The sequence below is a fragment of the Mammaliicoccus vitulinus genome, from assembly GCF_029024305.1.
In the GTDB taxonomy this organism is placed as follows: Bacteria; Bacillota; Bacilli; order Staphylococcales; family Staphylococcaceae; genus Mammaliicoccus; species Mammaliicoccus vitulinus.
Genome location: NZ_CP118974.1, coordinates 2537080 through 2594750, shown reverse-complemented (window position 1 = coordinate 2594750; position 57671 = coordinate 2537080). Strand labels below are relative to the sequence as shown.

The 57671-nt window shown below is 36.4% G+C and carries 48 protein-coding genes, 1 tRNA gene, 6 rRNA genes, 1 other RNA gene, 1 pseudogene and 1 riboswitch (2 of these 58 only partly in view); of the genes and pseudogenes, 45 read left to right on the top strand and 12 right to left on the bottom strand.

Going from position 1 to position 57671, the window contains the following annotated elements; translation table 11 throughout:
• The 9 genes from guaB to PYW35_RS12980 form a co-directional block, all read left to right on the top strand.
• On the top strand, positions 1–542 hold the 3' end of the coding sequence (gene guaB / locus PYW35_RS13020; protein WP_103322837.1) for an IMP dehydrogenase. Its footprint begins 928 nt before the window's first position; only the last 542 of its 1470 coding nucleotides appear in the window; its start codon lies off the left edge, out of view; it ends in the stop codon at positions 540–542.
• A 19-nt stretch (positions 543–561) separates the two neighbouring features.
• Positions 562–2106, top strand: a complete 1545-nt coding sequence (gene guaA, locus PYW35_RS13015; RefSeq protein WP_103322838.1) for a glutamine-hydrolyzing GMP synthase — start codon at positions 562–564, stop codon at positions 2104–2106.
• A gap of 311 nt (positions 2107–2417) precedes the next feature.
• Positions 2418–2738 (top strand): antibiotic biosynthesis monooxygenase family protein, encoded by a 321-nt coding sequence (locus PYW35_RS13010; RefSeq protein ID WP_016911844.1) that lies wholly within the window; start codon positions 2418–2420, stop codon positions 2736–2738.
• A 159-nt stretch (positions 2739–2897) separates the two neighbouring features.
• On the top strand, positions 2898–3785 hold the full coding sequence (locus PYW35_RS13005; RefSeq protein WP_016911845.1) for a LysR substrate-binding domain-containing protein: 888 nt from the start codon (positions 2898–2900) through the stop codon (positions 3783–3785).
• Positions 3786–3897: 112 nt separating this feature from the next.
• A complete protein-coding gene (locus PYW35_RS13000) occupies positions 3898–4437 on the top strand; it encodes an acyl-CoA thioesterase (RefSeq protein ID WP_026023222.1) in 540 nt (179 codons plus the stop codon).
• 2 nt (positions 4438–4439) lie between these two features.
• Positions 4440–4805, top strand: a complete 366-nt coding sequence (locus PYW35_RS12995; protein WP_016911847.1) for a hypothetical protein — start codon at positions 4440–4442, stop codon at positions 4803–4805.
• Positions 4806–4992: 187 nt separating this feature from the next.
• Complete coding sequence (locus PYW35_RS12990) at positions 4993–5769, top strand: hypothetical protein (RefSeq protein ID WP_103322839.1); 777 nt, start codon at positions 4993–4995, stop codon at positions 5767–5769.
• Between the two features lie 169 nt (positions 5770–5938).
• The gene (locus tag PYW35_RS12985; RefSeq protein WP_103322780.1) at positions 5939–6703 is read left to right on the top strand and encodes a zinc ribbon domain-containing protein; all 765 of its coding nucleotides are present in this window, start codon (positions 5939–5941) and stop codon (positions 6701–6703) included.
• A gap of 10 nt (positions 6704–6713) precedes the next feature.
• Positions 6714–8063, top strand: a complete 1350-nt coding sequence (locus PYW35_RS12980) for a TcaA NTF2-like domain-containing protein (protein ID WP_103322781.1) — start codon at positions 6714–6716, stop codon at positions 8061–8063.
• Between the two features lie 77 nt (positions 8064–8140).
• Here PYW35_RS12980 and PYW35_RS12975 read toward each other — a convergent pair whose 3' ends face one another.
• Complete coding sequence (locus tag PYW35_RS12975; RefSeq protein WP_103322782.1) at positions 8141–8722, bottom strand: alpha/beta hydrolase; 582 nt, start codon at positions 8720–8722, stop codon at positions 8141–8143.
• A gap of 36 nt (positions 8723–8758) precedes the next feature.
• On the opposite strand from PYW35_RS12975, the gene PYW35_RS12970 reads away from it, so the two are divergent.
• The 4 genes from PYW35_RS12970 to PYW35_RS12955 all read left to right on the top strand — a co-directional run bounded on the left by PYW35_RS12970 (position 8759) and on the right by PYW35_RS12955 (position 11359).
• On the top strand, positions 8759–9736 hold the full coding sequence (locus PYW35_RS12970) for a VOC family protein (protein ID WP_103322783.1): 978 nt from the start codon (positions 8759–8761) through the stop codon (positions 9734–9736).
• A 92-nt stretch (positions 9737–9828) separates the two neighbouring features.
• Positions 9829–10194 (top strand): hypothetical protein, encoded by a 366-nt coding sequence (locus PYW35_RS12965; RefSeq protein WP_103322784.1) that lies wholly within the window; start codon positions 9829–9831, stop codon positions 10192–10194.
• 42 nt (positions 10195–10236) lie between these two features.
• Complete coding sequence (locus PYW35_RS12960) at positions 10237–10608, top strand: hypothetical protein (protein ID WP_103322785.1); 372 nt, start codon at positions 10237–10239, stop codon at positions 10606–10608.
• Positions 10609–10783: 175 nt separating this feature from the next.
• Positions 10784–11359: a helix-turn-helix domain-containing protein gene (locus tag PYW35_RS12955; RefSeq protein ID WP_103322786.1), complete on the top strand. Its 576-nt coding sequence runs from the start codon at positions 10784–10786 to the stop codon at positions 11357–11359.
• A 648-nt stretch (positions 11360–12007) separates the two neighbouring features.
• On the opposite strand, the gene PYW35_RS12950 is transcribed toward PYW35_RS12955, so the two are convergent.
• A complete protein-coding gene (locus PYW35_RS12950) occupies positions 12008–12349 on the bottom strand; it encodes a helix-turn-helix domain-containing protein (RefSeq protein WP_233709598.1) in 342 nt (113 codons plus the stop codon).
• Between the two features lie 129 nt (positions 12350–12478).
• Positions 12479–12578: riboswitch (guanidine-I (ykkC/yxkD leader) on the top strand.
• Positions 12579–12626: 48 nt separating this feature from the next.
• On the opposite strand from PYW35_RS12950, the gene PYW35_RS12945 reads away from it, so the two are divergent.
• Positions 12627–12950, top strand: coding sequence for a DMT family transporter (locus PYW35_RS12945; protein ID WP_103322788.1), 324 nt, complete (start codon positions 12627–12629; stop codon positions 12948–12950).
• A 1-nt stretch (position 12951) separates the two neighbouring features.
• A complete protein-coding gene (locus PYW35_RS12940; RefSeq protein ID WP_016912747.1) occupies positions 12952–13266 on the top strand; it encodes a DMT family transporter in 315 nt (104 codons plus the stop codon).
• 22 nt (positions 13267–13288) lie between these two features.
• Here the strand turns inward: PYW35_RS12940 and PYW35_RS12935 are convergent, their stop codons facing one another.
• A complete protein-coding gene (locus PYW35_RS12935; RefSeq protein WP_103322789.1) occupies positions 13289–13741 on the bottom strand; it encodes a GNAT family N-acetyltransferase in 453 nt (150 codons plus the stop codon).
• Positions 13742–13846: 105 nt separating this feature from the next.
• On the opposite strand from PYW35_RS12935, the gene PYW35_RS12930 reads away from it, so the two are divergent.
• From PYW35_RS12930 to PYW35_RS12920, 3 genes are all read left to right on the top strand, one after another.
• Positions 13847–14743: a TIGR01777 family oxidoreductase gene (locus tag PYW35_RS12930; RefSeq protein WP_103322790.1), complete on the top strand. Its 897-nt coding sequence runs from the start codon at positions 13847–13849 to the stop codon at positions 14741–14743.
• Between the two features lie 123 nt (positions 14744–14866).
• On the top strand, positions 14867–16069 hold the full coding sequence (gene rocD, locus PYW35_RS12925) for an ornithine--oxo-acid transaminase (RefSeq protein WP_103322791.1): 1203 nt from the start codon (positions 14867–14869) through the stop codon (positions 16067–16069).
• Between the two features lie 128 nt (positions 16070–16197).
• Entirely contained in the window at positions 16198–17274 is a 1077-nt protein-coding gene (locus tag PYW35_RS12920; protein WP_103322792.1) for an NAD/NADP octopine/nopaline dehydrogenase family protein, read from the top strand.
• A gap of 8 nt (positions 17275–17282) precedes the next feature.
• On the opposite strand, the gene PYW35_RS12915 is transcribed toward PYW35_RS12920, so the two are convergent.
• Positions 17283–18440: an MFS transporter gene (locus tag PYW35_RS12915; protein WP_103322793.1), complete on the bottom strand. Its 1158-nt coding sequence runs from the start codon at positions 18438–18440 to the stop codon at positions 17283–17285.
• 187 nt (positions 18441–18627) lie between these two features.
• On the opposite strand from PYW35_RS12915, the gene PYW35_RS12910 reads away from it, so the two are divergent.
• Complete coding sequence (locus PYW35_RS12910; RefSeq protein ID WP_103322794.1) at positions 18628–19557, top strand: VOC family protein; 930 nt, start codon at positions 18628–18630, stop codon at positions 19555–19557.
• A 274-nt stretch (positions 19558–19831) separates the two neighbouring features.
• Here the strand turns inward: PYW35_RS12910 and PYW35_RS12905 are convergent, their stop codons facing one another.
• The 4 genes from PYW35_RS12905 to gltC form a co-directional block, all read right to left on the bottom strand.
• Positions 19832–20602 carry a YibE/F family protein gene (locus PYW35_RS12905; RefSeq protein WP_016912603.1) on the bottom strand — a complete coding sequence of 257 codons (771 nt, stop codon included), beginning with the start codon at positions 20600–20602 and terminating at the stop codon, positions 19832–19834.
• Positions 20599–21717, bottom strand: a complete 1119-nt coding sequence (locus PYW35_RS12900; protein ID WP_103322795.1) for a YibE/F family protein — start codon at positions 21715–21717, stop codon at positions 20599–20601. The genes PYW35_RS12905 and PYW35_RS12900 overlap by 4 nt, the downstream gene beginning before the upstream one ends.
• A 70-nt stretch (positions 21718–21787) precedes the next feature.
• Positions 21788–22399, bottom strand: a complete 612-nt coding sequence (locus PYW35_RS12895) for a DNA-3-methyladenine glycosylase (RefSeq protein WP_103322796.1) — start codon at positions 22397–22399, stop codon at positions 21788–21790.
• 17 nt (positions 22400–22416) lie between these two features.
• Entirely contained in the window at positions 22417–23304 is an 888-nt protein-coding gene (gene gltC, locus PYW35_RS12890) for a glutamate biosynthesis transcriptional regulator GltC (protein ID WP_103322797.1), read from the bottom strand.
• Positions 23305–23446: 142 nt separating this feature from the next.
• On the opposite strand from gltC, the gene gltB reads away from it, so the two are divergent.
• The 6 genes from gltB (at position 23447) to PYW35_RS12860 (ending at position 32639) form a co-directional block, all read left to right on the top strand.
• Positions 23447–27940: a glutamate synthase large subunit gene (gene gltB / locus PYW35_RS12885; RefSeq protein WP_103322798.1), complete on the top strand. Its 4494-nt coding sequence runs from the start codon at positions 23447–23449 to the stop codon at positions 27938–27940.
• Between the two features lie 15 nt (positions 27941–27955).
• Positions 27956–29413 carry a glutamate synthase subunit beta gene (locus PYW35_RS12880; protein ID WP_103322799.1) on the top strand — a complete coding sequence of 486 codons (1458 nt, stop codon included), beginning with the start codon at positions 27956–27958 and terminating at the stop codon, positions 29411–29413.
• Between the two features lie 60 nt (positions 29414–29473).
• Positions 29474–29566: transfer RNA gene (locus PYW35_RS12875), tRNA-Ser, on the top strand.
• A 131-nt stretch (positions 29567–29697) separates the two neighbouring features.
• A complete protein-coding gene (locus PYW35_RS12870) occupies positions 29698–30621 on the top strand; it encodes a S66 peptidase family protein (protein ID WP_016912434.1) in 924 nt (307 codons plus the stop codon).
• A 12-nt stretch (positions 30622–30633) separates the two neighbouring features.
• Complete coding sequence (locus tag PYW35_RS12865) at positions 30634–31734, top strand: dipeptide epimerase (protein WP_103322822.1); 1101 nt, start codon at positions 30634–30636, stop codon at positions 31732–31734.
• The gene (locus PYW35_RS12860; RefSeq protein ID WP_103322821.1) at positions 31731–32639 is read left to right on the top strand and encodes a C40 family peptidase; all 909 of its coding nucleotides are present in this window, start codon (positions 31731–31733) and stop codon (positions 32637–32639) included. Before PYW35_RS12865 ends, PYW35_RS12860 begins: the two co-directional genes overlap by 4 nt.
• Here the strand turns inward: PYW35_RS12860 and PYW35_RS12855 are convergent.
• Entirely contained in the window at positions 32628–33374 is a 747-nt protein-coding gene (locus tag PYW35_RS12855; protein ID WP_103322820.1) for a serine hydrolase, read from the bottom strand. The two genes, PYW35_RS12860 and PYW35_RS12855, sit on opposite strands and share 12 nt — an antisense overlap.
• Before the next feature lie 119 nt (positions 33375–33493).
• On the opposite strand from PYW35_RS12855, the gene treP reads away from it, so the two are divergent.
• The 12 genes from treP to rrf (PYW35_RS12795) all read left to right on the top strand — a co-directional run bounded on the left by treP (position 33494) and on the right by rrf (PYW35_RS12795) (position 47262).
• Complete coding sequence (treP, locus tag PYW35_RS12850) at positions 33494–34930, top strand: PTS system trehalose-specific EIIBC component (protein ID WP_103322819.1); 1437 nt, start codon at positions 33494–33496, stop codon at positions 34928–34930.
• Positions 34931–34952: 22 nt separating this feature from the next.
• Positions 34953–36596 carry an alpha,alpha-phosphotrehalase gene (gene treC / locus PYW35_RS12845; protein ID WP_103322818.1) on the top strand — a complete coding sequence of 548 codons (1644 nt, stop codon included), beginning with the start codon at positions 34953–34955 and terminating at the stop codon, positions 36594–36596.
• Positions 36597–36625: 29 nt separating this feature from the next.
• Positions 36626–37357, top strand: coding sequence for a trehalose operon repressor (gene treR, locus PYW35_RS12840; RefSeq protein WP_103322817.1), 732 nt, complete (start codon positions 36626–36628; stop codon positions 37355–37357).
• A gap of 52 nt (positions 37358–37409) precedes the next feature.
• Positions 37410–37678, top strand: an RNA gene (gene ffs, locus PYW35_RS12835) — signal recognition particle sRNA large type.
• 94 nt (positions 37679–37772) lie between these two features.
• A complete protein-coding gene (locus tag PYW35_RS12830) occupies positions 37773–38306 on the top strand; it encodes a GNAT family N-acetyltransferase (protein WP_103322816.1) in 534 nt (177 codons plus the stop codon).
• A gap of 73 nt (positions 38307–38379) precedes the next feature.
• Positions 38380–40071 carry a DNA polymerase III subunit gamma/tau gene (gene dnaX, locus PYW35_RS12825; RefSeq protein WP_103322815.1) on the top strand — a complete coding sequence of 564 codons (1692 nt, stop codon included), beginning with the start codon at positions 38380–38382 and terminating at the stop codon, positions 40069–40071.
• Between the two features lie 90 nt (positions 40072–40161).
• A complete protein-coding gene (locus PYW35_RS12820) occupies positions 40162–40482 on the top strand; it encodes a YbaB/EbfC family nucleoid-associated protein (protein WP_016912425.1) in 321 nt (106 codons plus the stop codon).
• Between the two features lie 2 nt (positions 40483–40484).
• The gene (gene recR, locus PYW35_RS12815; RefSeq protein WP_026023257.1) at positions 40485–41081 is read left to right on the top strand and encodes a recombination mediator RecR; all 597 of its coding nucleotides are present in this window, start codon (positions 40485–40487) and stop codon (positions 41079–41081) included.
• An 87-nt stretch (positions 41082–41168) separates the two neighbouring features.
• On the top strand, positions 41169–42017 hold the full coding sequence (locus PYW35_RS12810; RefSeq protein ID WP_103322814.1) for a patatin-like phospholipase family protein: 849 nt from the start codon (positions 41169–41171) through the stop codon (positions 42015–42017).
• Positions 42018–42321: 304 nt separating this feature from the next.
• Positions 42322–43877: ribosomal RNA gene (locus PYW35_RS12805) — 16S ribosomal RNA — on the top strand.
• A 255-nt stretch (positions 43878–44132) separates the two neighbouring features.
• A 23S ribosomal RNA gene (locus PYW35_RS12800) occupies positions 44133–47059 on the top strand.
• Positions 47060–47147: 88 nt separating this feature from the next.
• A 5S ribosomal RNA gene (gene rrf / locus PYW35_RS12795) occupies positions 47148–47262 on the top strand.
• Positions 47263–47328: 66 nt separating this feature from the next.
• Here rrf (PYW35_RS12795) and PYW35_RS13305 read toward each other — a convergent pair.
• The 3 genes and pseudogenes from PYW35_RS13305 to PYW35_RS12785 all read right to left on the bottom strand — a co-directional run bounded on the left by PYW35_RS13305 (position 47329) and on the right by PYW35_RS12785 (position 48504).
• Positions 47329–47508 (bottom strand): N-acetyltransferase, encoded by a 180-nt coding sequence (locus tag PYW35_RS13305; RefSeq protein WP_411828295.1) that lies wholly within the window; start codon positions 47506–47508, stop codon positions 47329–47331.
• Positions 47509–47563: 55 nt separating this feature from the next.
• Positions 47564–48239: pseudogene (locus tag PYW35_RS12790) on the bottom strand (ATP-binding protein).
• Between the two features lie 142 nt (positions 48240–48381).
• Positions 48382–48504: a hypothetical protein gene (locus PYW35_RS12785; protein ID WP_275068755.1), complete on the bottom strand. Its 123-nt coding sequence runs from the start codon at positions 48502–48504 to the stop codon at positions 48382–48384.
• Between the two features lie 473 nt (positions 48505–48977).
• On the opposite strand from PYW35_RS12785, the gene PYW35_RS12780 reads away from it, so the two are divergent.
• From PYW35_RS12780 to PYW35_RS12745, 8 genes are all read left to right on the top strand, one after another.
• Positions 48978–50533, top strand: a 16S ribosomal RNA gene (locus PYW35_RS12780).
• Positions 50534–50788: 255 nt separating this feature from the next.
• A 23S ribosomal RNA gene (locus PYW35_RS12775) occupies positions 50789–53715 on the top strand.
• An 87-nt stretch (positions 53716–53802) separates the two neighbouring features.
• Positions 53803–53917 (top strand): 5S ribosomal RNA (gene rrf / locus PYW35_RS12770).
• Together the 16S, 23S and 5S rRNA genes form the textbook arrangement of a ribosomal RNA operon.
• Positions 53918–54053: 136 nt before the next feature.
• Positions 54054–55397, top strand: a complete 1344-nt coding sequence (locus PYW35_RS12765) for an aminotransferase class I/II-fold pyridoxal phosphate-dependent enzyme (protein WP_103322986.1) — start codon at positions 54054–54056, stop codon at positions 55395–55397.
• Entirely contained in the window at positions 55398–56018 is a 621-nt protein-coding gene (gene tmk / locus PYW35_RS12760; protein ID WP_103322987.1) for a dTMP kinase, read from the top strand.
• Positions 56019–56051: 33 nt separating this feature from the next.
• Complete coding sequence (locus tag PYW35_RS12755) at positions 56052–56381, top strand: cyclic-di-AMP receptor (RefSeq protein ID WP_016911337.1); 330 nt, start codon at positions 56052–56054, stop codon at positions 56379–56381.
• Positions 56382–56432: 51 nt separating this feature from the next.
• Positions 56433–57359 (top strand): hypothetical protein, encoded by a 927-nt coding sequence (locus PYW35_RS12750; protein ID WP_016911338.1) that lies wholly within the window; start codon positions 56433–56435, stop codon positions 57357–57359.
• A gap of 4 nt (positions 57360–57363) precedes the next feature.
• A protein-coding gene (locus PYW35_RS12745; RefSeq protein WP_103322988.1) for a PSP1 domain-containing protein crosses the window boundary here: on the top strand, positions 57364–57671 show its beginning. Its footprint extends 499 nt past the window's final position; only the first 308 of its 807 coding nucleotides appear in the window; the start codon lies at positions 57364–57366; the stop codon falls past the right edge of the window.

The window sequence follows — 57671 nt, the reverse complement described above, 5'->3', positions numbered from 1 at the left end:
CTCGTGTTGTTGCTGGTGTGGGTGTACCACAAATTACAGCAATTTATGATTGTGCAACGGAAGCTCGTAAACATGGTAAAGCGATTATTGCAGATGGTGGCATTAAGTTCTCAGGAGATATTGCTAAAGCATTAGCTGCAGGCGGTAACGCTGTAATGTTAGGTAGCTTACTTGCTGGTACAGAAGAAAGCCCAGGACAAACTGAAATCTTCCAAGGACGTCAATACAAAGTATATCGTGGTATGGGTTCACTTGGCGCAATGGAACAAGGTTCGAAAGACCGTTACTTCCAAGAAGACACAACTGCTAAGAAATTCGTTCCAGAAGGTATTGAAGGTAGAATCGACTTTAAAGGACCGTTACAAGATACAATCTATCAATTAACTGGCGGTATTAAGAGTGGTATGGGTTACACTGGTTCAGCTAATTTAGAAGCGCTAAGAGAAGAAGCTCAGTTTATTAGAATGACTGGCGCAGGACTAAAAGAATCACATCCACATGATGTTCAAATTACTAAAGAAGCACCAAACTACTCATTTTAATTAAAGGAGATCAACAATTATGGAAATGGCTTTTGAACAAGAGTTAATTCTTGTATTGGACTTTGGTAGTCAATATAACCAATTGATTACGCGTCGTATAAGAGAGATGGGCGTTTATAGTGAACTACACGACCATGAAATCTCAATTGAAGAAATTAAAAAAATGAATCCTAAAGGTATTATCCTTTCAGGAGGACCTAATTCAGTTTATGAAGAAGGATCATTTACAATTAATCCTGAAATATTTGAACTAGGCATCCCTGTATTAGGTATTTGTTACGGAATGCAATTAATGACAAAATTATTAGGTGGTTCTGTAGAAAGAGCTAGTGAACGTGAATATGGTAAAGCAACATTAAACGTTAAATCAGATGATGATTTATTCTTTAGCTTACCTGAGAGTCAAACAGTTTGGATGAGTCACAGTGACAAAGTTATCGATATCCCAGAAAACTTTGAAATCATTGCAGATAGCCCAAGTTGTCAAAATGCAGCAATCGAAGATAAATCAAGAAAATTATACGGTGTTCAATTCCACCCAGAAGTACGTCACACTGAATATGGTAATGACTTATTGAGAAACTTTATTCGTCGTGTGTGTGATTGTACAAGTAATTGGACGATGGAAAACTTTGTTGATATCGAAGTAGAAAAAATTAGAGAACAAGTTGGAGATCGTCGCGTTTTATGTGCGATGAGTGGCGGTGTTGATTCATCAGTCGTAGCAGTGTTACTTCATAAAGCTATCGGTGATCAACTAACATGTATTTTCGTAGACCATGGACTTCTTAGAAAAGGAGAAGGTGACATGGTAATGGAAAACTTTGGTGAAGGATTCAACATGAATATCATCAGAGTAGACGCTAAAGAACGTTTCATGAGCAAATTAACAGGCGTATCAGACCCTGAACAGAAACGTAAAATCATCGGGAATGAATTCGTATATGTGTTTGATGACGAAGCCTCTAAACTTGAAGGTGTAGACTTCCTTGCACAAGGAACACTTTATACAGATATTATCGAATCAGGAACAAAAACTGCACAAACAATTAAATCACACCATAACGTAGGTGGATTACCAGAAGATATGCAGTTCCAATTAATTGAACCAATTAATACACTGTTTAAAGACGAAGTACGCGCACTAGGAATAGAATTAGGCATACCAGAACATTTAGTATGGCGCCAACCATTCCCAGGACCAGGACTAGGTATCCGTGTGTTAGGTGAAATTACAGAAGATAAATTAGAAATCGTGAGAGAATCTGACGCTATACTTAGAGAAGTTGTAAGTGAAGAAGGTCTAGAAAGAGATATTTGGCAATACTTTACAGTATTACCAGACATCCGTTCAGTAGGTGTTATGGGAGATTATCGTACATATGACTATACAATCGGTGTGCGCGCAGTAACATCAATAGACGGTATGACAAGCGACTTCGCAAGAATCGATTGGGAAGTGTTACAAAAAGTATCAAGCCGTATCGTAAACGAAGTAGACCACGTAAACAGAGTCGTCTATGACATTACATCTAAGCCCCCAAGTACAATAGAATGGGAATAATGATATAAACAAAACAAACCCTCTAACCATTGCGGTTAGAGGGTTTGTTTTGTGTCAAAAAGATAGAAATACACAAACAGAATATCATGAATATATTCAAAGAATTAAATAGTAAAGGTATTACAGTCATTATGGCTACACATGAAAAAGCATTTTTTGATATTGGAAACGAGACGATTGATATGGATTTATTGTAATATTTAAAAGGAGAAAAAATTTGTAAGTGATTTTTCCTCGCGATAAGCCTTTTTTCAGTATAAATCACGAATCTTTGTTATATTTGGATATATAAAGTTGAGGAGGAATCATATATGTTTATCGCACAAGCAACGTTTTCAACTAAAGATTCGGATGCAAAGTCTATCTTAAATAATAAGATGAGTCATGCTAAACAAGACTTTGAAGGCTTTGAAGGTTTCATTGATGCAGAAGTATGGAAGTCGGAAGCGGGAAGCAAATTAGAGTATGCAATTGTTTCTAAATGGCATGACAAAAAAGACTTTCAAGCTTGGATTTCTAGACCGGCTCATGTTGAAGAACATAAAAATATGAGTAAAGAGGCTAAGGAACAAGCTGAAGCGACAAGTCCAAAAATTGAAAAACAAATCAAAAAATACGAACTGATGGATTAAAGTTTTATCCGATTTTAAGGGATAAAAAAACATCGTTCTGACGTTTACATATAAGTTATAAATACCGCCGTTCTAACAATCATGTTAGAACGGTTTTTTATAATGAAAACATTTATGTAATAATATAAGGAAAGATGAATAATTTCTAGGAGGTTTACAGTGGAGATAAAACAAATGCAATATTTTATAGAAGTTGCGAAGTTCAAGAGTATGACAAAAGCCTCAGAGAATTTATATATTACGCAGCCTACAATTAGTAATTCAATTAAGTTGTTAGAAGAGGAATTAAGTGTAGAGTTGTTTGATCGTTCTAAGAGACAGATTGTTTTAACGGATGCTGGGAAGGTCTTTTATAAAATATGTAAGGACTTTTTAAAGATGTATGAAAATATTCCTGTTGAGTTAAATAATTTATTAGAAATTGAAGAAGGTCATGTCAGAATTGGGATTCCTACAATTATGAATGTGAATAGGTTTACTAAGCTTATTTCTGAATTCCATCAACTATATCCTAATGTTACTTTTCACATTTTAGAAGATGGTAGTAAAAGAATTGAAGATGAGATTTTAAAGGATGATTTAGATATAGGCATTACTGTATTGCCTACGGATAATAGTTTGTTTAATTCATTCTTCTTCTTCAGTGAAGAGTTGAAAGTGGTCGTGAATAAAAATCATTGTATGGCAGATCAACAATCTATTGATCTTAATAAACTAGCAAATGAGAGTTTTATTCTGTTTAATTCAGATTATTATTTAAATGACCGTATTAAGCAGTGTTGTAGGATGTCAGGTTTCATTCCTAATATTATATCTGAAAGTACACAATGGACTTTCATTGAACAGATGATTTTATCGGATTTAGGTATATGTATATTACCTTCAAGCATTACGGATTTACTCCATGAAGACTTAAAAAGCATTAGCATTAGCAATTTAAATATAGGCTGGGAATTAGCGATTATTTGGAAAAAAGAAGGCTATCAAAATCATATTACTAAAAAATTACTTGAATTCTTACAAGACAGATTCCTTTTAAACGGCTAAGTTATGCGGTTACATAGATTATTTTTATAGTTCGCATAAAAATTAACGATTTTTATAAATGCTTTAAGGGGCTTAGTATGTAGATATACGAGATATAAGAAAGGAAATGTATATGAATCATTTTAAACATCCCAATGAAAGCAGAGTAGTAAGCACGGATCAAGTTTTAGTAAACGATTTGAATAATTATAATACGTTGTTCGGAGGCGTATTAATGAAAAAGCTAGATAATAATGCTACTTTATCAGCTAGAAGACATGCAAGAGTCAAAGAATGTGTGACAGCATCAACAGATTCTATTGATTTCTTAGTACCTATTAGACAAACGGATTCAGTTTGTATTGAATCTTTCGTGTCATACACAGGGAATAAGTCCATGGAAATCTTTTGTAAAGTAATTGCTGAAGATATGTTAACAGGAGAAAGAAAGATAGCAGCTACAGCATTTTTAACTTTCGTAGCTTTAGATACTGACAAGAGACCTATTACAGTACCATCTATTGTTCCAGAATCAAAAGAAGAATTATTCTTATTTGAATCAGGGAGCAAACGAGCAAATATGAGACGACAAAGAAGAGAGCATAGCCAAGAATTAACAGAAATTATTGGTTTAGAAAAACCTTGGGAAAGAATTAAAGAAGGGAGTTATTAAAGATGTTTGCAAGTACAAATGAAATATATAATGTTCAAGATGATATCTTATCACTAGAAAAAAAACACCCTCATTTCTTTAAAAATGTAGAGCATGTTGTAAGTTTGACGAGACAATTACAAATTCATTATCAATATTTAGGGGAATTAATAAATGGTATTGATAAAGTTGAATCACAACCACCATTTATTAAAGATTCTGTATTACAAATTTATACTGAAGAAGTTAAAAAAATTACTGAAGATGAAAATGTTGATACATTAATAAATATCTTTGAAAATCATCAAGATGTAAAATATGCTCAAATCTTTTTATTAATATTAGGTGCGAAACCTAAACTTGTCTTTGAGAATACGATTATTAAATAAAAGATTAAAAGTGAGTTGGAAACACATTATATGTGTGTATCTAACTCTTTTTTTAAGGAATAAAATATGAATGAATTAAATGTAGATAATATTGGAAAAGTTTTATAATATAATATTAAAAAGCTCATCCAGTTTATAAAAAGATAAATATTTCCCGGGCTATAATATGTAAGTGATAAAGGAGGAAATGGTTATCAAAAAGTTTAAATTCATTCTTATTATATTTATTATCGTGATTTTAATTGTCTTTATGTATATGAGGGGAAATAAAGGTCGTGAAGTGCATCACTTTAATGCTAAAGATGGTACAAAGGGAGATTATTTAATGTATCCTGCTAAACATCCTAAAGGAACGTTAATATGGCTACATGGTGATGGTGCATATGAATATCATCATCCAGATTCTCGAGCTTATTTAAGTGGCAAAGATGGCATTAAACAAGTAGCTAAAGAAAAAAACTTAACGCTTATTGTTCCTAAAACGGTTAGTGAAGATGGTACGTGGTGGAAAAAGGGTAAGGCTAATACACAATATTTAGTAGAACTTATTTCATCACTGCCTAACCATGAACGTCTTTGGATTGGGAGTTTTTCAGGTGGTTCCGAAACAACGTCTTATTGGTTGCTTGATAGATTGCCTGAAATGAATGTTAAGTCAGGCGGTGCGATCCTTTTTGGTGGGGGTGGTTCTCCAAAGAAAGAAGGCATTGTTAACCGACTAGAGAAGTCTAAACATATTAAAGGTTCATTCCCTTTAACTTGGATTGTTGGTGAACATGACCATGAAGGAGGTCAAACTGACGATGACCCATTTGATGCATTGATCACAAGCAAAGAGGGAGAAGCATTTTATGCTAGCCAAGGATGGGATACAAAGCGAATTGTTGCAAAGGATTACCATCATTTAATCATAAAGGATGATATCGGCCAGTACGGCGCATATTTAAAAGAAAATATAAAATAAGTAAAAACAATTCATATTAAATATTTATAAATTTATTGTTAAGATTTATGTGAATAATAGGTGTTGGCATAAAAATATTATGATTTTTTAGATTTATTTAAATTTACTATCAAAAGTAATATATTTTTATGATAACATTATATATAAATATCTATAGGGAGTGTTTAATGTGAATTGTCCAAAGTGTGGATCAGCAGTGACGCAAGATGACAGATTTTGCGGTGAGTGCGGAGAAAAGTTAACTCAGACAGATGGAAATACAACTATCGCTGCACCAAATAACAATAATGAGAAAGTAGAAAAGTTTAAGAGTTCTTTGAACACATATAAAAAGGATACTTTAAATGAGAGCAAAGGATTTTTTAAAAATATTTTCACCAGGTTAGATCAAGAAGTGATGAGCCAACATACATATAGTTATAAGTTTATAGCTTCATTAGTAGGTGCGGGACTGCTGTTATTATTAATCTTTTTATTGATTTTAGTGCCTGCTGATCTTGGAATGTGGGAACCTTCTAAATCAAGTATTGTGTTTAGAATACTCATTACTTCAGTTGTATCTTTAGCCGTGTTATTCGGTATTACATTAGGAATTATAAAAATATTAAACGTCAATTTAAGTGTACATAAAGTATTATCTGATTTTATAGCTTTCAATTTATTTTCAACGGTATTTTTCTTCTTAGGTATGCTGTTCATGGCGATTAAAGTGCCTAGCTTTGCGGCAATATTAATCATACTAAGTTTATTATTGTTCGTGATATCACCTATTTACTTAATGACGAAATACAGTAATCATAACAACATGCGTATGGCAGTTATTTATGGCATTTTGATTTATTTTGTTATCATAGCAATTATTTTACGCATATTAGTGGAAAGATCGATGTCGAGTTCATTAGAAATACTTGATTCGTTATTAAATGGTTATTAGGAGGATAGGCATGAAATATTGTAAAAATTGTGGGAAAGAACTGACTGAAGAACAAAAGGTATGTACGAAATGTGGTATGCCTGTCAACCAACAGAATAAGACTGAACAACCTAAAGAACAAAAGAAAATGAGCAAGAAAACGATTATAATCATAGCGATTATAGCTTTATTACTTTTATTAATATTTGCAGTTTATAAAGTGTTTGATTCTAAATTATCTCCAGTGAATGAAGCTAAAGAAATTTCTACAGATATTAAAAAAGGAAACACAAAAAACTTAAAAGACCATTTGAAATTTAATAATCGTAATCTCAATCAAACTGAAAGTAGAGCTTTTTACGATTACATAGTTGAAGCGGATAGTTCAGACCGATTTGCTGATGAAGTTGAAAGCAAAGTAAAAGAAATGCAAGAAAATGATGAACAAAGTACGTCTATCAACGCGGATGACGAAGCCGTTATTCAAGTAAAGAAAAAAGGTAAAAAGTATGGCATCTTTGATAATTATGACTTTGAAGTTGTAAAAGAAAGTGTTTCAATCAACCCAGATACTGATAGTACGATTACTTACGAATACGATGGAAAAAAACAAAAAATTAAACTTGTAGAAGATAATGAAAAAATGTTTGCTACGCTTCCAATAGGAAATTACAATTTGAAAGCGACTAAAGAACAAGGCAATAAGAAGTTTGAAGGTGAAGTCATTGTGAATATGGCGACTTCGTATGAAGCAATAGAGAACTTTAAACAAAAAAATATTGCCGTTAATATTGATTCAGAATATAGTTATGGCGATGAAGATGTAAATATTTATATTAATGGTAAGGATAGAGGTACATACGATTCTTATAATGAAACAGTTTATGGACCTTTCTTACCAGATGAAAAAGTAGAAGTATATGCCGAAACAACAGTAAATGACAAAACGTTTAAAACAGACACAGTAAATGTTGATAAAGCTGAAGACGGCGAAGATGAAATTACAGTAGATCTTTCATTTGATGATGAAGCAATCAAAGACTATGAAGAGAACGAAGACCTTAAAGAAGATGTGCAAACATTTATGGAAGACTATATAGATGCGTTGAACGAAGCATATGAAGAAGAAGACTATATGTACGTATCAAGTTATATCAAGAGTAGTTCAGACACAGCTGATCATATAGAAAATGTTGTTGAAGATGGTGGAGGTACTGAATTCTCATCATTAGAAGTAACAAAGTATGATAAAAAAGGTAAAACAATCACAATTGAGACTACAAAAGAAGATCAAGATGGCGACAGTATAAAATCTAAATATGTTTTAGATTATGATTCGACATTCTCTGAATTTAAAATTAAAGATTATACAGATATTTAAAGCTGTTATGCTACTTTAGCCACATGAAAGTTTATGTTAATAAATATGACACAAAAAACAATCCTCTAAACTAATAGTTAGAGGATTGTTTTTAATAATGTGATTTCAGGTTCGTCTAATTCATGCCCGCCGTCTAAAAGTTCAAATTGAACGTCTTTAAACTTTGGTTGAAGGGCTTTGGATAATGCTTTCACTTTACCGGGTACAGTTAAATAGTCGTTTGAACCAGTCGTGATAATAAGCGATGTATCTTGATAACTTTTATTGATATTGTATGCTAAATCAGAAGGATGAAGTAATAGAATACGATCGACATTTACAATGCTGTGTTCAAGTATGCCTAGTATGAAGTTGGCACCATTAGAATAACCTAGGAATATCACATTTTTAAAAGTATATGCCTTAGTAAATGAATTCCAAAATTCAACAAAGGATTCCGTCTGTTTATTAAAATCATCTCTATCTAATTCATTATGATTAAGGGGTGCAAAAAATCGTCTTTCTTTACCTTCGCCAACACTACCTTGCATGCTTAATACATTAGCTTCAGGAAATAACGCTCCTGAAAAAGGTAAGAGTTGGTATTGATTGCCTCCGGTACCATGGAAAAGTACAATTAAAGTATCAGAGTTTGGGTTTTCTTGTAAGAAATATTCCATTCTATCACCTCCATAAATTTGAAAGGGCTGTTGTTAATGAATCGCGATTCAATTATACACCATGTATCGATTATTAATCACGATGCAGAACAATCATTTAATTTTTACCGTAATATTTTAGGCTTAAATTTACTCATGAAAACTGTTAATCAAGAGAACTATGAAATGTATCATATATTCTTCGCAGATAAATATGGTCGACCTGGAACTGAAGTGACTTTATTTGAAATGAAAGAAGGAAAGGATAATCAATTCGGAGCCAATGCTTTCGATCGATTACTTTTTAAAGTGCCATCAGTAGAATCGTTAAAATACTGGGAACAAAGATTTAATCAATTTGATGTCTGTCATTATGGAATAGAAAGTTACACTGACCGCAGTCTAATTCGCTTTGAAGGACCAGATGCAACACCACTTGGTTTAATCGTGATGACAGAACATGAAGATATAGGTCATTTCAATAGAGACGAGAACAGCATTGTTCCTTTCGAACACCAAATACTCGCTTTAGATTCAGTCCATGCTAGAGTGAGATATCCAGAAGCAAGTAAACAACATTTCCAAAGCATGTACAATTGGGAAGACTATGGCCAAACAACATTCTTTGATACAGATCTAACTGTTAACATATTGCATAACAATAATCGTCATATGTACCATGAAATACATTTTATATATGACACATTTAATCCAATAGAAGATCAAGGATTTGGAGGTATACATCACGTCGCGATATCTACAGAAACGGAAGATACTTTAAAAGACATCGAAACATCATTAGACAAATTAAACATGATACATTCACCAATAAAAAACAGAGGATTTTTCAAATCTATATATTATCAAGACCCAAATCAACTCTTGTTTGAAGTCGCAACATTAACACTTAATATGAAAGCAATAGCATTTGAAGAAAAGGCATTCCAAGACATCCCACTATACTTACCAGAACACCTTGAAGAAAAACGATCATTTATCGAAAAGCAATTAAAGAAAGGGAATACATATCTGTAATTGAAAGGTCAATTTACGAGTGTGTTTGAAGTCTATTAATTATATAAGTATAATAAGTGTTAAGAACAATTACTATATTGCGAGGTGATTTTATGAAAGCATTTATAGAAAACGTGAAGCTAAGACCGAAACAGTTTATAATGTCATTCATCTTACCTTGTTTAGTGGTATGGGGAGCATTGTTAATTTTAGAAAGTAATATACAACAAGTTATGATTTATGGAATAGTATCATTTTTACTATTTTCCATACGTTTTAATTTATATATATCGAGCGATGTTTTAAGTGAGAAACTCAATAACATCATAAAAGAGAAAAAAATCTCTAAAGAAAAACTATTTAAAATAACAGGATTAACGAAATATGAAGTAACTGAAAAAGAAACTCATTTTGAGTTTTATATGACATCGTCTAGAAAGAAAAAATATCTCGAAATGATAAAGTGTTATGATGCATAAGCAAAGAATAAGAAAGGCTCGTATTTAACATGGAGGTTAAGATTGAAATTGCAGAAACTCATAAAGATACTTAAAGAAAACTATAATTATAATCCAAAATATTATTTATTGATGATTGGTGTTATATTCACTTTTTCTATCATTATATTTGCGTTTAACCCTGATTTAAAATTTAAAGTGATGGGCATACTATTTGTTGTACTACAAGTTGTTACATTGAATTGGGGATTAAGATCAGAAGTTTATAACCAAAAAATTACAGATTTATTAAAAGAAAAAGGTATCCGTATAGAAACATTGCAAGAAAAGGTTGAAATAACAAAATATGAATTTGGTTTAAAAAAAGGTAAATATGAATTTTATGTTTCTAATAAAGAAAAGAAAAAATATATGCGTTTATTGGAATCTATGTAATGTTAAAGAAGCTGACACAGTTGAAGTGTCAGCTTTTTATTTTGGTAAACGCTGATATATCAACGTTGCAAAAAACATTTGGCAAAGATTATGATTCATTTTTGGTCCAATGTAAACTTTATTTGGTACACTATTTTTAAGTCTTTTACTAAATTGATAGCAAGGAGTCATCGAAATGAACTTAAGTAAGCAAATTATTCATTTAAGAAAAGAGTTTAATTTATCTCAAGAAGATTTAGCAGAAAAAGTATTTGTGAGTAGGCAGTCTATTTCTAATTGGGAACGGGGTAAAAGTTACCCTGATATAGAATCTTTATTGCTTTTGAGTAATATTTTTGATGTTTCCTTAGATCATCTAGTAAAAGGAGACGTAAATATGATGAAGAGAGAAATGAATAGAAAAGAATTTGATAAGTGGTCTAAATTGATGATGCTATTTTTAGCGTTGGCAGCTATATCATTTATACCGAGTATGATGTTTCCAGATATGTATGGACTCGTAATACCTTTTATATTGTGGTTAATAGGTATGTTTTATAGTTATAAAGTAGAGCATTTTAAAGGAAAACATAATATTAAAGCTTATAGTCAGATTATGGATTATATGGATGGTAAAGATGTAAAAACAATTCGTGAAAGAACGAAGAAAGTTAAAATTAAAGATAGAATTGTAGCAATTGTGACACCTTTTATTTTCGCGATGATAGCTTTTTTAATTGGATACTATGGCATGAAAATTATCGGGTTATAAAAAGAGGTGGGATATAAATTCTAACTCAAAATAAATAACAACTCATTTCACTGATTTATTCAGCTAGAAATGAGTTGTTATTTATTATAAATCTACGATTTTGTTCGTGCATGCTTGCCTAGGGTATGGTTCGAGCCTATAGTCTCTCACTCATACTATTCCCTCAGGCGTCAGCACTTTACAAAATCGTTATAAATATCCATTTTTCTTAAATTTTTTCGTTTGTTCTTTTAAGTACATGCTCTATGTTGCAAGACTGATCAAACAAGCAAGATAGAAAGTCCGAATGTTGCAAGACTGAGCAAACAAGCAACATAGAAGGTCCGAATGTTGCAAGACTGAGCAAACAAGCAACATAGAAGGTCCGAATGTTGCAAGACTGACTAAACAAGCAACATAGAAGCACTGAAAGTTGCAAGACTGACTAAACAAGCAACATAGAAAGTCCGAAAGTTGCAAGACTGCCCAAACAAGCAACATAGGAGGTCTGAAAGTTGCAAGACTGACTAAACAAGCAACATAGAAAGTCCGAAAGTTGCAAGACTGCCCAAACAAGCAACATAGAACGCCCGAAAGTTGCAAGACTGAGTAAACAAGCAACATAGAACGTCTAAAAGTAGCTTGAATGCTCAGTGTGTTTTATCTGTTCTACTCTGAAGAAATCTCTTGAATATAATGATAAACTTGTCTCTTTTTATCTTTGTCTAATGATCTTAAAAGTTGAATGGACTCATTTATAATTTGAGAATCTTCTTCGTCTTCGTATGCTTCTGGTACGTTTACCCAGCCCATAATATATGCTGGTGTGGTAGAGAGCGCGATTGATAATTTTTCGACAACGGTCGGCGTCAATTTGGCTGTTTGTCCGGTTTCATATCTTGAAATGGTTGATTGGTTTACGTTCATAAGTTTTGCTAATTGATATGTGCTGTATCCAAGTTCTTCTCGTCTTTGTTTAATGCGATATCCTGTTTGATTCAATATTTTCACCTCAATTACTATAGATCATTATGTATTAATTCTATTATATCTGATTTAAGTTGTGATTTGTAATTAAGTGATACGAATGATACTTTGTTGACCAATAAAAATCGATTTGCTATAATTCGAATTAATCTAATAGAAGCTTTCTAGGGTTCCGTAACAGAAATGTTAGACTGGACCGAGAGAAAGCCACGAGTATGCACTTGTGACACGGAAGGATAAAAGCCTGGGAGACTTATTGAATAAGTTTCTCAGGCTTTTTTTAATTTAGGAGGATATATAAATGAATTGGTTAAAAATTATTATCGGTGCGATATTTGAAGTGGGCTGGGTAGTCGGTCTAACACATGCGAGCAATACGTTTGAATGGTTCTTAACGATTGTTGCCATTGTAGTGAGCTTTTATTTACTCATTAATGCATCAAAACAACTGCCGGTTGGGACTTCCTATGCTGTATATGTAGGTCTTGGAGCAACAGGTGTTACGATTGCGGATTTCGCTTTCTTTGGTGAACCTGTTGTAATAGGTAAAGTCATATTAATCGTGATGTTGATTATTGGTGTTGTCGGATTGAAACTTGTGACACATGAAGAGGAGGGTGTTTAAAATGGCGTGGTTAGTATTGGTGATGGCAGGACTTTTTGAAATGTTAGGGGTCTTATTCATAAATATATATGCAAAACGTAATGATATTTCTTCTTTATTAGGGTTAGCACTATTCTTCTCATTGAGTTTCATTTGTTTATCAATAGCAATGAATACAATACCGATGAGCACGAGTTATGCAGTGTGGACAGGTATCGGTGCAGTAGGCGGCGCTTTATTGGGAATCATATTCTACGGTGAGTCTAAAGAATATAAGCGCATCTTATTTATAGGCATTATATTAGCAAGTACGATAGGGTTAAAATTAATAAGTTAAATGAGCGCTATATTTCTTTGTATTATAAATCATAATTGATTTCCATCCATTCAGGTGCTTCTTGGAATCCAAGCTTTTTATAGACGGGTTTACCTAATGTTGAAGCGGCTAGGAAAACTTTTTTAATATTTCTAGATTCTACATCTTTGATTAGTTCTTTGATGATTTTTTGTGCAATACCTTTCCCTCTATAGTCAGGATGCGTATAAATATTTGTGACGTATGCTCTTTCGCCAGATGGATTTGTAAATGATGGTGGGAATGGGTAATAAATAATGGCGCCACTTGCAATAATCGTGTCATTTTCAATGCCTAACAATTGATATAGAGATTTGTCTGTTAATGCATCAGTAAAAAAACGTTCTAATTCAATATCGATATTAGGTGTTGGATTGGATCCTTCGTCTATGAGTTGAGCTTTTCTTAATGCTACTAATTGTTTTAAGTCGGAAATTGTCGCTAGTCTAATATGCATATGATTGCTCCTTTAGTTTTAATTGGTGGCCATTAATTATTGTTAAACGGGTATATATCATTATAGATGATTTTATAAAATAATTTAAATCAAAGTAGGGATAAAATGAAAAAAATATTAATGACTGGTGGTACAGGTCTAGTCGGAACAGAACTTGTAGAACATTATTTAAATAATGACAGTGAAATTTATATTTTAACACGAAGTGATAGAAGTTCAGACGAGCCGCTGATTCATTATATTAATTGGTCTGAAGATAATTGGGAACAAGACTTACCTCAAATCGATATTGTCATTAATTTAGCAGGAGCAAGTCTTAATGAACGTTGGACAGAAGAACATAAAGCGGCCATTATGAATAGTCGCATTGAATCTACGAACCGTTTATATCATTATTTTGAGAAACAAAATTATGCGCCAAAGGTATTGTTTAATGCGAGTGCAGTCGGCTACTATCCACCGTCTAAAGTCGTATCATATGATGAAGACGATCAATTTTTATCTCATGATTTCTTATCAACTGTTGTAGAAAGATGGGAACAAACAGCACTGTTATTTGATAAATTAGGAACAAGAGTGCTGCTTGGAAGATTTGGCGTTATATTATCTGATAAAGGCGGCGCATTACCGACAATGGTTAAACCGTATCAATTCTTTATTGGCGGTCCACTAGGTTCAGGTAAGCAATGGATGAGTTGGATTCATATGGAAGATTTAATTAAAAGTATTACAACGTTGATTGATTATGAAGCGTTTAAAGGTGTTTATAATTTATGTAGTCCACACCCTGTTCAACAAAATGATTTAGGTCGATCAATTGGTAAAGCGATTCATAGACCACATTTAATTCCTGCGCCTAAATTTGCTTTACGATTAATATTAGGAGAACAGTCTACGATTATATTAGATGTTCAAAAAGTATTTCCTAAGAAATTACTTGAACAAGGTTTTGAATTTGAGTTTCCTAATATAGATGATGCAATTAATAATTTGTTGAAATAAAAGTAATTTTCAAAAGAGAGGTGAAAAACTTCTCTTTTTATTTTGACTTATATACAAAATAAATGTATGATAATGAATAATAATACGAATTAAAGTATATTTATTATTAAAGGTGGGTACTAAATGAATCAGTTTATTGAATTAACAGAGAAGTATAGCCCGAATAATTATAGCCCGTTAAATATTGTTTTGACTGAAGGAAAGGGCGCACACGTTAAAGATTCAGATGGCAATACATATATTGATTGTGTATCTGGTTTCTCCGTTCTTAATCAAGGACATAGTCATCCTAAAATCGTTCAAGCATTTCTTGATCAAAGTCAAAAAATCACGATGACTTCTAGAGCATTATATAGTGATAATTTAGGCGTTTGGGAAGAAAAAATTTGTAAATTAGCAAATAAGAATAAAGTTTTACCGATGAATACTGGTACAGAAGCAGTTGAAACGGCAATTAAAGTTGCGACTAAATGGGGACAAGACATCAAAGGCGTTAATGCTGATGATGCAGAGATTATAGCGATGGAAGGTAATTTCCATGGTAGAACAATTGGTTCTTTATCATTGTCTTCAAACGAAGCTTATAAAAAAGGATTTGGTGTACTAGCAGGTAATATTAAATATAGTGAATTTGGTAATGTAGAACAAATAGCTTCACTTATTACACCTCAAACGACTGCTATCATCATGGAGCCTATTCAAGGAGAAGGTGGTGTAAATATCCCACCTAAACATTTCATTAAAGACGTTAAAGCATTATGTGAAGAACATGAAATTTTATTAATTGCTGATGAAATTCAAGTTGGATTAGGTAGAACTGGTAAAATGTTTGCGATGGAATGGGAAGAAGTAGAACCTGACATGTATTTATTAGGTAAAGCTTTAGGTGGAGGATTATATCCTATCTCTGCTGTTGTCGCTAATGATGATATTATGCAAGTGCTCACGCCAGGTACGCATGGTTCAACTTTTGGTGGGAATCCACTAGCGTGTGCAGTGTCTATCGCATCATTAGATGTACTGATAGATGAATCTCTGCCAGAACGTTCTGAACAATTGGGTGAAAAATTATTAAAAGGACTTCAAAAAATTGATAGTTCAATTATAAAAGAAGTGAGAGGACGTGGATTGTTTATCGGTATTGAATTAAATGAGAACGCACAATCAATTGTATCTAGTATTAATGAACAAGGTATTTTATGTAAAGAAACACAAGGTAACATTATACGTTTAGCACCACCTCTTGTAATTGAAGAAGATGATATCGATACAATTATTAATGTGATCACGCAAACAATAGAAGAAAAATCTAAACAAACAACATAAAGCTTTATTTATTTGTCATTTGACTGAAGAAAATTTTTCTAATTTTCTTCAGTTATTTTTATGTTAAAATTTCCTGGGTATATATTAAGTAAAGACTTATTACCACATTTAAAGAAGGGATTGATAACATGAAAATAGCAATAGTAGGATCGGGTAACGGAGCGGTTACGGCGGCTTTAGATATGATTTCGAAAGGTCATCAAGTAAAATTATATTGTCGAAATCAATCTATTCATAAATTTGATAAAGCATTTGAACGAGGTGGTTTTGATTTTATAAATGAAGGTGAAAAAAGCTTCGTGAAATTTACGGACATAAGTGATGATATGGAATATGTGTTAAAAGATGCAGAAGTTATACAAATGATTATCCCTTCTTCGTTCATTGAACATTATGCTAAAACGATGGCGCCATTTATCACAGATCAACAGCTTATCCTATTCAACATAGCTGCAGCCATGGGGTCAATCCGGTTTATCAACGTCTTAGAATATAAACATATTGAAGTCATGCCGAAGTTTGCAGAAGTAAATACATTAACTTATGGGACGCGCGTTGACTACGATAAAGCAGAAGTAAACTTATCCTTAAACGTAAAAAAAGTGCACTTTTCAACTTACGATAAAAGTTATTTAACAGATAGTTTTAAACTCGTCAAAAAGTTATATCCATATATCGTGAAAGAAGAAAGTCTTTGGAAGACCAACTTAGAAAATGGGAATCCAGAAGTGCATCCGGGACCAACACTGCTAAACGTTGGTAGAATCGATTATGCAGACAATTTCTCACTATACAAAGAAGGTATTACACCACACACAGTTAAACTGTTACATGCAGTAGAATTAGAAAGACTTTCATTAGGTAGAAAGTTAGGATTTGAGCTCAATACAGCAAAAGGCGCTCGTATAGAACGAGGCTATTTATCTAAAGAAGATAAAGACGAACCACTGAACAAACTATTTAATACAAGTCCAGTATTTTCACAGATCAATGGACCAAATGAAGTAGAAAATAGATATCTTACAGAAGATATTGCATTTGGCTTAGTACTTTGGTCAAGTCTAGGCAGAGTAATCGGTGTACCAACACCAAATATAGATGCCATCATCGTAATTGCCTCAACCATTTTAGAGCGAGACTTCTTCAAAGAAGGGCTGACTGTAGAAGAGTTAGGATTAGAAAAAGTTGGACTACAATCAGTGTGAAACATTGATTAAGCATTTTTAAATAATGATTTACTTATTATAACTGCCGTGAGTGTGAGCATGAGTGACAGTATGCCGATACCTAACCATTCTAGATGTATAAATATATATCCACCGAGCATGGTTAACAAGCTAGATCCTACGTAATAGCCTAATAAGTATAATGTTGATGCATGTGATTTGCTGGATTTTGTGAGTGTTGCGATATAACTACTTTGTATAGAATGTGCACCAAAGAATCCAAATGTCATCGCTGCGAGTCCTAATATATCTATTGGCAAGTAAGTTATAAAGGTCAATGCGATACCTATAATCATGATGGTAATTGCTACTGCATATGCTTTCTTTATACCGAGTTTGTAGCTGAGTTTACCAAAGTTGATTGAGCTATATGTACCGATTAAATATAATATGAATATAAACGCGATGGTAGATTCACTTAATGAGAATGGTGGTCGTTCAAATCGAACTGTGATATAGCTATAAATTGTTACGAAAGTACCCATTAATAAAAAGGCTAAAGACATTGCTTTTAATACTGCAGGTATCCTTAATAATTGACCATATTTTATGAAATGTTGCTTAGGTGAAACCCAATTTGGTGTTTGAACAGTTGAAGCGGGCAATAATATCACCATTAATACTGCAAGAATTAAATTGATGATACTGAGTGATGCGATGGCAACTTGCCAATTGGCTATATCTGTTAGAATACCTACAACAACTCGCCCTGACATACCTCCAAAAGTTGTACCAGCGACATATAATCCCATGACTTTACGGATACGGTCTTTATGAACTTCGTCTGCTATGTATGCCATTGCAATTGATGGAACGCCGCTTAATGCAAGACCCATGAGACCACGTATAACGAGGAATAAATGGAAGTTGGTGGCGAATACGCTAGCAATAGATAATAAGCTTACGAGTAGTACAGAAATAGACATCATGCGTTTCTTTTCAATATTATTGAACATAGGTACGATGATTAAACCGATACCTAGCATAAATGTAGATACAGATAATGTTAAACTGATATCTGATAATGAAACGTTGAAATAGCGACTAAGACCATTAAATATTGGTTGTGTAACGTAAAGACTCGAGAAAATAATAAACCCTGCTAATAATAATGAGATAGATCGCTTCTTCTGTTCAATCGTCATAACTTATCTCTCCTTAGATATTTATCATAACGCTAAAAATTTTATATTTCGAAAAATATGCATAACAAGACACCAGTCATAGAGAGGTCACTATGACTGGTGTCTTTATTATTGTATTTGAGTTGAATTTTTGTAATGGGTATTATTTAACGAGTATAATGTAGTTAAATATATAGGAGGTACAATTATGGTAGAAATATTAGGGCACCATCATATTTCAATGTTAACGAAAGATGCTAAGTTAAATAAAGATTTTTACGTGGATAAATTAGGTTTACGTATGTATTTAAAGACTGTGAATCAAGATGACCCTTCAATGTATCATTTGTTCTATGGTGATGAGGTTGGGACGCCTGGTACTTCTCTAACATTTTTTGAACTTAAACCTATGGGTCAAACTCATAAAGGTACAAACGCAATTTCAAGAATTGGATTGTTAGTTCCGAGTGAAGAAAGTTTAGGTTATTGGAAAAATCGTTTCGAAACTTTAGGTGTCGACCATGATGCTATCGGTATTTATAATGGCATGATGTCATTGCATTTTCGAGATCATGAAGGCTTAGAAATGGTGCTATTACCTAATGGAAATCGTAAAGTGCCACAAGATTGGCGTAATAATAGATATACTGATGTTCCAAATGAACATCAAATTATGGGTATGGGTCCGATTGAGTTTAAAATCGATGATGTTTCTGAAATGAAAGACTTTTTGGAAAATGATTTAAATTTTGAATTGGTAGATTCTGAAAGTGAATTGTTATATACGATTGATTTTGAAGGCTTATATAGTGATATTGTTTTGAAAGAAGAAGAAGGTGAAAAAGAAAGACCTGGTAAAGGTAGTATTCATCACCTTGCTTTATCAGTAGCTGATGAAGATGAATTGAACAAAGTGAAACAATTGCTAGATGAGAAAAAAGTCGTACATACTGGAATTGTAGATAGAGATTTCTTTAAGAGTTTGTATTATAGACATTCACATATATTAATAGAGTTTGCTACTGAAGGACCTGGTTTGCCGTATGATGATGTTGAACAACTCGGTCAACAATTAGACTTACCTGGATTCCTCGAACCAAGAAGAAAAGAGATTGAAGATAATTTAGAGCCTATTTAATTATAAATAGGTAAGAAGGCATTATGCCTGTTCATTACTGCATATAGAATAATTGAAGAGTTTGGGACATAAATCCCAACTTAAAATAAATCACCCAATCCGTTGGAATCATTTTCGGATTGGGTGTTTTTATATTTCTAATTTTGTAAAGTGCTGACGCCCGGGGGAATAGTATGTGAGAGAGACTACAGGCTCGAACCATACCCCCAGGCAAGCATGCACTTTACAAAAACATTATAGTTTAGGACATTTATGTCCTAGCTTTTTTGTAATGTTAATATTCTTTTTCTTTAACGTGTTGTTGTTTCCTGATTAATCGCACTGTTATAAATGATGTTATAGGTATTGCAATGCTGACAGCAATTCCGCCTAGCAATATTGTAATGATTTCTGCGGCAAATATTTTAGCATTGATAATTTCACCAAATGTGTAGTTCAGTTTACCAAACCAGAAGAATAACGTGATTTGGCCACCGATATATGCGAAATAAATCGTGTTTGTTGTTGTTGAAAGGATGTCCCTCCCAATTGTTAAGCCTGATTTGAATAGTTGATTCATTGAAATATTTGGATGTGCATCATATAACTCATACATCGGCGAGCTGATTGAAATAGTTAAATCAATAACTGCTGCAATAACGGCTAATACAATTGTGAATACCATGAGTTGAGCATAGTTTATCCCGATGTTCATTGAAAATATATAAGTTTCATCTTGTTCTTCTTCGGTAAATCCTTGCAACATAGAAATATCGACAATGAAATAGATTAATCCTATTAATATAAGTGTAGATAGTATAGTGGCGAAGAAGGCCGCAATCGTCTTTGTATTGTATTCATTGATGTAAAACAAATTAATGCATGCGATTAACAAGCAGAAAATGATTAACACGATGAATATAGGTGCTTTATATACAATTAATAATAACGCTATAAATAAAGTGATTAAATTTAAAAATAACGTTATATAGGATCTAACACCTTTCTTTCCGCCAACTAAAATCATAAGTACCAATAAGATGAGGGCTAATAAAAATGTTGTCATCGGTTAGCCTCCTCTCTCTTCAAAAATATCATCGCAACAAATATTGTAATGGGTATCGTGATAACAATACCGATGCCACCCATAAGAGCTCTCGTAATTTCTAACGACCAGTTCATAGAGAGGGTATATGTTACGGTGTTACTATTTTTGAAATAGAGAATGACCATAGGAATACTCCCTGACAAATATGCAAAAAATAATATATTCGTCATAGTACCCATAATATCTTTGCCGATATTAATACCCGACTGTCTTAACTGTTTAAGTGATATGTTAGGATGTTGCGCTTTAATTTCGTATAAAGAACTCGTTAAAGTAATTGCAACGTCCATAACAGCACCAAGTGAACCAATCAATACTGACGCAAGAAAGATTTGAGTCGGCTGAATGGTTAAAAAGCTCATCGTTTCATATTTAATTCCGTCACTGTTCGTCAACATCATCACTAATTGAGATATTCCAATGCTTAAGAATGTTCCAAGTAATGTTGAAATAATTGCGACGAAAGTTCTCCGTTTAAACCCACTTACAAGCAATAATGAAACAATTGTTGAAAAGATAACAGTAGCTGTCATAAGTACGAAGAAGTGCTGGTTATTGTATTTCATAAAATAATCAATCATAAACAATAGAACCGCAACATTGATGATGAGTGAAATGATGGAGTATAATCCAGACTTTCTACCGACTAGAAGTAGTGTTAATAAAAATAACCCAGACATTAATATAACGGATCCATCTCTTTTTAAGCCTTTAATAATAGCAGTATCTTCTTTGCCTTTATAAGATAGTAGAACTTGATCATTTTTATGATATTTTTCGGAATCTGTTAAAGAATCCGTGTACTTATGAGAGATTTGAATGTTATCTCCTTTATGCTTCCCATTCAACACTTTTAATTCAATTTTTTCTTTATGAAGTGTGTCTTTATTTTTGTTTTGATCAACGGTCTGTTCAGACGTCTTATTTGTAATATCGGTAATTTGTCCGATCGGTGTCTTATAAAATTGTGCGTTATACTGCGTAAAGATATAAGCACCCATGATTAAAATGAAGAAGGTCAAAATGGTAATGTTAAATGGCTTTTTAAATTGTGTTTTAAGTTGTGAATTCATGTGATTGCACCATCGTTTTTCGTTTGATTTTAATAAATTATAGTATACGTCCTTCAAGTTCTTACTTCAATTATTTCCATGTTTCTTCGCAAGGTATTGAATCACGCTTTCTGGCTTTTGAAATGTAAGGATGTCCTGCTACAGTAAATCGTAAAGGTTTTTCCGTCCATTCCCCTTTATTAGGTACACCGATTCTAGCAGATAAGTCGATGTCTTTAGGGAACTTTCGATTTATTGTATCTATTTTAAGACATCCAGCATTAAGCTTAGTGCCATCTAGTGATTTAGAAATATTCATCGCTTGTGTGAACTTGCCAGGCCCATTCGTTAATTCTATACCTGTTCGGCCATTGCGATTGATTGCCATTTGTTCAATACCATCTTCAGGTTCGACAGCCCTAATCAAGACACCTTGAGGCTCTCCTTCAACTTGCGTAACGAAGTTAATGAGCAACTGTTTATGCATGGAATGTGCATAAATTGTACCGCCTTCGCAATAAAGTGATTGTACACTTTTCGTATTCTTTCCATTAAAGGAGTGCGCAGCTTGGTCATGTTTGCCAATATAGGCTTCTGTTTCTACAATATAGCCTGTATAAGTGATATCTTTAGTTTCATGAATAAGTTTAACGCCAAGTAAATCTGCAGCAGTTTCTTCCGTCGGTCTATTAATAAAATCCATTTTAAAATAAATCCTCCTTAATGATACGTTGTTTGTCTTTGCAATAGTGAGCGTGTATGTTCTATAAAAGTCTTTAATTGATTGTTTTGACTGTTGTTTTGGTAAACGATATGAATCGTCCTTTTTAATTCAGTATGTGTTAAAGGAATTTTAGTGAGATGTTCGTCTTCCATTCCATTACTCAAATAGTCAGGTATAATGAGCACGCCTTTTTCCGACAGCAATGTTTGACGTAGCAATGCAAAATTCGAAATAGGATATGCTTTCTGTGATGCATGTTTACGTATTAATTGTGAAATTTGGTCAGGCAAAGTGTTGAAATGATAAATGTATTGATGACTTAATTGAGATAACGGTGGTTTAGGGTTCATAGATAAATCATTATTGTTGTGTACATATAAATTGTACGTTTCTTCGAATAGAACATGTTTATGAGTATTTTTGTTGTTTGAAAGTTTCGGCGTTAATTCGCATAACGCAACATCTATTTGATGTGAAAGTAAAGCTTCTTCAATTTCTGCAGGTGTCATCATCATCGGTCTTATTTCTATATTGAAGTCGCGCTCATATGTTTTGATGATCGCTGGTAAAGCTTGTGAAACATAGCTTTCTGTATAAGCGAGTTTAATGGAGCGTTTATCTGTTTGATCTTGATGTATGAAGAGCTCTTTCGTCTCATCAATCAAATTTAAAATTCGGTTCGCTTGTGACAGAAGCAGTTCGCCACTATCAGTTAATTTAACATTTCTACCTTCTCTTAAAAATAAAGTCGTATTAAGTTCTTTTTCTAAATTAGCAATTTGTCTACTCACCGCAGATTGGGCGATTTCTAATTCTAATGCAGCCTCTGAAATGTGTTCTCTTAACGCAACTTCTCTAAAGTAAATTAATTGTTTAATCTCCATATATAACACCTCACGTTTTATATTATCTAATTTTTAGATATATTTCATCTATTTTATATATTGTTAAGATGAGTCATTATAAAGTATGATATATACTATCAATTATTGAAGATTCTGAAATTTATTGTTGAGGTGATGTCGTATGTCATTTAAGAAAGATAGAAGACAACTTGGCCTGTATGATTCAATGGACGAGCATGATGCTTGTGGAATTGGCTTTTATGCCAACATGGACAACAAGAGGTCACATGATATTGTATTAAAATCAATTGAAATGCTTTGTAGGTTAGATCATAGAGGTGGAGTTGGAGCTGATGGTATTACTGGCGATGGTGCTGGTATTATGACTGAAGTCCCTCACCTCTATTTTAAACAAAAATTAAAATTAAATTTACCTGAAGAAGAAAATTATGCTGTAGGTATGTTCTTCACTGATGAGAAAATAGCTGGCAGTGAGCATGAAACAAAATTTAATGCATTTTTTGAAGCGGAAGGCTTAAAGGTTATTTCATATAGAGATGTACCTGTAGATATATCGGTATTGGCTGAACATGTTGCAGAAACAATGCCTTATATTCAACAAGTATTTGTTGAAAATCATTCAAGTGAACATTTTGATCGCTCTTTATTTATTGCGCGTAAACAAATTGAACGATACGGTGATGAACAAAATTTAGATTTATACTTTGCAAGTTTATCTAGAAGAACAATCGTTTACAAAGGATGGTTGCGCTCAGACCAAATTAAAGGGTTATATATCGATTTATTAGACGAATCATATGTTTCGAAGTTTGGTTCAGTCCACTCTAGATTCAGTACGAATACATTCCCAAGTTGGAAAAGAGCACATCCAAACAGATTACTTATGCATAATGGTGAAATTAACACGATTAAAGGTAATGTGAACTGGATGCGCGCTCGTCAAGATCGATTAATCGAGACGATCTTTGGAGATGTGAAAGATAAAATTGGAACAGTATTAGATGAATCAGGTAGTGACTCAGCTATTGTCGACAATGCTTTAGAGTTTTTGAGTTTGAGTATTCCTCCTGAGCAAGCGGCGATGTTATTGATTCCTGAACCTTGGTTATATAATGACACGCAAGATCCAAAAATTAGAGCGTTTTATGAGTATTATAGTTACTTAATGGAGCCATGGGATGGACCAACTATGATTAGCTTCTGTGATGGTGATAAGTTAGGTGCTTTAACAGACCGTAATGGATTGAGACCTGGACGTTATACAATCACAGATACTAATGAAATTATATTTTCATCTGAAGTAGGCGTTATTGACGTCGAAGAAGAGCATGTTGTGTACAAAGGTCAATTGAACCCAGGGAAACTATTGTTAGTAGACTTTAAAGAAAATAAAGTAATCGAGAACGACGAATTAAAACAACGTATTGCAAGCGAATATCCATACGATGAGTGGGTTAGTCATAAAGCATTAAATGTAAATGACATTGTAGCTTCACCATCTCATATAGAACAGGATAAATTATTCCAACTGCAACGTCGTTTCGGATATACAAAAGAAGAAATCAACAAATATATGTCTGAACTCACAAGCGAGAAAAAAGATCCTATTGGCGCAATGGGCTTTGATACACCTGTTGCCGTATTAAGTACAAGACCTGAATCATTGTTTAATTACTTTAAACAACATTTTGCACAAGTTACGAATCCGCCTATTGATTCATATAGAGAGAAAATCGTAACAAGTGAATTGGTTTACTTAGGAAAAGAAGGTAACTTATTAGAACCGAATAAAGATAATACGAAGCGAATACAGTTGAATCATCCAGTGTTATCAAAGGCACAACTTGAACGGATTCAAGATAGTGAATTTGGCTTAACGATGATTCCGACAACATATAGTGGGTCTCTTAAAGATGCGTTAGATGACTTAGGTCACAAAGTTTCAAAAGCCGTTAAAAATGGTGCTGAAATCATCGTTTTAGAAGATGAATCTGTTGATGAAGAAGAAGCGTCATTTGCAATGCCTATGTTATTAGCGGTTAGTCATATTCATCAACATTTAATCAGAACTGGACAACGTCTTGATACAAGTATTGTTGCATACTCTGGCGAATGTCGAGAAGTGCACCACTTAGCTACATTAATTGGTTATGGCGCAAATGCCGTTGTACCATACTTAGCACATTATACGATAGAAGACTTAACGACTTCGGGACGTCTCGAAGGCACTGTCGAGCAAAATATCGACACGTATAGTCAAACACTATCAGCAGGTGTCATAAAAGTTATGGCTAAAATGGGTATTTCAACAGTTCAAAGTTACCAAGGTGCTCAAATATTTGAAGCAATTGGTATAGGTAAAGACGTAATCGATGAATATTTCACAGGTACACCGTCTAAACTTTCTGGTATATCTATTGAAACAATCGATAAAGAGAATAAAGCGAGACAATCGGAACGCATTAACCATTTAAATACAGGTAGTACTTTCCAATGGAGACAACAAGGAGAATACCACGCGTTTAACCCTAAAACGATTCATTTATTACAGCATGCTTGTAGAGATAACAACTTTGAAATGTTTAAAGAATATTCTGAAGCGGCTGATAGCGAACGCATGAGTCATTTAAGAAATTTACTTAATTTTAAAGCAGAGCGTGCAATTGATTTAGATGAAGTGGAATCTGCCGATCAAATCGTTACAAGATTCAAAACTGGTGCAATGAGCTTTGGTTCTATTTCTCAAGAAGCACATCAAACGTTAGCAGAAGCGATGAATAGAATTGGTGGACGAAGTAACAGTGGTGAGGGTGGAGAAAACCCAGAACGCTTTATCGTGAAACCAGACGGCACAAATTACATGAGTGCCATTAAACAAGTAGCTTCCGGTCGTTTTGGTGTAACGAGTGATTATTTACAACACGCAAAAGAAATTCAAATCAAAGTAGCTCAAGGTGCTAAACCTGGAGAAGGTGGTCAATTACCTGGTACAAAAGTCTACCCTTGGGTTGCTGAAGTTCGTGGATCTACACCAGGTGTTGGTTTAATTTCGCCACCGCCACATCACGATATTTATTCTATTGAAGATTTAGCGCAATTAATTCATGACTTGAAAAATGCAAATAGAAAATCAGACATTAGCGTTAAACTCGTTTCTAAATCGGGTGTCGGTACAATTGCAGCAGGTGTTGCAAAAGCATATGCAGATAAAATTGTCATCAGTGGTTACGATGGTGGTACAGGTGCTTCTCCTAAGACGAGTATCCAACATGCTGGTTTACCATGGGAGATTGGATTAGCAGAAACACATCAAACGCTTATGTTAAATGGACTTCGTTCACGTGTGACGTTAGAAACAGATGGGAAGTTAATGACTGGGCGCGATGTAGCATTAGCATGTGCACTTGGTGCCGAAGAATTTGCATTTGCCTCTGCGCCATTAGTGGTACTTGGATGTATTATGATGAGAGTTTGTCATAAAGATACATGTCCTGTCGGTATAGCGACTCAAAATGGAGAATTACGTAAATTGTTCACAGGTAAAGCGGATCATATCGTGAACTTCATGTACTTTATTGCCGAGGAAATAAGAGAAATTCTTGCTTCGTTAGGATTGAAGAAGATGGATGACCTTATTGGTAGAACAGATTTATTAGAAGTTTCTAGCCGTTGTTATGCTCATCCTAAAGCAAAAGAATTGGACTTAGAAGCATTATTGTTCGTAAACAAAGGTGAAAGATATCGCTCTACTAATCAAAATCATCATCTTGATGAAGGATTTGATTTAACGACGTTATATGAAGATGCAAAAGCATCTATTGATCACGGCGAAAAATTTGTAGGCAGCTACAATGTACGTAATACAGAACGAGATGTCGGTGTGATTACAGGTAGTTATATTACAGAAGTGCATGGTGAACCTGGTTTACCAGAAGATACAATACATGTTAAGACGTTTAAACATGCTGGTCAAAGCTATGGTGCATTTATACCTAAAGGCATGACTTTACATCATACTGGTGATGCTAATGATTACTTCGGTAAAGGTTTATCAGGAGGAAAATTAATCTTGAATGCACCGAATGAAGATAGAGAAGACAATATCATTGTGGGTAATGTTTGTTTCTATGGTGCTACGAGTGGAACATCTTATATAAATGGACGAGCAGGAGAACGTTTCTGTGTTAGAAATAGTGGCGTCAATGTCGTTGTAGAAGGTGTTGGAGACCATGGACTAGAATATATGACTGGTGGTCGTGTTGTCATCTTAGGAGATGTCGGACGTAACTTCGGTCAAGGTATGAGTGGTGGTGTCTGTTACGCAATGCCTACAGATGTTGAAACATTCAAAGAAGAGAACGAGCTAGACACGCTGGAATTTGAAACATTAAAAGATGCAGATGAAATAGCTAATTTGAAACATATGTTAGAAGAACATGTTAAATATACAAATAGTAAAAAAGCAAAAGCAGTCTTAGCATCATTTGACACAATTGTAGAAAGAGTCGTTAAAGTTATTCCTAAAGACTACAAACTCATGATGCAGAAGATTTCACTACACAAATTAGAGAACGAAGAAGATGCGCTTTTAAATGCATTCTTTGATGATCGAAAATCTATAGGTGATGAAGAAGAACTGGCTTCTGTATATTAAGAAGGAGGGCATATTATGGGTGAATTTAAAGGATTTATGAAGTATCCTAAGCAACAACTTGATGAGTTGCCATTAAAAGATAGAATTAAGGGATATGAACCATTCCAACAACGTTTTACAACAGAAGATGCTGCAACACAAGGTGCGCGTTGTATGGACTGTGGAACACCATTTTGTCAGACAGGCTCATCATTCGGTAGAGATACAATAGGTTGTCCGATTGGTAACTATATACCAGAGTGGAACGATCTAGTGTATCGAAAAGATTACAAAGAGGCATATGAAAGACTATCTGAAACAAATAACTTCCCTGAATTTACTGGTCGCGTCTGTCCGGCGCCGTGTGAATCGTCATGTGTGTTAGCAATTAATAATGAGTCAGTAGCCATTAAAGGAATTGAACGTACAATTATAGATGAAGCATATGATATGGGACTTGTTAAACCGAAGTTTCCAGAACACCGATTAGATGAAAAAGTAGCCATCATCGGTAGTGGTCCAGCAGGATTAACAGCAGCCGAAGAATTAAATTTATTAGGTTACAATGTGACGATATATGAGCGAAACCATCGTCCAGGTGGCTTGCTCATGTATGGAATACCAAGTATGAAATTAGACAAAGAAGTGATTGAGCGACGTGTTAAATTAATGGAAGAAGCAGGTATCGTCTTTATAACAGATGTTAATGTGGGGAAAGACATCACGAAAGAAGAGCTAGATGAACAATATGATGCCATTATTGTTTGTACAGGCTCACAAAAAGGACGAGATTTACCATTAGAAGGACGTATGAGTTTTGGTATTCATTTTGCAATGGATTATTTAACAGAACAAACGCAATTACAAATGGGAGAAATTAATGAACCGACAATAACAGCTAAAGGCAAAAATGTGATTGTAATAGGTGCGGGTGATACAGGTGCTGACTGCGTAGCAACAGCATTGAGAGATGACTGTAAATCAGTTGTCCAATTTAATAAATATGTAAGATTAACTGATAAAATAGAACAAAATACTTCTTGGCCATTACCAATGCCAATTTTCAAATTAGACTATGCACATAAAGAGTATCGCGAAAAGTTCGGATTCGAACCAAGAGCTTACGGTATTCAAACGATGCGTTATGATGTTGATGAAAATGGTAATATTCGAGGTCTTTACACACAAGTGTTAGAAGAAACTGAAGATGGTATGGTTATTGTAGAAGGAACTGAACGTCATTGGCCAGCAGATTTAGTTCTATTATCAATTGGATTCGAAGGAACTGAGCATTTAGTGCCTCATTCATTCAATTTGAATACTGAACGAAATAAAATCGTAGCAAACGAAAAAGATTTTAGAACAAATCAAGATAAAATATTTGTCGCTGGTGATGCAAGAAAAGGGCAAAGTTTAGTCGTTTGGGCTATTAAAGAGGGTCGTGCAGTTGCAAAAGCTGTAGATGAATCCTTAAAGAAGAAAATTACAATTTAATTTCGACGTTTATTGTTGACATAAGTGATGGCATGTTATAAGATAAGTATTGTCTTATTTGGAGGAATACCCAAGTTCGGCTGAAGGGATCGGTCTTGAAAACCGACAGGGGCTTAACGGCTCGCGGGGGTTCGAATCCCTCTTCCTCCGCCATTATTTTTAAAATTCCAAGACTAATATATAGAAAAGCGCTACCTACATTTGTAGGTAGCGCTTTTTGTTTTGTACAAATGTTTTATAACTTTGCTATAATATAAGAATATTCTGATAAAGGTCGTGTCTAAATGAAAGCAAAGGGATTAAAACGGGGAGATGTATTAGGTGTAGTAGCATTAGCGAGCCCGCCTAATCAACAACATTTAAAGAATGGTTTAGAACGTTTAGAAGCGCGATATCAAGTTAAATTTAAGTTGGCGAATAATATTGATCAAATTTATGGTCATTTAGCAGGAACGGACGAAGAGAGATTACAAAGTTTACATGACATGTTAAGGGATGATGAAGTTAAAGGTATCATATGTGCATGTGGAGGATATGGGACACCTCGGATTGTAGAACGCATTGATTATGAGCTTGTTAAGAAACATCCTAAAATCATTTGGGGTTATAGTGACATAACGTGTTTGCATAACGCTATTAGACAACAAACGGGATTGATTACATATCAAGGACCAATGATTGCTTCCGATATAGGTGATGCTTATAATGAAATATCTTTAAAAAGCTTTGAACAGTTATTCGATGGTAAAGATATTTCATATCCAACTGATCAATTAACTTTCGAACCTCTCGTATCGGGTCGAGTTGAAGGTGAAATAGTTGGGGGATGTTTATCGCTCTTAGTTTCTAGTTTAGGCACTTCATACGAAATTGATACAAAGGGAAAGATTCTATTTATTGAAGATATAGGAGAAGAGCCGTATAAGATTGATGGTTTCCTTCAACAATTAAAGTCGGCAGGGAAATTAGATGATGCAATTGGATTTATCATTGGGCCATTTACAAATAGTAAACCTAAAAATCCTAATAAATCGTTAACGATGAAAGAAGTTTTAGACTTTTTTATCACACGATTGAATAAACCTGCAGCATTTGATTTGAACATCGGTCATTGTACGCCTCATTTTGCGATACCATTTGGAACAAAAGCAACGTTAGATGTCGATCAAAAAGTGCTGAACATAGCATCAGGTGTAAATATAGAATAAAGGGGCAGTTATATGTTTATAACAGATATTAAATACTATAGATATGGAACACCTTTGAAGAAACCATTCAAAACAGCTTTAAGAACAGTAGAAGTAATAGAAAGTATATATGTTTTTATCGAAACAAATTATGATGATGTTATAGGTGTTGGCGAAGCTGTACCTACATATGTTATTACAGGTGATACTAAAGGTGGAATTGAAGCCGCAATTGAAGAAGTATTTAAGCCATTATTAATTAATAAGCATTTAACAGTGAAGTTATTAGACGAAGTACAGCAAGTCATTGTCGGTAATACAAGTGCAAAAGCAGCAATAGATATAGCGCTTTATGACTTATTATCTCAAGAAGCAGAATTGCCTTTATATAAGTACATCAATCATAACCCGGGAAATAAAACGTTAGAGACATGCTATACGGTCAGTTTGAATGAAGCTGTTGAAATGGTGGAAGATGGATTGAAATATGTCGATGAAGGTTTTAATCATTTGAAGATAAAAGTGGGGAAAGACAATGTCGAAACAGATTTAAGTAGACTGAAAGCATTGAGATCTTCGTTGCCTAGTGATGTCATATTGAGCGCGGACGCTAATCAAGCTTGGGATGAAAAAGGCGCGCGACATGCCTTGAAACATTTTGATGAAGCTGACTTGAAAATTGAAAGTATCGAACAACCTGTTGGACGTTATGAATATACTATTCTAGGTGCTTTAACAAAGCAATTTAACATACCTTTAATGGTAGATGAAAGTTTGTTTAGCACTTATGATGCGCGTCGATTAGTAGAAGTAGGCGCAAATAATTTGTGGAATATTAAGTTGATGAAGACTGGTGGCCTACATCAAGCTTTAAAAATACATGATATTGCTCAAGATGAAGGTATATCTTGCATGGTTGGATGTATGATAGAGACGCATGTTTCTGTAACCGCTGCTTTACATTTTAGTTTAGCTGCTAAACAAGTAAGCCGTGTGGATTTTGATGCACCATTAATGGTGGTTGAAAGGCAAGTTGAAGGTGGTATCGTTTATGAAGGTGCTAAAGTGAAGGCTTCAGAAGGATTCGGTTTAGGGATAGATAGAAAATCTTTATACAAGAAGGTGCGAACATGAAGAAATATTGTAGAGTAAATGTAGGGACCATATGGAGAAATATTGATAAAGCTAGAGATATTGATAGAGATGGCATCATGTACCCAGCTGATATTCAAAGATGGTTACTAGAACTGAATTTGGCACAAAAGTTGTCGTTTACAGAAGATAGTAGAATAGATACTCAAGTATTGTATGGAGAAATGGTTGAAGTAATAGAAGAACAAGATGGCTGGAGTCATGTGTTATGTATAGAGCAACCTTCGAAACAACATCCAAAGGGTTACCCTGGCTTTATACCTTCTAGTCAGTTAGGCGAAATGAAAGATTATAAAGCACATCAAAAATTACGTGTTATAGTACCTAAATCAACTTTGTTTAATTTAGATTTTACTACAAAGCAAATTCTTTCGTTCAATACGGTGTTGCCTGTAACGAAAGGTGAAGATGAATATGTTGAAGTAGACACACCTGAAGGTAAAGGCTTAATCCATTCTAACGACGTTGAATTTAGCGATGAAAACGGCAATTTCCAAACGGGAACGATGCAAGGCGTTATTGAAAATGCCAAACGCTTTATAGACTTACCTTATCTATGGGGAGGCATGTCTAGTTATGGATATGATTGCTCGGGACTTTGTTTTCAAATGTATAAAAGTCAAAATTTCTATATACCTCGAGATGCGGATGAACAATATGAAGCAATGAAAGATGTTTCAATTGAGTCAAAAAATTTCGAACCGGGAGACTTACTATTTTTTAGTAAGCCTGAAGAGAATGGTTTCTTGTCACATGTTGGTATATACATGGGTGAAGACATGATGATTCATGCACCGCATACCCCGAAAAGTATTGAAATTGTCAAAATAACAGGTAGTTATTATCAAAAAATACTCGCAAAAGCAGCTAGGTTATCAGATTTTTAAAATAGATTGAATAATATATGACCCAAATTGGTGAGAGAAGTCGATCACTTTTTTGGGTTTATTTGTGTTGGATAAAAAGCAATAATAATATAAATCGTGTTCGTGTTGGATGATGCCCACATCATTTACAACATTGCCATATTCACCAGTTTTTGAATAAAAAGAAAGTGTGTCTTCATAGAAAGATTTATAAATTGAAACTTTGTCGTTTAAATGTTGATTATACATAATGTCCATCATTTCTTTCTTGTCTTCGTGTTGTGATATATAGCGAAGTATTGTGATCATGTCTTGTGCTGTCGTAATGTTTTGTTTACCTTCAAGAATGGCATGTTCATCCATCATAAAGCGATTGAGTTCGGTATGTTCAGTGCGAAGTGTTTCACTTATAAATAAATTGATATGTTGAAGGCCAAAATAATGAATTAAAGTATTTGTAGCCGTATTATCAGATACAACAATCATGAGGTAGATTAAATCTTTAATACTTAAATGTTCAATGTTCATTTTTTGCAATACGCCACTACCACCAACTATATTGGATAGTTTAATTTGCGCTTGTCGCTCTTCTTGGGTTGTATGGTCAAAAATATAAATCATAATCGGCAATTTAATTAAACTTGCGGATTCAAATATTTTTTCGTGATGATGGTTTGTAAAAATCGTAGAACTTTCATTAGCGAATTCGACTGAAACCTCTTCGTGATCTATGAATTCATGAGTTAAAAAAGACATATATAAAACCTCCTTTATATAATCATACTACATTATAAATGTAATATTAATTGTAAGCCTTTACATACTTGTATATACAAGTTGTAATTCAGTTAAATAAATATAGGGGAGTGAGTTCAATGGCTGTGAAGAGAGAAGATATTAGACGGATCATTGATGCTATAGGTGGACAAGACAATGTCGACGCAGCAACACATTGTGTGACACGCTTACGATTAGTATTAAATGACGAAAGTAAGGTTGATAAAGATGCGTTAGACGAAATTGAATTAGTTAAGGGGTCTTTTGCAGCGAATAACCAATTTCAAATTGTAATTGGTCAAGGAACTGTTGATGAAGCGTATAAAATTTTTCAAGAAGAAACGGGTGTTGAAGAAAGTTCGAAAGATGATGTGAAGAAAGCGTCAGAACAAAAAATGAATCCATTTCAACGTTTAATTAAGTTGCTAGGTGATGTGTTTATTCCGATTCTTCCAGCCATCGTTACGGCTGGTTTACTCTTAGGTTTAAACAATGTGTTAACAGCGAAAAATTTGTTTGGTGCTCAACCACTTGTTGAACAATATGCTTGGTTAGCAGATTTCGCAAATATTATTAACGTTATCGCAAGTACCGCGTTTATCTTTTTGCCAGCTTTAATTGGTTGGTCAGCAATGCGTGTGTTTGGAGGTAGTCCGATTTTAGGTTTAGTATTAGGTTTAATCTTATTACATCCACAACTTGCTTCTCAATATGACTTAGGTGGCGGTAAATCAAGTGAGATACCTGTGTGGCACATGTTCGGTTTGGAAATTAAACAATTAAATTATCAAGGGCAAGTATTACCTATACTATTCGCAACTTGGGTATTATCAGTGATAGAGAAATTCCTCACAAAACGTGTTCATGATTCAATCAAGATGTTAGTCGTTGGACCAGTAGCACTATTAATTACTGGATTCTTAGCATTTATTGTAATTGGACCTTTAGCGCTAGGCTTAGGTACACTGATTACGGATGGTATTAAAGCGATCTTTGACAGTGCTGGTTGGTTAGGCGGAGCAGTGTATGGATTATTCTATGCACCACTTGTTATTACAGGTTTACATCATATGTTCTTAGCAGTAGATTTCCAACTGATGGGAAGTCCTTTAGGCGGCACTTATTTATGGCCGATTGTTGCGATTTCAAATATTTGTCAAGGTTCAGCAGCATTTGGTGCTTGGTTAGTATACAAAAAACGTAAAATGGCTAAAGAACAAGGTTTGGCTGTTACTTCAGGTATTTCAGCATTCCTAGGTGTTACTGAACCAGCGATGTTCGGTGTCAACTTACCATTGAAATACCCATTCTTCGCAGCAATTATTTCATCTAGTTTATTAGGTGCATTTATTGGAGCTAATAAAGTGTTAGGTAGCGTGGGTGTTGGTGGCGTACCTGCAATCATCTCGATTCAAAGAGAGTATTGGAGCGTGTTCGGTATTGCGACATTGATAGCTATGGTGTTACCAGCTATACTAACCGTTGTACTTTCGAACTTTGCACAAGAAAAAGCGAAAGAAATGGTAAAAGAATAATTAATAAAAGGAGTTTATCAATATGGCGGTTTCAGATTGGAAAAAGTCTGTCGTTTATCAAGTGTATCCAAAATCATTTAATGATACGACTGGAAATGGACAAGGGGACTTACAAGGGATTATTGAAAAGTTACCTTATTTACAAACGTTAGGTGTCGATTATGTTTGGTTAACGCCAATATATGAGTCGCCAATGAATGACAATGGCTATGATATTAGTGATTACTATCAAATTAATCCTGATTTTGGAACTAAAGAAGATGTTGAAAAGCTACTCAATGAAGCACATCGATTAGGTATTAAAGTTATGTTAGATATCGTGATTAACCATACGTCCACAGCTCATCGTTGGTTTGTAGAGTCTCGTAAATCAAAAGACAATCCTTATCGAGATTATTACATTTGGAAAGAAGGTTCTAAAGACGAGCCGCCAACAAACTGGGAGTCTAAATTTGGTGGTAATGCATGGACTTATGATGAACAAACTGAAAGCTATTATTTGAGATTGTTCGATGTATCTCAAGCTGATTTAAACTGGGAGAACGACAAGCTTAAATCCGAGATTTATGAAATGCTCAATTATTGGATCGATTTTGGTGTCGATGGTTTTAGATTTGATGTGATTAACCTCATATCTAAAGGTGCATTCGAAAATTCTAAAGCAATCGGGAAAGAATTTTATACAGATGGTCCGAAAGTTCATGAATATTTACAAGAGCTGAACAAACAGACTTTTGGTGATAAAGATATTATGACGGTTGGGGAAATGTCATCAACGACAATAGAACATTGTATTAAGTATACAAATCCTGAGCGTCATGAGTTAAGCAGTGTATTTAATTTTCATCATTTAAAAGTAGACTATAAGAATGGTGAAAAGTGGTCGGACATGAGATTTGATTTTCTTGAATTGAAGCGTATTTTAATGGAATGGCAAGTAAATATCGCTAAAGGTAACGGGTGGAATGCGATATTCTGGTGTAATCATGATCAACCTAGAGTTGTGACGAGGTTTGGTAATGATACAACTGAAGAGGATAGAGTGAAGTCTAGTAAGATGTTGGCAATATCGTTACACATGTTACAAGGCACGCCGTATATATATCAAGGTGAAGAAATTGGGATGACGGATCCTAAGTTTACGGATATCAATCAATATAGAGATGTTGAGTCACTTAATGCATATAAACTATTAAAAAATCGTGGTATGGATGAAGAACTGATTATGAAAGTAATCGGTCAAAAATCTAGAGATAATTCAAGGACGCCTATTCAGTGGAATGATCATGATAATGCAGGGTTTACAACAGGAACTCCATGGATCGGAATTCCAGAAAATTACAAGCATATTAACGTTGAAGCGGCACTTGAAGATAAAACGTCTGTCTTCTATACGTATCAAAAATTAATTCAAATCCGTCATAAATATGATATTGTAACTTATGGAGAAATAGAACCACTTCATATGGAACATCCAGATTTATTTGTTTACAAAAGACATTTGAATGATGAAACGTGGTTGATTATCGCAAATTATTCTAACAGAGCAGTGGATATCCCAGAAGATATTGATTTAGAAGGTGAAATCATGATCGCTAATAACGATTTAAAAGGTAATATATTACAACCATATGACGCATTTGTAGTTAAGATAAGTGGAAATTAAGCTATTTTTGAAGGTATAGAGGTGAACACATGAACAAGTATATGAAAATCTACCAATCTATTTGTGAAAAAATTATAAATGGTGAATATGCTCATTTACAGCAACTACCTTCCGAAAATGAATTAACAAAGATATATTCAACTTCTAGAGAAACTGTAAGGAAAGCTTTGAATTTATTGCAAGAAAAAGGTTATATACAAAAGTTGCAAGGTAAAGGTTCAGTTGTCATTTATGAAGACATCATACAATTTCCAATTTCGGAGATGATTAGTTTTCAAGAGATTAATCAAAGGTTAGGTTTAGACTATGAAACGAAAGTCGAAGTTCTTGAAGCAATACGCGCTGAAGAAGTGCCTATTGTAAAACATGCACTTGAGTTAAATGATCATGATAAATTGTGGCATGTCATTAGAACAAGGACAAAAGATGATAAAGTGCATATCATGGATGAGGACTACTTCATATGTAGTGTTATTCCTAAACTGACGAAAGAAGTTGCAGCACAATCGATTTATAAATATATTGAACACGAAATGAATGTAGAAATCAGTTATTCAAATAAATCTATTACATTTGAAAGAATGACTGAGAAAGAAACAGCTTACTTTGGTCAGTTGGACCCGCCTTTTACAGCAACAGTTAGGGGAATCGTGCACCTTAATAATGCAGAGCGATTCCAATATAATATATCTAGACATATTGCAACAGAATTTAAATTTGTCGACTTTTCGCGCAGAGTAATTAATAAAACATATTCATAGAGAATAGTTTTTCCTTGCCAAACGTAAAGGTTATGTTGTACTATATAAATTGCCGTGCTAAGTGGGGAGGTAGCGGTTCCCTGTACTTGAAATCCGCTTATGCAGGACTGAATTCCTTTGCCGCGGACATATTGTTGTGAGGTCTGCCCTCAGCACGTGGTGTCTGAAGACGTCGGTCCTATGCAATACAAACCCATGAATCATGTCAGGTCCGGAAGGAAGCAGCATTAAGTGGATCATTGTATGTGCCGTAGGGTTGCCGAAGTTTAGCTAACGACTGAGGTTACGCTTGTGATGTTTGTTCAAAGCAAAGGTGCACGGTTTTAAATTTTAAAAACTTATTAAATTATATATAAATTCAAAAAAAGAGTGACCGCGGTCACTCTTTTTCTTATATCAGGAGGATATATCATACATGACGCAATTACTAATTGGTACTATTGTGGAGTCGGAATATGAGCTAGCTAAAGAGGTTGTTAAACAAGCTTTTTTAGGTGAAGAACATACAGATGGAAATGAACATGAATTGATTGGAAAAATCCGAAAATCGCCAACTTATAATGCAGAACTTGAAGTCGTAGCAAAAACTGAATCAGGAAAAATTCTAGGTCACGCAATGATGTCAGAAGTAACAGTAAATTCTGATGAACAAAGCAATGTTGTATTAGCATTAGCACCTGTTTCGGTTTTGCCAGAATATCAAAATAGAGGAATAGGTAAAGCGTTAATAGAAGCGTTAGAATATCGAGCTTATGAAAATGGTTATATAGGTGTTGTTGTGCTTGGTCATTCTGAGTATCATCAAAAATTAGGCTACCATATAGCTTCCGACTTTGATATTTATACGCCATTCGAAGTTCCAGACGAAAACTTTATGTTTAAATACTTATGGGATCATCCTACTAAAGAAATAAGAGGCACTGTTCATTATCCAGAAGCTTTTCAATAATTTGTAATAAGAAGTCAGTATCGATTCGTGATATAATATAAGGTATATCGTATTAAACTTTGGAGGTGCCATTTTGAACTACCAGGCTTTGTATCGAATGTATAGACCGCAATCATTTTCAGATGTTGTAGGTCAAAAGCATGTCACAAAAACATTAAGAAATGCAATCCAAAAAGAAAAGCAATCACATGCTTACTTATTTAATGGCCCACGCGGAACTGGTAAGACGAGTATTGCTAAGATTTTTGCTAAAGCAATCAACTGTACAGAAAATACAAATGGAGAACCTTGTAATGAATGCGCAATTTGTAAAGGTATTACACAAGGTACAAATTCAGATGTTATTGAAATAGATGCTGCAAGTAACAACGGTGTAGATGAAATCCGAAATATTAGAGATAAAGTAAAATATGCACCAAGTGAATCTAAATTCAAAGTATATATTATAGATGAAGTACACATGCTAACAACTGGTGCCTTTAATGCACTTTTAAAAACACTTGAAGAACCACCAAGTCACGCTATATTCATTCTTGCTACGACAGAACCCCACAAAATACCACCTACTATTATTTCAAGATGTCAAAGGTTTGATTTTAAAGCTATTCATTCTGGAGAAATTGAAAGTAGATTGGCTTTTGTTGCAGATGAACAAAACATTACTTACGAACAAGACGCTTTATCATTTATTGCGCAAGTCTCAGAAGGCGGTATGCGTGATGCACTTAGCGTTATGGATCAAGCAATTGCATTTGGCGATGGACATTTATCGTTAGAACATGCATTGAACGTAACGGGTAGTGTTGATAAAGCAGCGTTGAATGCGTTGTTCGGTGATATTGTTGCTAAAGATATAAAACAGGCATTCACGAGATATCATGAGTTTATTGCTGACGGTAAAGAAGTGAATAGACTTGTAAATGATATGATTTATTTCATTAGAGATGCAATCGTAGCTAAAACAACTGAGCAAGACGACGATCAACACGCACTTCATCATATAAATTTAAATACAATGTATAAGATGATTGATTGTATTAACGACACGTTAGTTTCAATGCGTTTCGCAATTAATCAAAATGTTCATATAGAAATACTTATCGTTAAATTAACGGAATTAATTGCACATAACAATACAGAACAAGCAACATCTGGCGATCAAAACAACAATGTAGAATCAAGTGAAGTCATGAATAAAATTAAACAACTTGAAACACAAGTTAATCAACTTTCTCAAAATGGTGTTAGTCAAAAAACAAAACCTATCGAAAACAAACAAAACATTTCTAAAAAACAATCTAAACATGTTTTCTCTATTAGACAAATAGAGCGTGTGCTTGATCATGCTAATCGAGATGATTTGAATTTACTAAAAGAAAAGTGGCAAGCAGTTATTGAATCAGTGAAAGAGAAAGAACAAAGAGCTTTAGTAAGCTTATTGTTGAATTCTGAACCTGTCGCTGCTAGTGAAGATCACGTACTTGTAAAGTTTGATGAAGACATCCATTGTGAAATAGTTAATAAAAATGATGAAAAAAGAAATCATATTGAATCGATTGTCTGTGAGATAGTAGATAAAACGGTAAAAGTAGTTGGCGTGCCTAATTCACAGTGGTTACAAGTTAGACAACAATACATTCAATCTAAAAAAGCGAATCCTACTCAAAGTGAAACAGAGGAAGAAGCAAAGCCTGCAGAAGCAGATGTTGTAAAAAAAGCACAAGAATTATTTGGTGAAGATACAGTACATGTTACTGATGAGTAATACATGACATCACCTCTAAAGGTATGTATAATAAATATGACAAAATTAATTTTCTATAATGAACAAAATAGATATTAGGAGGACGAAATTATGCGCGGTGGCGGAAATATGCAACAAATGATGAAACAAATGCAAAAAATGCAAAAGAAAATGGCTGAGGAACAAGAAAAGCTAAAAGAAGAAAAAATTGAAGGAACAGCAGGTGGCGGAATGGTTACTGTTGTTGTTTCTGGACACAAAGAAATTTTAGACGTTATCATTAAAGAAGATGTAGTAGACCCTGAAGATATCGAAATGCTACAAGACTTAGTATTAGCTGCAACAAATGACGCTTTATCTAAAGCTGACGATGTAACAGCAGATCGTTTAGGTAAACATACACAAGGTCTTAACATTCCCGGAATGATGTAATGATGTTCTATCCAGAACCAATATCTAAACTAATTGATAGCTTTATGAAGTTGCCAGGAATAGGTCCTAAAACAGCTCAACGTTTAGCTTTTCATGTATTAGATATGAAAGAAGACGATGTTGTACTTTTTGCTAAATCTCTTGTAGATGTAAAGCGAGAACTCACTTATTGTGAAACTTGTGGGCATATAACGGACGTATCTCCTTGTCATATTTGCCAAGATAAGCAAAGAGACCGCTCAGTGATATGCGTTGTACAAGATTCTAAAGATGTTATAGCTATGGAAAAAATGCGCGAATATAAAGGTTTATATCATGTATTACACGGTGCTATCTCTCCAATGGAAGGTATTGGACCGGAAGATATAAATATTCCATCATTATTAGAGCGTTTGAAGAGTGATGAAGTAAACGAAATTATATTAGCGACAAACGCAAATATAGAAGGTGAATCAACAGCAATGTATATTTCTAGACTTGTTAAGCCTATTGGTATTAAAACAACTAGACTTGCACATGGATTGCCGGTAGGTGGCGATTTAGAATATGCTGATGAAGTCACACTTTCTAAAGCTATAACGGGAAGAACGGAAATTTAATAATTAACACACAACCTGCTCACATATAATATGTAGCAGGTTGCTTTCATTCAACTAAAGACTAACGGTATAGAAAAGAGTGTAAATATGATAAAAGATACAGCATTAATATTAGAAGGCGGCGGAATGAGAAGTTTATACACTGCAGGTGTTCTAGACTACTTTATTGAAAAGGATTTGTATTTTGAATACAATATCGGTGTTTCAGCTGGTGCTTCCATGGCAGCAAGTTACTTATCTAGACAATTTAGACGTAACCATCGTGTGACGACAAAGTACATTAAAGATAAACGATATATTTCTCTTTCTAATTATGTGAAGAGAAAAGAATTATTTGGAATGGATTTTGTTTATCATTATATACCAACTTATTTGGAACCTTTTGATTTTGAAAAGTTTGATCAAGCTAAAGAGGAGTTTGTTGTTGTAACAACTGACTGTGAAACTGGAGAAGCTGTATATTTTGATAAGAATGAAACTAAAGGTTCAATATTAACAGCGCTAGAAGCAACAAGCTCATTACCATTGATGGCTAATCCAGTTCAATACAAAGGACACACTTTATTAGATGGAGGAGTCGTAAACCCTATCCCTCTTAATAAAACGATTGAAGAAGGATATAAGAAAAACGTTCTTATTCTAACGAGACCAAAAGGCTATCGTAAAAAGCAAAGTAAGTTTTCTAAAGTTTTTAGACTAAAAGCATATCCTAAAGTGAATCATCTTATGGCAATTAGATATAAACATTACAATAAAACATTAGAATGGATAGAAGCGGAAGAAGAAAAAGGCAATTTATTCGTAATAAGACCTTCTGATACGCTCTCAGTGGATAGAGTTGAGAAAAATCCTAGGAAATTAGACGCTTTATATAAGCAAGGTTACGAAGATGCTGAAAAAATATACGATAAATTAAAAGAATATGTTGAGAATTAATCATATTTGAAAACAATGGGTGTTTTGGTGTAATTTTTATGCTTGAGTTAGGTGTATATAGCGTGTATAGTTATATCTTGTGAGCGAGAGATAAATAACACATCAAAACACTTTGGAAATTAATTTTAAATAAGTTGTTGACTTCGATTTAAGAAGTGTGTATAATAGATTCTTGTGAGACGAAATGAACATTGAAAACTGAATGACAATATGTCAACGTTTAATTCCGATAATTGAGTACTGAAAGTACTTCAAAGAGTGATTGGCTTAACCAATCAAAGATGAGCTAATCAAGCTTACTTCTATTATGGAGAGTTTGATCCTGGCTCAGGATGAACGCTGGCGGCGTGCCTAATACATGCAAGTCGAGCGAACAGATGAGAAGCTTGCTTCTCTGATGTTAGCGGCGGACGGGTGAGTAACACGTGGGTAACCTACCTATAAGACTGGGATAACTCCGGGAAACCGGGGCTAATACCTGATAATATTTTGAACCGCATGGTTCAATAGTGAAAGACGGCTTCGGCTGTCACTTATAGATGGACCCGCGCCGTATTAGCTAGTTGGTAAGGTAATGGCTTACCAAGGCAACGATACGTAGCCGACCTGAGAGGGTGATCGGCCACACTGGAACTGAGACACGGTCCAGACTCCTACGGGAGGCAGCAGTAGGGAATCTTCCGCAATGGGCGAAAGCCTGACGGAGCAACGCCGCGTGAGTGATGAAGGTCTTAGGATCGTAAAACTCTGTTGTTAGGGAAGAACAAATTTGTTAGTAACTGAACAAGTCTTGACGGTACCTAACCAGAAAGCCACGGCTAACTACGTGCCAGCAGCCGCGGTAATACGTAGGTGGCAAGCGTTATCCGGAATTATTGGGCGTAAAGCGCGCGTAGGCGGTTTCTTAAGTCTGATGTGAAAGTCCACGGCTCAACCGTGGAAGGTCATTGGAAACTGGGGAACTTGAGTGCAGAAGAGGAGAGTGGAATTCCATGTGTAGCGGTGAAATGCGCAGAGATATGGAGGAACACCAGTGGCGAAGGCGGCTCTCTGGTCTGTAACTGACGCTGATGTGCGAAAGCGTGGGGATCAAACAGGATTAGATACCCTGGTAGTCCACGCCGTAAACGATGAGTGCTAAGTGTTAGGGGGTTTCCGCCCCTTAGTGCTGCAGCTAACGCATTAAGCACTCCGCCTGGGGAGTACGACCGCAAGGTTGAAACTCAAAGGAATTGACGGGGACCCGCACAAGCGGTGGAGCATGTGGTTTAATTCGAAGCAACGCGAAGAACCTTACCAAATCTTGACATCCTTTGATCGCTCTAGAGATAGAGTTTTCCCCTTCGGGGGACAAAGTGACAGGTGGTGCATGGTTGTCGTCAGCTCGTGTCGTGAGATGTTGGGTTAAGTCCCGCAACGAGCGCAACCCTTAAGCTTAGTTGCCATCATTAAGTTGGGCACTCTAGGTTGACTGCCGGTGACAAACCGGAGGAAGGTGGGGATGACGTCAAATCATCATGCCCCTTATGATTTGGGCTACACACGTGCTACAATGGATAATACAAAGGGCAGCGAAACCGCGAGGTCAAGCAAATCCCATAAAATTATTCTCAGTTCGGATTGTAGTCTGCAACTCGACTACATGAAGCTGGAATCGCTAGTAATCGTAGATCAGCATGCTACGGTGAATACGTTCCCGGGTCTTGTACACACCGCCCGTCACACCACGAGAGTTTGTAACACCCGAAGCCGGTGGAGTAACCTTTTATTAGGAGCTAGCCGTCGAAGGTGGGACAGATGATTGGGGTGAAGTCGTAACAAGGTAGCCGTATCGGAAGGTGCGGCTGGATCACCTCCTTTCTAAGGATATTACGGAATGACCTTTAGGTCATGGAATTAGCGTGGACATATTGTATTCAGTTTTGAATGTTTATTTAACATTCATCATTGCACATTGAAAACTAGATAAGTAAGCAAATAGATTTTACCAAGCAAAAAACCGAGTGAATTTCTAACGAAATTCAACAAGCTTAATAATCGCGCGTCGTCTTTTTAGACGACATCACAGATTAATAACAGTTATTTTCTTAAACATTTATGTATAAGGAAATATTAGATTAAGTTATTAAGGGCGCACGGTGGATGCCTTGGCACTAGAAGCCGAAGAAGGACGTTACTAACGACGATATGCTTTGGGGAGCTGTAAGTACGCTTTGATCCAGAGATTTCCGAATGGGGAAACCCAGCATGAGTTATGTCATGTTATCCACATATGAATACATAGTATGTGAGAAGGCACACCCGGAGAACTGAAACATCTTAGTACCCGGAGGAAGAGAAAGAAAACTCGATTCCCTGAGTAGCGGCGAGCGAAACGGGAATAGCCCAAACCAACAGGCTTGCCTGTTGGGGTTGTAGGACACTCAACACGGAGTTACAAAGGAAATAATTAGACGAATGGCTTTGGAAAAGCCAACCATAGAAGGTAAAAGTCCTGTAGTCGAAAGTTATTTCTCTCCTGAGTGGATCCTGAGTACGGCGGAACACGTGAAATTCCGTCGGAATCTGGGAGGACCATCTCCCAAGGCTAAATACTCTCTAGTGACCGATAGTGAACCAGTACCGTGAGGGAAAGGTGAAAAGCACCCCGGAAGGGGAGTGAAATAGAACCTGAAACCGTGTGCTTACAAATAGTCAGAGCCCGTTAATGGGTGATGGCGTGCCTTTTGTAGAATGAACCGGCGAGTTACGATTTGATGCAAGGTTAAGCAGTAAATGTGGAGCCGTAGCGAAAGCGAGTCTGAATAGGGCGAATGAGTATCTGGTCGTAGACCCGAAACCAAGTGATCTACCCATGTCCAGGTTGAAGTTCAGGTAACACTGAATGGAGGACCGAACCGACTTACGTTGAAAAGTGAGCGGATGAGGTGTGGGTAGCGGAGAAATTCCAATCGAACTTGGAGATAGCTGGTTCTCTCCGAAATAGCTTTAGGGCTAGCCTCAAGTGGTGATTATTGGAGGTAGAGCACTGTTTGGACGAGGGGCCCCTCTAGGGTTACCGAATTCAGACAAACTCCGAATGCCAAATAATTCAACTTGGGAGTTAGACTATGGGTGATAAGGTCCATAGTCGAAAGGGAAACAGCCCAGACCACCAGCTAAGGTCCCAAAATATATGTTAAGTGGAAAAGGATGTGGCGTTGCCCAGACAACTAGGATGTTGGCTCAGAAGCAGCCATCATTTAAAGAGTGCGTAATAGCTCACTAGTCGAGTGACACTGCGCCGAAAATGTACCGGGGCTAAACATATTACCGAAGCTGTGGATTATCCGTAAGGATAGTGGTAGGAGAGCGTTCTAAACGTGTCGAAGCATGATCGTAAGGACATGTGGAATGTTTAGAAGTGAGAATGCCGGTGTGAGTAGCGAAAGATGGGTGAGAATCCCATCCACCGATTGACTAAGGTTTCCAGAGGAAGGCTCGTCCGCTCTGGGTTAGTCGGGACCTAAGCCGAGGCCGATAGGCGTAGGCGATGGATAACAGGTAGATATTCCTGTACCACCTATGATTGTTTGAACGATGGGGGGACGCAGTAGGATAGGCGAAGCGTGCTGTTGGAGTGCACGTCCAAGCAACAAGACTGAGTGTTAGGCAAATCCGGCACTCGTAAGGTTGAGTTGTGATGGGGAGCTGGATCATGTATCCGGCGAGTCGTTGATTTCACACTGCCAAGAAAAGCCTCTAGTTAGAAAATAGGTGCCCGTACCGCAAACCGACACAGGTAGTCAAGATGAGAATTCTAAGGTGAGCGAGCGAACTCTCGTTAAGGAACTCGGCAAAATGACCCCGTAACTTCGGGAGAAGGGGTGCTTTTTAGGGTGCAAGCCTTGAAGAGCCGCAGTGAATAGGCCCAAGCGACTGTTTATCAAAAACACAGGTCTCTGCTAAACCGTAAGGTGATGTATAGGGGCTGACGCCTGCCCGGTGCTGGAAGGTTAAGAGGAGTGGTTAGCTTCTGCGAAGCTACGAATCGAAGCCCCAGTAAACGGCGGCCGTAACTATAACGGTCCTAAGGTAGCGAAATTCCTTGTCGGGTAAGTTCCGACCCGCACGAAAGGCGTAACGATTTGGGCACTGTCTCAACGAGAGACTCGGTGAAATCATAGTACCTGTGAAGATGCAGGTTACCCGCGACAGGACGGAAAGACCCCGTGGAGCTTTACTGTAGCCTGATATTGAAATTTGGCACAGCTTGTACAGGATAGGTAGGAGCCTTAGAAGCGTGAGCGCTAGCTTACGTGGAGGCGCTTGTGGGATACTACCCTGGCTGTGTTGACTTTCTAACCCGCACCATTTGATCATGGTGGGAGACAGTGTCAGGCGGGCAGTTTGACTGGGGCGGTCGCCTCCTAAAGAGTAACGGAGGCGCTCAAAGGTTCCCTCAGAATGGTTGGAAATCATTCGCAGAGTGTAAAGGCACAAGGGAGCTTGACTGCGAGACTTACAAGTCGAGCAGGGTCGAAAGACGGACTTAGTGATCCGGTGGTTCCGCATGGAAGGGCCATCGCTCAACGGATAAAAGCTACCCCGGGGATAACAGGCTTATCTCCCCCAAGAGTTCACATCGACGGGGAGGTTTGGCACCTCGATGTCGGCTCATCGCATCCTGGGGCTGTAGTCGGTCCCAAGGGTTGGGCTGTTCGCCCATTAAAGCGGTACGCGAGCTGGGTTCAGAACGTCGTGAGACAGTTCGGTCCCTATCCGTCGTGGGCGTAGGAAATTTGAGAGGAGCTGTCCTTAGTACGAGAGGACCGGGATGGACATACCTCTGGTGTACCAGTTGTCGCGCCAGCGGCATAGCTGGGTAGCTATGTATGGACGGGATAAGTGCTGAAAGCATCTAAGCATGAAGCCCCCCTCAAGATGAGATTTCCCAACTTCGGTTATAAGATCCCTCAAAGATGATGAGGTTAATAGGTTCGGGGTGTAAGCGCAGTAATGTGTGTAGCTGACGAATACTAATCGATCGAAGACTTAATCAAAATTTTTAAATCGGTTTTTTAGCCGTAAAATCTGCTTACTATCTAGTTTTGAATGTGCAATACATTCTAATATAGTTTTTACTATTTGTCTGGTGACGATAGCAAAGAGGTCACACCTGTTCCCATGCCGAACACAGAAGTTAAGCTCTTTAGCGCCGATGGTAGTTGGGCTTACGTTCCGCGAGAGTAGGACGTTGCCGGGCAAATATTTATAAATGGATGCGATGAGCCGCACTCGAGACCTGTTAGGTCTCTTTTTTTGTCATTTTTTAAGGTAATCTGTATCCAGTTCCAATGTTGCGGAAGTTTAGTTTCTCATAAAATCCATTGTTTTCTGACAGTAATTCTATTCGGATTGCAGGATAAAGGTTTTGTAAGTAGTTAATGGATGCTTTTGCGTACCCTTTCTTTCTATGGCTTTTAGATATGATGATTTCTGTAATATACAGAGTATAAACGTCGAGGTTAATATATACATTTATTCTTAAATAATTATGTGCAAAATTAGTCGTTTTCCTTTGGAAAATGATCTTTCAATCTATATGATTTTCCAACAATAGAAACGATAGTTGCGTGATGAAGCATTCTATCTAATATCGTATTTGCTATTTTAGTATCTTGGAATACTTTGTCCTAAGATTTAAAATTTACATTTGTCGTAAAGATTGTGCTCTTTTCCTCATATCTTCGGTCTATTAATTGGAAAAATAGTTTGGCATCTTCTATATCTATGGGTAAGTATCCTATTTCATCAATAATTAATAATTGATATTTACAGTAGTACTTGTTCTTTTTTAGCTGCTGTTATGCCTATCGAGGTCGCTAAGTGTATTTTTCCGATACCGCTTGGCCTTAAAAATACGATATTTTCTTTGGTTTCAATAAACTTTAAAGATGTAAAATCTATTATTTGATGTTAATTAATATTGGGTTGAAATGAAAAGTAAAAGTCCTTCACCACTTTCCTAAAAGGAAAGGCAGCTACCTTAACCATTGATTCAATCATATTCTTTTCTTTAATATCAATTTCATAATTCGTCAGTTTTATAAGTGATTCAATAAATGAAAGATCATTCTTTATGCTGAAGTCTACAAATTCGTTTAAATGTATACACAGTTGCATTATCTTTAAATACTCTAAGTTCTTAATAAACTGTTGAAAGCTTATACTATCTATCATTTGCACATGTCTTCAATCGCATTCAAATTCTCTTTTGCTAAATCGTCAATCTCTGGATAATTTGAAGAAGATACCCTAAGTGACTCTATATAGTGATCTTCTTTATAATTAAGTTTTGATTTACTGATTTCGTGGACTGCGATTAATCCCCTGTTCTTTGATGTAATTGACTATTAACTCTATCATTTAATGTTCCGATGAAATCATACAATTCTTGAAGACTAAGTTGACGTTGGTAAGCATATATTTCATCTAGTAACTTCATCGTAGTTCCAACTTTAAATCGTCATGTGTGTACATAGTTAAATTAGCATTTATATACAGAGTTACATTTTGATCAGGTAAAAACCTTGTATATCCTACAATTTCTTGATTATCTTCTACAACATCCATTGATTTCAAGTATGATTGTTCAAGATTATTGTGGAAGAAAATCATATTTGAAAACAATGGGTTATTTTGTGTAATTTTTAGGCTTGAGTTAGGTGTATATAGCGTGTATAGTTATATCTTGTGAGCGAGAGATAACTAACACATCAAAACACTTTGGAAATTAATTTTAAATAAGTTGTTGACTTCGATTTAAGAAGTGTGTATAATAGATTCTTGTGAGACGAAATGAACATTGAAAACTGAATGACAATATGTCAACGTTTAATTCCGATAATTGAGTACTGAAAGTACTTCAAAGAGTGATTGGCTTAACCAATCAAAGATGAGCTAATCAAGCTTACTTCTATTATGGAGAGTTTGATCCTGGCTCAGGATGAACGCTGGCGGCGTGCCTAATACATGCAAGTCGAGCGAACAGATGAGAAGCTTGCTTCTCTGATGTTAGCGGCGGACGGGTGAGTAACACGTGGGTAACCTACCTATAAGACTGGGATAACTCCGGGAAACCGGGGCTAATACCTGATAATATTTTGAACCGCATGGTTCAATAGTGAAAGACGGCTTCGGCTGTCACTTATAGATGGACCCGCGCCGTATTAGCTAGTTGGTAAGGTAATGGCTTACCAAGGCAACGATACGTAGCCGACCTGAGAGGGTGATCGGCCACACTGGAACTGAGACACGGTCCAGACTCCTACGGGAGGCAGCAGTAGGGAATCTTCCGCAATGGGCGAAAGCCTGACGGAGCAACGCCGCGTGAGTGATGAAGGTCTTAGGATCGTAAAACTCTGTTGTTAGGGAAGAACAAATTTGTTAGTAACTGAACAAGTCTTGACGGTACCTAACCAGAAAGCCACGGCTAACTACGTGCCAGCAGCCGCGGTAATACGTAGGTGGCAAGCGTTATCCGGAATTATTGGGCGTAAAGCGCGCGTAGGCGGTTTCTTAAGTCTGATGTGAAAGTCCACGGCTCAACCGTGGAAGGTCATTGGAAACTGGGGAACTTGAGTGCAGAAGAGGAGAGTGGAATTCCATGTGTAGCGGTGAAATGCGCAGAGATATGGAGGAACACCAGTGGCGAAGGCGGCTCTCTGGTCTGTAACTGACGCTGATGTGCGAAAGCGTGGGGATCAAACAGGATTAGATACCCTGGTAGTCCACGCCGTAAACGATGAGTGCTAAGTGTTAGGGGGTTTCCGCCCCTTAGTGCTGCAGCTAACGCATTAAGCACTCCGCCTGGGGAGTACGACCGCAAGGTTGAAACTCAAAGGAATTGACGGGGACCCGCACAAGCGGTGGAGCATGTGGTTTAATTCGAAGCAACGCGAAGAACCTTACCAAATCTTGACATCCTTTGATCGCTCTAGAGATAGAGTTTTCCCCTTCGGGGGACAAAGTGACAGGTGGTGCATGGTTGTCGTCAGCTCGTGTCGTGAGATGTTGGGTTAAGTCCCGCAACGAGCGCAACCCTTAAGCTTAGTTGCCATCATTAAGTTGGGCACTCTAGGTTGACTGCCGGTGACAAACCGGAGGAAGGTGGGGATGACGTCAAATCATCATGCCCCTTATGATTTGGGCTACACACGTGCTACAATGGATAATACAAAGGGCAGCGAAACCGCGAGGTCAAGCAAATCCCATAAAATTATTCTCAGTTCGGATTGTAGTCTGCAACTCGACTACATGAAGCTGGAATCGCTAGTAATCGTAGATCAGCATGCTACGGTGAATACGTTCCCGGGTCTTGTACACACCGCCCGTCACACCACGAGAGTTTGTAACACCCGAAGCCGGTGGAGTAACCTTTTATTAGGAGCTAGCCGTCGAAGGTGGGACAGATGATTGGGGTGAAGTCGTAACAAGGTAGCCGTATCGGAAGGTGCGGCTGGATCACCTCCTTTCTAAGGATATTACGGAATGACCTTTAGGTCATGGAATTAGCGTGGACATATTGTATTCAGTTTTGAATGTTTATTTAACATTCATCATTGCACATTGAAAACTAGATAAGTAAGCAAATAGATTTTACCAAGCAAAAAACCGAGTGAATTTCTAACGAAATTCAACAAGCTTAATAATCGCGCGTCGTCTTTTTAGACGACATCACAGATTAATAACAGTTATTTTCTTAAACATTTATGTATAAGGAAATATTAGATTAAGTTATTAAGGGCGCACGGTGGATGCCTTGGCACTAGAAGCCGAAGAAGGACGTTACTAACGACGATATGCTTTGGGGAGCTGTAAGTACGCTTTGATCCAGAGATTTCCGAATGGGGAAACCCAGCATGAGTTATGTCATGTTATCCACATATGAATACATAGTATGTGAGAAGGCACACCCGGAGAACTGAAACATCTTAGTACCCGGAGGAAGAGAAAGAAAACTCGATTCCCTGAGTAGCGGCGAGCGAAACGGGAATAGCCCAAACCAACAGGCTTGCCTGTTGGGGTTGTAGGACACTCAACACGGAGTTACAAAGGAAATAATTAGACGAATGGCTTTGGAAAAGCCAACCATAGAAGGTAAAAGTCCTGTAGTCGAAAGTTATTTCTCTCCTGAGTGGATCCTGAGTACGGCGGAACACGTGAAATTCCGTCGGAATCTGGGAGGACCATCTCCCAAGGCTAAATACTCTCTAGTGACCGATAGTGAACCAGTACCGTGAGGGAAAGGTGAAAAGCACCCCGGAAGGGGAGTGAAATAGAACCTGAAACCGTGTGCTTACAAATAGTCAGAGCCCGTTAATGGGTGATGGCGTGCCTTTTGTAGAATGAACCGGCGAGTTACGATTTGATGCAAGGTTAAGCAGTAAATGTGGAGCCGTAGCGAAAGCGAGTCTGAATAGGGCGAATGAGTATCTGGTCGTAGACCCGAAACCAAGTGATCTACCCATGTCCAGGTTGAAGTTCAGGTAACACTGAATGGAGGACCGAACCGACTTACGTTGAAAAGTGAGCGGATGAGGTGTGGGTAGCGGAGAAATTCCAATCGAACTTGGAGATAGCTGGTTCTCTCCGAAATAGCTTTAGGGCTAGCCTCAAGTGGTGATTATTGGAGGTAGAGCACTGTTTGGACGAGGGGCCCCTCTAGGGTTACCGAATTCAGACAAACTCCGAATGCCAAATAATTCAACTTGGGAGTTAGACTATGGGTGATAAGGTCCATAGTCGAAAGGGAAACAGCCCAGACCACCAGCTAAGGTCCCAAAATATATGTTAAGTGGAAAAGGATGTGGCGTTGCCCAGACAACTAGGATGTTGGCTCAGAAGCAGCCATCATTTAAAGAGTGCGTAATAGCTCACTAGTCGAGTGACACTGCGCCGAAAATGTACCGGGGCTAAACATATTACCGAAGCTGTGGATTATCCGTAAGGATAGTGGTAGGAGAGCGTTCTAAACGTGTCGAAGCATGATCGTAAGGACATGTGGAATGTTTAGAAGTGAGAATGCCGGTGTGAGTAGCGAAAGATGGGTGAGAATCCCATCCACCGATTGACTAAGGTTTCCAGAGGAAGGCTCGTCCGCTCTGGGTTAGTCGGGACCTAAGCCGAGGCCGATAGGCGTAGGCGATGGATAACAGGTAGATATTCCTGTACCACCTATGATTGTTTGAACGATGGGGGGACGCAGTAGGATAGGCGAAGCGTGCTGTTGGAGTGCACGTCCAAGCAACAAGACTGAGTGTTAGGCAAATCCGGCACTCGTAAGGTTGAGTTGTGATGGGGAGCTGGATCATGTATCCGGCGAGTCGTTGATTTCACACTGCCAAGAAAAGCCTCTAGTTAGAAAATAGGTGCCCGTACCGCAAACCGACACAGGTAGTCAAGATGAGAATTCTAAGGTGAGCGAGCGAACTCTCGTTAAGGAACTCGGCAAAATGACCCCGTAACTTCGGGAGAAGGGGTGCTTTTTAGGGTGCAAGCCTTGAAGAGCCGCAGTGAATAGGCCCAAGCGACTGTTTATCAAAAACACAGGTCTCTGCTAAACCGTAAGGTGATGTATAGGGGCTGACGCCTGCCCGGTGCTGGAAGGTTAAGAGGAGTGGTTAGCTTCTGCGAAGCTACGAATCGAAGCCCCAGTAAACGGCGGCCGTAACTATAACGGTCCTAAGGTAGCGAAATTCCTTGTCGGGTAAGTTCCGACCCGCACGAAAGGCGTAACGATTTGGGCACTGTCTCAACGAGAGACTCGGTGAAATCATAGTACCTGTGAAGATGCAGGTTACCCGCGACAGGACGGAAAGACCCCGTGGAGCTTTACTGTAGCCTGATATTGAAATTTGGCACAGCTTGTACAGGATAGGTAGGAGCCTTAGAAGCGTGAGCGCTAGCTTACGTGGAGGCGCTTGTGGGATACTACCCTGGCTGTGTTGACTTTCTAACCCGCACCATTTGATCATGGTGGGAGACAGTGTCAGGCGGGCAGTTTGACTGGGGCGGTCGCCTCCTAAAGAGTAACGGAGGCGCTCAAAGGTTCCCTCAGAATGGTTGGAAATCATTCGCAGAGTGTAAAGGCACAAGGGAGCTTGACTGCGAGACTTACAAGTCGAGCAGGGTCGAAAGACGGACTTAGTGATCCGGTGGTTCCGCATGGAAGGGCCATCGCTCAACGGATAAAAGCTACCCCGGGGATAACAGGCTTATCTCCCCCAAGAGTTCACATCGACGGGGAGGTTTGGCACCTCGATGTCGGCTCATCGCATCCTGGGGCTGTAGTCGGTCCCAAGGGTTGGGCTGTTCGCCCATTAAAGCGGTACGCGAGCTGGGTTCAGAACGTCGTGAGACAGTTCGGTCCCTATCCGTCGTGGGCGTAGGAAATTTGAGAGGAGCTGTCCTTAGTACGAGAGGACCGGGATGGACATACCTCTGGTGTACCAGTTGTCGCGCCAGCGGCATAGCTGGGTAGCTATGTATGGACGGGATAAGTGCTGAAAGCATCTAAGCATGAAGCCCCCCTCAAGATGAGATTTCCCAACTTCGGTTATAAGATCCCTCAAAGATGATGAGGTTAATAGGTTCGGGGTGTAAGCGCAGTAATGTGTGTAGCTGACGAATACTAATCGATCGAAGACTTAATCAAAATTTTTAAATCGGTTTTTTGCCGTAAAATCTGCTTACTATCTAGTTTTGAATGTGCAATACATTCTAATATAGTTTTTACTATTTGTCTGGTGACGATAGCAAAGAGGTCACACCTGTTCCCATGCCGAACACAGAAGTTAAGCTCTTTAGCGCCGATGGTAGTTGGGCTTACGTTCCGCGAGAGTAGGACGTTGCCGGGCAAATATTTATAAATGGATGCGATGAGCCGCACTCGAGACCTGTTAGGTCTCTTTTTTTTGTCATTTTTTAATAAAAATGACGACTAATGTAATCATTGATATAATAGTGAAGAATATAAAATAAGAGGTAATCGTTATGAATATAAATGAAAAGCTGAATTCACTACAAAAGAAGAAAGCAATTTCTCTCCATGTACCTGGTCATCATAATAATACGATAGGTTATTTAAATGAGTTGAATGTCGCTATGGATATGACTGAAATAACTGGATTAGATGATTTACACCAACCAGAAGAATGTATTCAAAAAAGCATGTCTCAACTAAACAGGTTTCCTCACTATAATGGACAGTATTTAGTAAATGGTACAACAGTCGGTATATTATCTGTGATATATGCTGTACAACACTTATCTGGTGAAATACTTATTCCTAGAAATGCGCACAAATCTATATATAATGCTTTGAATTTAACAAAGCAAGATGCAAGATGGATGCCGATGACTGTTTCGGAAAAGACAGGACAGTATAACGGTGTGGAGGCGTTATCTAGTATGGATTTATCTAATATAAAGTTAGCTGTTTTTACTTATCCGAATTATTATGGAGAAACATTTGATATTGAAGAAAGTATTAAGTTATTAAAGGCTCATAATATTCCTATATTAGTAGATGAAGCGCATGGCGCACATTTTGGCGTCAGTTCATATTTCCCTAAATCATCAATAGTATATGGAGCAGATATTGTTGTGCAATCCTATCATAAGACATTGCCAGCTTTGACGATGGGATCGGTTATTTACATTAAAGAAAATTTAAACATAAAAACAGACATTCAAGACTATTTAAAAATGTTACAAACTTCAAGCCCATCGTACTTAGTAATGGCAAGTCTTGAAAGTGCAGAAAATTTTTATAAAAACTATAATGATCAGTTTTTCAAAAGGAATAGAAAACGATTAATAGAGACTTTACAGCAAGTAGGATTCAAGGTAGGGAGTCTAGAAGACCCTCTTAAATTAATTGTATCTCACGAAAAGTTAACTGGATTTGAAGTTCAAAGTATATTTGAGGAATCAAATATCTTTGTTGAGTTATGCCACCAAAAATTCATTCTTCTCGTACTGCCATTGTGGCATCATTTGGATAGATTTCCTTTTGATGAATTAATCGAACGGATTAATAAATTTGAAATAGATGTTGAGCGTATCCATGTGCAAGAGGAACAATTTGATTTACCTTGTCATTCAACTACATACAAATATATAGATATTGAAGATATTAGGAATATTGAATTATGTTCTTCAGTAGGGGAGATTTCTGCAGTAGATGTGGTTCCGTATCCACCTGGTGTGCCTGTCATATTAAAGGGAGAAATTATTAGCCAAGACATAGTGGATTCTCTTTTACAATGGCTTAATAGAGGTGGTAGAGTGGAAGGTATAAGAAATAAGCAAATTAAGGTAAAGGATGAACAATAAATGGGTCAGTTTATAACGTTTGAAGGGCCAGAAGGTTCTGGAAAAACAACAGTTATACATAAAGTTTTTGAAATGTTGAAACATGATTACGACATATTACTAACGCGAGAACCGGGTGGTATTAAAATAAGTGAAGCTATAAGAAATCTATTGTTAGACAGTGATGATGAAATGGATGAAAGAACTGAAGCTTTACTATTTGCTGCTGCAAGGAGACAACATTTAGTAGAGAAAATTTTACCGCAATTAAATAAAGGTGGTACTGTACTTTGTGATCGTTTTGTTGACAGTTCATTAAGCTATCAAGGTTATGCTCGTGAAATTGGGGTAAAAGAAGTTAAGGCAATTAATGAATTTGCTATTGAGAACCAATATCCTGATTTAACTTTGTATTTTGATGTGCCAGCTGAAGTTGGATTAAATAGAATTAAAGATAATCAGCGCGATGCTAATCGTCTCGATAAAGAGAAGATAGAATTTCATCATAAAGTGACTGATGGATACAAAAAATTGATTGCTGAGTATCCAGATAGAATTAAAGTTATTGATGCGACTCAACCATTGGAAAAGGTTATAGAAGAAGCATATTCTATGATAGTAAAATTTCTGAAACAAGTTTAAAATATGATATAATAAATAGAGAGGTGTTTAGTTATGAAAATGATAATAGCGATTGTCCAAGATCAAGATAGTCAAAACTTGTCAGAAGCACTTATAGAAAAGGATTTCAGGGCTACAAAACTTGCGACAACAGGCGGGTTTTTAAGAGCTGGAAATACAACATTTTTATGTGGTGTTAATGACGAACGTGTAGACGAATTATTACGTGTTATCGATGGAACTTGTGGTAATCGTGAACAGCTTGTTTCACCTATCACACCTATGGGCGGTAGTGCGGATTCTTATATTCCATATCCGGTAGAAGTAGAAGTGGGTGGCGCAACAGTATTCGTTATGCCAATTGAAAAATTCCATCAATTTTAGAACTGATTAGCTGCCGTTAGTGCAGCTTTTTTATTGCAAGGAGCGTAAAATATGCAATTAACAAAAGAAATTGATCATTTAATAAGTGCTAAACAGTTATCTCATGCTTACTTATTTGAAGGAGATAACCTGTTTGAAATGAAGTCTACAGCTATGTATTTTGCTGAGCAGATATTATGTGATGCTGAACAAAATTGTGTTTCAAAAGTTCAGAGCTTTAATCATCCTGACTTCGTATATATACAATCAGATGAAACAACGATTAAGAAACAACAAATAGAAGAATTATTAAGAAAAATGAATCAAAAACCAATAGAAAGTCAATATAAAGTTTACATTATTGAAGCTTTTGATAAACTAACAGTACAGGGTGAAAATAGTATACTGAAATTTTTGGAAGAACCACCTCCAAATACGATAGCCCTGTTACTTACAACTAAGAAAGATCAAATATTGCCAACAATACACTCAAGATGCCAACTTGTTCATTTTAAACCAGCATCGAAAGAGAATTATATAGAAGAACTAAAACTGTCTGGTATTTCTTCGGCGATTGCACATACTTTAAGCTTTGTTACTTCTGATAAAGAAGAAGCTATTGTATTAACAGAAGAGCAGTCGTTTACACAACTAAGAAAATCAGTCACTAAATTAGCTGAATTAATGGTGAAAGATACGCAAATGGCCATGATATATTTGATCGAATGCACAAAAATTGCTAATACACGTCCTTTACAGCAATTGTATTTAAATAGTTTAAACGCTTATTTTCAAGATGTATTACATGCTAAAATACAGCTAGAGGTTATCAAAGCATATCCAGATTTAGAGGCAGAAATTACGGAAATAAGTAAGCATTTATCATTAAATGATATTTCGAAATATATACAAGTTATTACGGAAGCAAACCGCAAATTAGCACAAAATGTTAATGCTACGTTAGTATTAGAACAAATGGTTATAAATGGGAAGAGGTGATTAAATGTATGAAATAATAGGTGTTCAATTTCAAGAAGCTGGAAAGAAAGAATATTTCTCACCTAACGGGGAACGTTTTAGAGAAAATGATTTAGTAGTAGTAGAGTCTAAGCGTGGCGTTGAACTTGGCCAAGTTAAACTGACGAATCGTCACGTCGGCAAAGATGATGTTGTCTTACCACTTAAAGAAGTTATTCGACATGCTACAGAAGAAGATGTTCAGAAGTATCAGGATAACTTAAAAGACGCAGATGATGCATTGTCACTGTGTAAAGAGCTTGTGACAGAGCATGAATTAAATATGAGACTTGT

Coding starts and splice junctions, on each gene's coding strand:
- treR (WP_103322817.1), top strand. CDS start 36,626: ATGAACAAGTATATGAAAATCTACCAATCTATTTGTGAAAAAATTATA.
- PYW35_RS12945 (WP_103322788.1), top strand. CDS start 12,627: ATGAATTGGTTAAAAATTATTATCGGTGCGATATTTGAAGTGGGCTGG.
- guaA (WP_103322838.1), top strand. CDS start 562: ATGGAAATGGCTTTTGAACAAGAGTTAATTCTTGTATTGGACTTTGGT.
- PYW35_RS13010 (WP_016911844.1), top strand. CDS start 2,418: ATGTTTATCGCACAAGCAACGTTTTCAACTAAAGATTCGGATGCAAAG.
- PYW35_RS12855 (WP_103322820.1), bottom strand. CDS start 33,374: ATGTCTTTTTTAACTCATGAATTCATAGATCACGAAGAGGTTTCAGTC.
- PYW35_RS12930 (WP_103322790.1), top strand. CDS start 13,847: ATGAAAAAAATATTAATGACTGGTGGTACAGGTCTAGTCGGAACAGAA.
- PYW35_RS12750 (WP_016911338.1), top strand. CDS start 56,433: ATGCAATTAACAAAAGAAATTGATCATTTAATAAGTGCTAAACAGTTA.
- PYW35_RS12935 (WP_103322789.1), bottom strand. CDS start 13,741: ATGCATATTAGACTAGCGACAATTTCCGACTTAAAACAATTAGTAGCA.
- PYW35_RS12830 (WP_103322816.1), top strand. CDS start 37,773: ATGACGCAATTACTAATTGGTACTATTGTGGAGTCGGAATATGAGCTA.
- PYW35_RS12870 (WP_016912434.1), top strand. CDS start 29,698: ATGAAAGCAAAGGGATTAAAACGGGGAGATGTATTAGGTGTAGTAGCA.
- PYW35_RS12820 (WP_016912425.1), top strand. CDS start 40,162: ATGCGCGGTGGCGGAAATATGCAACAAATGATGAAACAAATGCAAAAA.
- PYW35_RS12910 (WP_103322794.1), top strand. CDS start 18,628: ATGGTAGAAATATTAGGGCACCATCATATTTCAATGTTAACGAAAGAT.
- PYW35_RS12865 (WP_103322822.1), top strand. CDS start 30,634: ATGTTTATAACAGATATTAAATACTATAGATATGGAACACCTTTGAAG.
- PYW35_RS12920 (WP_103322792.1), top strand. CDS start 16,198: ATGAAAATAGCAATAGTAGGATCGGGTAACGGAGCGGTTACGGCGGCT.
- PYW35_RS12940 (WP_016912747.1), top strand. CDS start 12,952: ATGGCGTGGTTAGTATTGGTGATGGCAGGACTTTTTGAAATGTTAGGG.
- rocD (WP_103322791.1), top strand. CDS start 14,867: ATGAATCAGTTTATTGAATTAACAGAGAAGTATAGCCCGAATAATTAT.
- treP (WP_103322819.1), top strand. CDS start 33,494: ATGGCTGTGAAGAGAGAAGATATTAGACGGATCATTGATGCTATAGGT.
- PYW35_RS12965 (WP_103322784.1), top strand. CDS start 9,829: ATGAAAGCATTTATAGAAAACGTGAAGCTAAGACCGAAACAGTTTATA.
- PYW35_RS12990 (WP_103322839.1), top strand. CDS start 4,993: ATGGTTATCAAAAAGTTTAAATTCATTCTTATTATATTTATTATCGTG.
- PYW35_RS12900 (WP_103322795.1), bottom strand. CDS start 21,717: ATGAATTCACAACTTAAAACACAATTTAAAAAGCCATTTAACATTACC.
- gltB (WP_103322798.1), top strand. CDS start 23,447: ATGTCATTTAAGAAAGATAGAAGACAACTTGGCCTGTATGATTCAATG.
- PYW35_RS12810 (WP_103322814.1), top strand. CDS start 41,169: ATGATAAAAGATACAGCATTAATATTAGAAGGCGGCGGAATGAGAAGT.
- PYW35_RS12995 (WP_016911847.1), top strand. CDS start 4,440: ATGTTTGCAAGTACAAATGAAATATATAATGTTCAAGATGATATCTTA.
- PYW35_RS12785 (WP_275068755.1), bottom strand. CDS start 48,504: ATGAAGTTACTAGATGAAATATATGCTTACCAACGTCAACTTAGTCTT.
- PYW35_RS12880 (WP_103322799.1), top strand. CDS start 27,956: ATGGGTGAATTTAAAGGATTTATGAAGTATCCTAAGCAACAACTTGAT.
- treC (WP_103322818.1), top strand. CDS start 34,953: ATGGCGGTTTCAGATTGGAAAAAGTCTGTCGTTTATCAAGTGTATCCA.
- tmk (WP_103322987.1), top strand. CDS start 55,398: ATGGGTCAGTTTATAACGTTTGAAGGGCCAGAAGGTTCTGGAAAAACA.
- PYW35_RS12970 (WP_103322783.1), top strand. CDS start 8,759: ATGAATCGCGATTCAATTATACACCATGTATCGATTATTAATCACGAT.
- recR (WP_026023257.1), top strand. CDS start 40,485: ATGTTCTATCCAGAACCAATATCTAAACTAATTGATAGCTTTATGAAG.
- PYW35_RS12765 (WP_103322986.1), top strand. CDS start 54,054: ATGAATATAAATGAAAAGCTGAATTCACTACAAAAGAAGAAAGCAATT.
- PYW35_RS12905 (WP_016912603.1), bottom strand. CDS start 20,602: ATGACAACATTTTTATTAGCCCTCATCTTATTGGTACTTATGATTTTA.
- gltC (WP_103322797.1), bottom strand. CDS start 23,304: ATGGAGATTAAACAATTAATTTACTTTAGAGAAGTTGCGTTAAGAGAA.
- PYW35_RS12955 (WP_103322786.1), top strand. CDS start 10,784: ATGAACTTAAGTAAGCAAATTATTCATTTAAGAAAAGAGTTTAATTTA.
- PYW35_RS13000 (WP_026023222.1), top strand. CDS start 3,898: ATGAATCATTTTAAACATCCCAATGAAAGCAGAGTAGTAAGCACGGAT.
- PYW35_RS12895 (WP_103322796.1), bottom strand. CDS start 22,399: ATGGATTTTATTAATAGACCGACGGAAGAAACTGCTGCAGATTTACTT.
- PYW35_RS12860 (WP_103322821.1), top strand. CDS start 31,731: ATGAAGAAATATTGTAGAGTAAATGTAGGGACCATATGGAGAAATATT.
- PYW35_RS12755 (WP_016911337.1), top strand. CDS start 56,052: ATGAAAATGATAATAGCGATTGTCCAAGATCAAGATAGTCAAAACTTG.
- PYW35_RS12915 (WP_103322793.1), bottom strand. CDS start 18,440: ATGACGATTGAACAGAAGAAGCGATCTATCTCATTATTATTAGCAGGG.
- PYW35_RS12980 (WP_103322781.1), top strand. CDS start 6,714: ATGAAATATTGTAAAAATTGTGGGAAAGAACTGACTGAAGAACAAAAG.
- PYW35_RS12975 (WP_103322782.1), bottom strand. CDS start 8,722: ATGGAATATTTCTTACAAGAAAACCCAAACTCTGATACTTTAATTGTA.